The organism is Vibrio sp. M250220 (genome assembly GCF_036533795.1).
Taxonomy (GTDB): Bacteria; Pseudomonadota; Gammaproteobacteria; order Enterobacterales; family Vibrionaceae; genus Vibrio.
This window is the reverse complement of sequence record NZ_JATABI010000050.1, coordinates 1-40,974: the sequence shown is the minus strand read 5'-3', so window position 1 is coordinate 40,974 and position 40,974 is coordinate 1. Positions and strand designations below refer to the sequence as shown.

Below are 40,974 nucleotides of genomic sequence, written 5' to 3'. Positions count from 1 at the left end.
GACATGTATATTCTTTAATCTTCAGGCCCTTTATAGGGCCTGAATTAAATCCAATTGGCAATCTTATCGAGAAGTTTATCTGTTGCCGCCGGTTTAATAATGTAGTCATTCATACCCGCCTCGTGAATTTGAGCAATGACGCTTTCACTCGAATTACCGGTATGCGCCAATATCGGAATGGAAGCATAGCGCTGCTGCGAAGCGCGGATAGCACTGGTCGTTTGCAGTCCATTCAATTGCGGCATTTCGAGATCCATGATGATTAAATCGACATCTTTTTGCTGCAGTTCATCAAGTACCTGCTGGCCATTACTCGCTTGGAGAACAGTGAAGCCCTGCTGCTCGAGTAATACCGATGTATAAAATCGTAGCGACTGGTTATCATCGGCCACAACAATGGTTTTGCCACAATCAAACGATTTTCGTGGCAAGACGTTTCTGTTCGGCTCTATGTCCTCGAAGAATAGCTCATCAATAATGTTACTTGCACTAAGCATCATCCTATGTTTTTCAATAGGATAAACGACTAAGTGACGCTCAATATCATTATGATACTGACTATTTTGATCATATAAGAAGACTATCCGTCCTTCTGTAAAATGCAGCTTACTCTCCAACTCTATCAAAGAGAGTGGTTTATCAACCGCACTGTCCAAGTCGACTAGGATCAAATCGAATTCGAACTCGTACTCTTCTTTTTTACTCGCTGCATCTAAGTCCAGTATTTTAAGCCGGAAATCTTTGTAGAACGCCTCTTGGTTAATTTGTCGCATCAATGCATTTTGCTGACCAATATATAGCACCGATTTTGACTTCATCAGATCCTGTTTGATTTGCTTAACTTCAGAGGAATCATACTTAGGGAACATCAAGGTGAATTCAGTCCACTCTCCAAGTTTAGAGCAGCATGACACATTGCCACCAAGCGCTTTCATCACTTTGCGGCAAAATGGTAGGCCTAATCCATAGCTGCCTGTTTTGCCAAAGGTATAGAAGTCGTTGAAAATATGCTCAATAACTTGGGGAGCGATGCCCACTCCGTTATCGGTAAAGGTCAGTTCGTTGTGCCATTCATAACTTCTAAGTTCGATAACGATTTCAAACTGGTTGTTGTTTTGATAATAGAACGCGTTTTTCAACAAGTTGTACAATGCGTATTTTATTAATGCATCACTACCAAAAAATTCAAAATCGATGCCTTCAGCTAACACTACCGCTTTCTTATCTTTTAGACTCTTGTAGGCAAAGCTGTCTAACGCATTTTCAGTGATTGCTCTTATCGAGTGCTTTTTAAATGTCGTGCGTGAAACGCGATTCTCATCAATCGAGGTAAGCAACAAGTCGATGGTCTCATTCCCGGTTCTAATCACTTCGTCGGCATCGCTAATCACATCGCGTGCTAGCGCCAACTCCTGTGAAGACAACTTGTAACCTGATTGACGGCTTATGCTCTCATCGGGCAGCAGGGAATTAAGTACATCAAGAGAGGCTTTCAGTGCACTAAGCGGATTACGCATCTCATGAGCCATTCCTGCACCGAAAGACTTCGCCAGTGACACTTTACTTTCATGTTCCACCTGATTCCTGAAATAAAACAGGTTTCCGAACACATAGGTAAAAAGGAATATTGGCATATATGCCCATACGACTTCTTGCTGTACGTATTCGGTATCTAAGCCGTACGCGGTAAGATAGGCAAGCACGATAGCAACTGTCGCCTGTACCAGCATCAAGCTCGTTTGGTGAACAAGCAGCACGTGAAGGAAAATAGACGCCATGAATGACATTGCCCAAACTGTCGACCAATGATTCATGAACATCATGTAGCTAAAAAAGTAGGGCAAACATATCCCTATGGCAAAAAAATAGTAATGCGGTAGATAGCGTTCAAGGTACTTAGGGACATAATTGCGTAGCGCTAAAACTGCAAACAATGCTGAACACGCCAATCGCATTGACAATGATTCGTATGGTTGTGGGAACAAGTAGCTCCATACATAATAGTATGTCGGAAACCCAAGCAAGCCCATCCAACCAACTAACGTTAGATTGGGTTCTGCATATTGGTAAACTTTACGAACCGATTCCGATATCGAGACCATTGTTAACCTTAACGTCACCTAACCACACAATAAGACAAAAGTTTATAATTGTTCTACCTAACTAATTCTTAGCACACATAACGACAGCGAACCAATTAACGCTGCAACAGATCTGGCGTTATGTGACCACGAGTCTGATTGTGCTGCCGACACGACTTGCATGCACATCAATTCTTTGCGCTATCTGCTCTTTTAACTCACTGACGTGAGAGATTAGACCAATCATTCGCCCTGCTTGCTGTAAATCAACCAGAGTCTGAATAGCCAGATCCAATGACTCTGGATCTAGGCTGCCAAAACCTTCATCGATAAACAACGTATCAAGACGAATACCACCACTGTATGACTGAACGACATCTGATAGCCCAAGAGCCAACGCCAACGCTGCCATAAAAGATTCACCACCAGATAAAGTCGCCACATCACGGCTTTTTCCGGTATAGCCATCCTCTACACTCAAATCGAGTCCTCGCCCTGCCGAACCTTTAAAGCCATCCATCTTTCGCACTAGGTGGTAACGACCTTTACTCATGATGCTTAATCGCTGTGACGCTTGAATCAACACATCATCAAGCAATACACCTAGCACAAAGCGGTGTAAGCTTACTCGGCTGCCTGTTTTACCGCTGGCGACATCGTAAAGTGTTCCGTAAACTCGGTATTCAGCTTCCAGTTGTCTATTTTTTTCATGCAGAATCGCAATGTCTTGCTGTACTTTTTCGACCCTTTGAAACAAAGAACGGACGGCGTCTAACGCTGCTCTCACCTGCTGATACTCTTGCTCAACCTGTGATAATTGAGACTTTTTGCTATCTAAATCAGGCTTCTCACAGTTCGTCAGGTGTTGTTCTAAGTCAGCGACGGTTTGTTGCAACTTAACCGTTGTTTCTTGATACTCATTCGCCGTCTTTTGCCACAATACGATTTGCGGCTCTTCTGTTCGACTTTGCAAAAAGATGTGTTCAGATTCGAAGCCCGAACGCTCTAGCTCTGAATTCCATATCTGTTCGCACTGATCGCGTTTTTGCTGCGCGTCATTACATAGCTGGTTATTGGTTGCCAACTGGCTTTGTAGGTTTGTCACTTGTAAAGTGATCTGCTCGTTCGTCTGTTTGGCTCTTTCTAACGCCTGCTTAAGCTGTTCGATAGTCGCTTGATTACTTGCATACTGCTGTTCCACTGCCTCTACAGAGGGGTAATTGGCATCGATCGCCGATGCAACTTTGTCAAGCTGCTGTTGTTGTACCTTGAGGGCTGATTCGTTTGCCGCGATTTCCGCTTTGAGTTGGTTGATTTTCTCATCACCGTTGGTACAACGCTGATTGAGTTCAACCACATCCTGTTCCATCTTCGCTAAATCAATGGTCGATAACGCCTCGACTCTCTGCCTGATCTGAACTAATTGATCCTCTAACTGAACAACATCTGCTGTGACATTATCTTGTAACTGACTCGCCGCTTCATTTAACTGTCGTTGTTGCAGTTCTAGCGTATTGTTATGCTGGCTGTACGCGTTATTGACAAGGTTGAACTGCTCTAACGCATGGCGCTCTTGCTGTCGTGCACTCTGAACTTGTTCCTTGGTGACGCTTTCGCTGCTTAATTTGGCGGGTTGAGGATGCTGGCAACTACCACAGACTGGGCAAGGCTGATCCTGTTCCAGTTTCTGCGCAAGAATCGATGCCTGTGCGTTGTGCCACCCTAGCTCCAATTGGTCGGCATAGTTCCGCCTTTCCTCAAAGGTAGTTTTTGCTGCCGCCAGTGATTTTTCGTGCTCACCTGACAAACCGAGTAGGCGATCGAGTTCAATCTTGATCGCATGGTATTTCTTCAAGTCTGTTAACAGATGCTGGTGGCTCAACATCTTGTTTTCTAGCGTTGCCTTCTCACTGATGTCCTGACGAGCCTGTTGCAAAGAGTTAGCAGCGATATCGGATTCTTTAACCAACTTATCTTTCAGTCCGAGGTATTGGACCTGCTTTCTTGCTAACTCGTCACGCATTGCGATGAGTGAACTCACTTGCTGCTCTAACAGCTGCTTTTCTGCAAGTTTTATCTTTGCTTGTTCAAGCTGAAATTGGCATTCATTCAGTTTGGTAATCTGATCGGCGTTTGTTTGTGCTAGCTCTAGCTCCATTTGGCTTTTGCTATGAGCCAGTCGGGCATCTTCTATCTGTCCGTTTAACGTGGCAATACTGCTCGCGAAATCGTCGATCTGTTTCTTAATGGACGCAAGATTTGCATATGGCACCTCAAGCTTAGTGGCAATGTGAGCTGCGTGAAGCTTAGTGTTAATCTCTTCTATCTGATTACTATTGGCACGGTGATTCGCCAACGCGTTACGACTAATTTCCAGCTTGATGAATTGATCATGAATCGCCTGAGCTCGAAGGAGTTCACTTTTGACGAGGTTAAGCTTTTCATGCGCGCTATGTTCTAGGGCTTTCGCAGATTCTAGCTCAGCCTCCAAGGCTAGCTCACGTGCTGCCAACTCTTGCTCGGTAGTGACTTCGGCGACCTGTAAAGCGCCGCGAATTTGGTTATCAAATTCATCTTTCGCTTTACTAATAGCACTCGCTTTGTCTTTAAGGGCAAATTCAATCTTCTTATAGACATCTGTTTGAAACAGTTGCCCAAAGATTGCCTCACGATCTTTCGAACTGGCGAGCAGCAATTCACGAAACTTACCCTGAGGTAACACCATCACTTGGCGAAACTGAGTTTCATTTAGCCCGAGTAAGCTTGTTATCTCTGCTTTTACTTGTACCGTCTTACTGGTAATCAGTTGCTCACCATGGGTGATCTCATAAAGCGACGCGGTATGTTTGCGGGTTGTCGTTCCTTCTCCGCGCGCTTTAGGTGCTTCTTGCTCTGGCGAGCGAGTAACGCGGTAATGACGATCATTTAGTGTAAACTCCAACGTAATTTCCGTCGGCAGTTCCTCTTTGGCTTGGTCACAACGCATCTGGATACCCTGACGCTCGTTACCCGTTGTTTCTCCATACAAAGCGAAACAGATAGCGTCGAGAATCGATGTCTTACCCGAGCCCGTAGGACCGTTGATAAGAAACAGAGGGTTACTTCCTAACTTAGTAAAATCGACAATTTCGCGCTCAGCAAAAGGCCCGAATGCTTGCATGGTAAGTTGAGTCGGTTTCATCGTATACCCTTAGTGCTGGTTTAACTGTTTGACGATATCTGTGATCGCTTGATCTTGCTCTGGTGTCAGTTCGCTATCCTGAGCTTCAATGAAGAAATCTCGAAACATATCCACCTCGCTTCGAGCAAGTTTGGCTGCGGCCATTTGCTGCTCAACACCGATCAACATCCCCGGTTTCTCTAAATGCAGCACGTTGGGATACACGGCTCTTAATTTTTCCATAGGGTTGAGAATGGCGTGCTTGTCCATTAAACGAACCAGCAGATAGTCGTTAGACTGCGGATCGGTTTTCGCTCCAGATATGATGGCATCAAGCTCGCCTTCGATGATTCTCATTTGATGAGGCGCAACAAGATCAATATGGGTTGCTGACTTGAAACCATTGATATCGAACTCCACCAATGTCATGCCTTTTTTCTGATGTTGCTCAGAGAAGCTGTACTTCATTAAAGAGCCGGAATAGCGGATAAACTCTTCGCCCTTGTACTGAGGCTGATGGAGATGGCCTAGTGCCACATAGTCAAAATCGACAAAATGCTGATGGCTGACCCGATCAGAACCACCGATAGATAGTGGGCGTTCTGACTCAGACTCAATGGCACCATCAACAAAACAGTGACTGATTAGAATGTTCTTAGAACTTGGCTGGACGCGCTGCTTAATCTGCTCACAAAGTAGTGCGTGCGCCTGATCGTAAGTCGATACCGCCTGACCGAAATGGTGACGAACCTGTTCAGGATCACTGTAAGGCATGCCATAAAATGACACACGACCAATGTCAGTCTCTAATTCAACAGGTTGCAACATATCCTTAAAGCTCGACAGAATGTGTAAACCCGAGCTTTTCATCTGTTCAGCGCCAAATCCTAGTCGCTCTGCGCCATCATGGTTTCCCGAGATCATAATGATAGGAAGCTGCAATTCTCCACACACTTTTGTCACAAATTGATTGAGCACTTCAATAGCTGCCGTCGGTGGTACGGAACGATCGTAAATATCTCCCGCGATGACCAAGGCATCAACAGAATGAGTCTCGATATACTCAATAATTTGCTGAAGTACGACTTTTTGATCGTCTAAAAGTGAGACGTTGTGAAACTGGCGGCCAAGATGCCAATCAGAGGTGTGGAGGAATTTCATACAAGCCCAGCGTTGTTCTTATCGTTAGGCCAATATAATAATATTAATGCTAGTGAAAGTCGCACCTTAAGTGCGACTTTTGCTGATATATAAGGGAGTTAAGCGCGCTTTTTACAATGCTCGATAGCATTGCTCAGCAGCTCAAGTGCGCTCTGATTACATTCAGGTAGTGCCGCGTTACTTTCTCCTACAGGGGTTACCCGGTCACCCCACCGAATATGGCAAGCGCCCCAAGTGAGGCCCGCACCAAATGCAGCCAATAGTAGGTTATCTCCTGGCTTAACGAAGCCTTGTTCTAGGGATTCACATAACGCGATGGGTACCGTCGCCGCTGACGTATTGCCATAGTTGTGAATATTAACGAACGCTTTATCTTGGCTGATTGCAGAGAGATCACATAAGGTTTGGATAATGCGAATGTTTGCCTGATGCGGGATGACCACATCAATGTCGTCAGTGGATAAACCACTACGCGCCAATACGTTTTGCGCTGCGGCACCCATACCTTTTACAGCTCGTTTAAAGATCTCTTTACCTACAAAGTTGAAATCCCAATAGCCATTGTCGGCAGCAAAACGATCCATTGATGTGCCAAATTTAGGAACAGAAAGAATGTCACGTCCAGCGGAGTCACAGCCTAGTTGTGCCTGCTGCAAGCCCACTTGCTCTTCTGTACGAGTTAACACAACTGCGCCCGCGCCATCACCAAACAGCACGGCAGTATCACGCATTGTCCAGTCAATAAAGAATGACAAACGTTCAGCACCAACCACTATCGCATTTTGATAATTACCCGCCTGCATCAGACGTGTTGCTGTTTCTAAACCATAGACAAATCCCGTACACGCAGCATTAAGATCAAACGCAGTCGCGGCTTTAATGCCAAGATTCTGAGCGACTTTAGAGGCAATATTCGGAATGAGTGAGTCTGGTGAACAGGTGGCAATAATGATGAGGTCAATCTCATCAGCACTTTTACCCGCGCAAGCCAACGCATGCTTTGCGGCAACGGTGGCCATGTCAGAGGTGTTGACGTGACTGATACGGCGGTTTTCAATACCAGTTCTGGTTCTAATCCATTCATCTGATGTATCAAGAAAAGTGCTTAAATCCGCATTAGAGAGCGTAGCTGGTGGTAGGCATTTCCCCCAACCAGTAATTTCTGCATAGAAATTTTTCATTAAGAGCCTTTGAATTTGTTATTTGTATCACTCGATTGTTTCAGAGTATAACTATCGATGACATTGACTGTCATCTTATAGAAAAAATAACGAGAGAAAAACTATGTCTACCTTTAATACACGATGCCCATCTTGCTCAGGTATCAATCGGGTGCCGACCGAACGTATTGCCGAATCTCCAGTTTGTGGGAAATGCCAAACACCCCTACTCGATGGGGCACCTATTGAAGGAACCGATTTAAACTTCACTGCAATTTTAAACAGTGACGTACCCGTGGTGGTCGATTTTTGGGCACCATGGTGTAACCCATGTGTCGGATTTGCTCCCGTATTTGCAGACGAAGCCAGTGAGCGAGCAAATAATGTTCGATTTGTAAAAGTCGATACTGAAAGTCAGCCAAACCTCGCAGCAATGTATCAAATTAGAAGCATTCCAACCGTAATGGTGTTTAAAAACGGCAAAAGAGTCGACATGGTGAATGGCGCCTTACCCAAGAGTCAGTTTAATCAATGGCTTAGCCAAGCCATTTTAAAATAACCAACCATCAAAATCCTCAATTACAGCGGTTAAAAATGCATATTTTGGCCGCTTTTCTTTGCAATTATTCAGCCTCATTATTGATAATGGTTTTTTATCGTTAAGATTAAAACCTTTCGCTTTACCTTCACCAACTTTAGTCCGATAGTCGCGCCAAATCCTGTTCATATTTAATCAGTACTTTGAGGCCACGACATTGGAAAATACCCTAGCCCCTGCTCCTAAAGCTCGCATTTCAGTGCCTGTCATTGCGCTTGCTCTATATGCAGTCGCTTCAGGCTATTTAATGAGCCTAATTCCTTTAATGTTGCCTGAATATGGACTCAAAGGTTCTCTAGCAAGTTGGTTGGCAAGCGTGTTCTACGCTGGCCTACTGATCGGCGCTATTGGTGTTGAACCTTTAGTCAAGAAAGTCGGTCATCGCTCAGCGTTCGTTTGGTGCTTAGTGGCATTTATCATCACCATCATGATGCTGCCTTTGTTACCCAACGCCACCGCGTGGATCATCGCCCGTTTTGTCGCTGGTATGGCCGTTGCGGGCGTATTTGTCATCGTCGAGTCGTGGCTGCTACATGGTGATGAAAAAGCCCGAACTAAACGTCTTGGTTTGTACATGGCATCATTGTATGGCGGTAGTGCGCTAGGACAACTTGGCATTGGCGTCATTGGCATTTCCGGCGGTGTCCCTTTTATCACTATAGTGACATTGCTCATTGTCGCCGTAGTGGTATTGCTATTCGGTGAAAGTGACCAGCCAGAAAGCGCGCACAGTACTCCGTTATCTCTAAAACAGATTGGAAAACTCAATCACGCTGCGATGATTGGTTGCGCGGTATCCGGACTGACCCTCGGTGCCATCTATGGTCTTATGCCTATCGAGTTGCAGACTCGCGGTATTCAAAATAGTGATATTGGTGGCCTGATGGCGATCATTATCCTTGGCGGAATGGCAGTTCAACCTATCGTGCCATGGCTATCTAAATTCTTAGGTCGCACGTTGTTGATGGCGCTGTTTTGCATGTTAGGTGTGGCAGCAATTACATTCACAACCATGGTTGATGGCCTGCAAGCTTTAGGCGCTGGCTTGTTTTTATTAGGTATGGCTACATTCGCACTCTACCCTGTCGCAATCAACTTAGGATGCGACAAGTTAGACGCTAACTACATAGTGTCTGCAACTCAAGTTATGCTCTTTAGCTATAGCATTGGCTCTGTTGCAGGCCCTGTTGCCGCTGACTGGTTTATGGCTGGTACACAAGGCTTAATGGGCTACTTATTCGCGGCTCTATTGGCAACGTGTTTGTATATGTTGATTGCCAGTATCCGCACAAAACGTCAAGCAGTCGCTGGCGAATAACCACCGCAAAAAGGACACGAGTTGTGTCCTTTTCTTTATCTATTGAGTCTCTGAAATCGATTGGAAGCATTAGGCTCAGGCTTGTCAGGTACCGCTTTGCGTTCGTGAAGTAGGTGACGAATTGATAGCAATGGATGAGGCAACAACATTCTTGGCCCTGCATATCGCATCACAAGTTTCATCTGTTGCTTCGGTTCAGGTTTGTAGCAATGAATCGGACATCGATTACAAGTAGGTTTCGCCTCACCATACGGGCAACGATCTAACTTAGTTTCGGCGTAATCACGCAGTGCCTGACACTCCACACAGAGTACCCCGTTTGTCTTGTGATGATCACGACAGTAAATGGCGATCATGGCACAAACTGTTTTGAACTCGGTAAGCAACTCGCCCTGTAAAATGCTCGATATGGCCATGTTTATGCTCTGGTCAGGTTCATTTGATACAAAAGTAAATCTACCGTATCACTTATTGGCTCTTGAACTTTGACATAGGTAAAGCCTAGTTTAGTTAATAAAGCTCGGCTTCCAGCGTTGTCGCTCGTTGTGATCGCCACCAGCTCATCTATGTTTGACCTCTGTTTGGCGTAATTAATCACTGCCTGACCTGCTTCATAGCCAAATCCTTGCCCATACGTTGAAGGCAAGAAACCATAGCCAATGTCATATGCACTCAATTCAGGCCTTTTGATTAAACCGCATACGCCAAGCTTCTCTTGGCTATCGAGTCGCTCTACCAGCAAAAGACAAACACCATGCTGTTGATGCATGGCTAGAATCTTCTCTTCGATATACTTCACTGCATCTGCTTGCGAGCGTATCTGCTTATCATCAATAAATTGAAGGAAATCAGGTGTGTTGTACAACTGCTCAATAAAATGAGCATCGCTTTGTTCAACCATTCTCAACCTTAGTCGCTCAGTGATCAGTGAATGCATAAATTTTGTTTCCTATAATGTTACTTAGGTGTGAGCTTAACATCGCCAAGTTACGTAAAACATCTATCAATGTCGATTGTTGTTAGGTATTAACGGGAGATGAGAACTGATGCGTATTTTCCTTCTACTCGCTGCCCTGCTGTTCGGTCCTATGGCTTGGGGCTATCCTGCTTATAGCCACCCAATGCCTCACCGTAGTCTGATCTATTTTGCTCCGACTAACGACTCTCACGTCAAACAATTTGTTCTGGAAAGCTTAATCAACGAATGTGAGCTAGAAGAGCGAGACTTGGTCACGCTTGTCGTTACCGCGGATGGCTTTACCTCTGCATGGATGAAAGAGGAGTTTGACCTGCCAGCGTTATTTGACGCTTACAAGGTTAAGCCTGATTCACATACCATAATATTGCTCGGCAAAGACGGTGGAGAGAAACGTCGCTGGGACAAAAAAACGGACTGGGAACTCGTCAAACACATTATCGACCTGATGCCAATGCGGCAGCGTGAAATGGCGACTAAAGTGAGCCCGTGTTCCGCTTAGTTAACTGCGCTTTATTGCCACCACTGAAAAGGTATGCCAATGCTTGAGCTTGCCTAGTGATGTCGGAGCTTGTTCGTCACGCTCATAAAACCGTACGACTTCAAAATTGGTGAACAGTTTGCGAATATTCTCCTCGCTAAACGCGGTCGTTACACTTCGATAATTGTTTGCCCAGCTGTCCTTTAATCCCATGAAATCGCCGGCAAAGACACCACCTAACTCTAAACAAGACTCGATACGACGCCAGATTTCGTCAAAGTAGTCAGGATCAGCGAAAAACAGACTTGAATTTGCGATAACAACACCCGCACTCGGATAGTCATAGTTTTCGAAGGAAGACTGGGTTAATTCGATCAACGGATTTGCCGCAAATCTGTCACTACAAATGGCTAATGAGTCCGGATTAATGTCAAAGCCGTATACTTGGTAACCCTGTTGGTATAGATACTCCATATCACTACCCGTTCCGCATCCACAATCAATCGCAACTTTAGTAACAGATTGGTTTAGTCTGGCCACCCATTCGGTTCTTTGACAGTGAGGACGCGCCAAGGCTTTTTGGTAATACTCTTGCCAGATTTTCTTATTCTCATCCATGTTTCTACAACCAAACAAATACTCGATGAGGCTTATAGTGCCGTGAGTTCTGTTTTCTCGCAATGGTAAGATGGTTTTGAATGGGTGTTTTAAGTGGATGCAAAAAAACCAGCCCTTGGCTGGTTAATATATGAAATGGAGGCGCGTCCCGGAGTCGAACCGAGGTCCACGGATTTGCAATCCGCTGCATAGCCACTCTGCCAACGCGCCTCAAATTTTGTAGATGGTGCCCCGGGCCGGACTTGAACCGGCACAACGCGAACGTCGAGGGATTTTAAATCCCTTGTGTCTACCAATTCCACCACCAGGGCACACAAATCTAAACTTGTGATGGAGACACCATCTAGGATATCGATATAAAAATCGCTACCAAAATAAACTGGAGCGACACACGAGGTTCGAACTCGTGACCTCAACCTTGGCAAGGTTGCGCTCTACCAACTGAGCTAGTGTCGCACATGGAGGCGCGTCCCGGAGTCGAACCGAGGTCCACGGATTTGCAATCCGCTGCATAGCCACTCTGCCAACGCGCCTTTTTTTTCAACGCTTTAGGTTACCCACCGCGGCGTTCGCTGCATACTTTACGGATTGAGCGATGAGAGTCAAATAAAAATATCACATTTTATTTTGATTGCTGAGTTTTGAAGCAATATGGCGCTTGTTTGATCTATACGTTCACTGATTGTACTTAGACAATCGCTAGCTACCGAGTGAAAGCTGTTGCAACTTAGGCAACTTTTTCACGACGAGCTGATAAGAACGCTCACACAAGTCTTCAATCATACCGTCTTCCACATCTCCCGGATAATAAACCGTAACCCAATGACGTTTGTTGGTATGGTAACCAGGTGTGATGTCACTGAACTGGCTCGTCAACACCTCACCATCTTCAGGCACCACTTTGACTGTCACATACTCCCTTCCTTCCCTTTCCGCCAATATGGCAAACATCTTACCTTTAACTTTGTACACAAGCGCCTGAGGGCCGAATGGATAGTCCGCTTCTGCACCTACGAATCCATCTAGAAACTGGGCAAGTTGAGTATTGTTCATCGTATTACTCCCAAAAGTAAATTACCACCTTCTAAAGAAGGTGGCTTTGTGTGAGCCCCCTAAAAGGGGGCCTTTGTTTAGTCCAGCGCTAATTGTTGCTGTTCCACGCGCTCTTTCTTCTCCTGATGTCTTACATAACGTCGAATGATTTCTTCATTAATTCCTACACTATCGACAAAATAGCCCCATCAACTTGGATATTGATAGCTTGGGTGGAACCTTTACGACTAAGTGCACGTGGTCAACTTGGACGTTCAGCTCAACAACTTCGCATCCAAGTTGATTACAGTAAACATTTATACACCGATAAACTTCTTTGCCTACATTGTTCTTCAAGATCCTAAATCTGTATTTTGGCGTCCACACTATGTGATATTGACATCTCCAAAATACGTGGGAAGCTTGATTGTATCTACTCATGTTATTTGTCCTCTTTGACTTCGCTAAAAATCAAGGGAGCATTTAACATGGGTAGAACTACAGGCAAAGCCTCACTGAATGATAACCACCTACTGAAGTAGGTGGTTTAGGGCTGAAAACAAAAAAGGAGCCTGACGCTCCTTATTTGGCTAAGACTTAGCGACTAATGCATTGCCTGAAAATTCAATCCCTTGCCATCCGTATTGAATAAAATTACGAATGTTGGCGTGATCTTCACCTTGAGGATTACCCAAAACATCATCACGGTAATATTGACCAAAGCAAGCAAGCGTTGCCGCAGGTTGCAGTTGATTCAACTGAGCAAATGCAAAGATCTTACAAGACCCATTGTTTTGATCGGCTTGATTGTGGGTATTGCCGTTAGTGAATGCCGTTGGGGTAAAGCTGTAGTTTGCATCAATAACGGCCATCGTCTCTTCAAACTGAACGCTTTCAGGTGCCTGAGCAAGTTTGTCTAGAAAAGAATTAAGTTCCATATCAGTGTGTACTCCTTTGATTTCGGAACACTTTATAATATGGAGTGAGAGAATGAAAGACACAGGCACTCACAAAGGGTCGGCCTTACATCCGAATCCCCCCATCCACTTCAATGACTCTTGCGTTGACATAATCGTTTTCGAAGATGAACTTCACCGTATGAGCAATCTCTGATGTTTTGCCCATGCGTCCAGCAGGAATCATCGCTTCAAGCCGCGCTATTGCCTCGGGCTTCATCTGCGCAGCCATTTGGGTTTCGATAACGCCTGGCGCTATTGCAACGGCACGTATCCCATAACGCGCTAACTCTTTACCCCACGTTGTCGCGAGTGTCGCGACGGCGGCCTTAGACGCGGCATAGTTGGTTTGTCCGATATTTCCTGCCCGAGCGACACTCGATATATTGATGATCACGCCCTGACTATCCGTTTCTATCATGCGGAGTGCCGCTTCCCGTCCACACAAAAACGTTCCCGTGAGGTTAACATCAATGACAGCATTAAATTGCTCCAACGACATTTTACTTACCACGCCGTCTTTCACTTTGACCAGCAATCCATCTCGCAGAATGCCTGCGTTATTAATTAAGCCATTCAATTGCCCAAAATCAGTGACAATGTCACTAAAAGCGTGTTCAACTTGCGCTTCATCGGTTACATCAACACGGTAAGTCAGTGCTTTTACGCCCAACATATGACACTGATCTTGGGTACTTTTCAACGCCTGTGGATTAACATCTATCAGAGCCAGTTCAGCGCCAGCGTGGGCGAGCGTAATCGCCATCATCTGACCTAGCCCCTGTCCTGCACCGGTAATTGCAATAACACTCTCTCTTAACTCCATGGCTTAGTCCTTCGTATCGTGGTTAGGATTTCGATTGATAGAATTCAAACAAGCTAGAAAAATCGAGTAGCTCATTACCCTTTGCATTATGAAGAGCATAAAGGTTCCGCGCTAAAGCTCCCATAGGCACCGAAGATTGGCTTTTTGCAGCCACCTCGATACCGAGACCAAGATCTTTGAGCATAAGTTTACTCATAAAACCAGGCTGATAACCGTTTGAAGCGGGTGACGTTGCCATAACATCGGGACATGGGTTGTAGAGCTCTAACGCCCAATTTCGTCCTGAGCTTTGTAGCATGATATTGGATAACACCTTTGGATCTAAGCCGTTATCCATCCCTAAGGTCAGCGCTTCGCACGTTCCTGACATCAAAATACCCAGCATCAGGTTATTGCAGATTTTGCCCATTTGACCGCTACCCACAGAGCCAGCATGAAAGATGTTTTTACCCATGTGTTTCAGCACTTTCTCAGCATGTTCAAATGCCGCATCACTTCCGCCAACAATAAAAGTCAAAGTCCCTGCTGCTGCGCCAGCAACACCCCCCGACACAGGGGCATCAACGAATTCGATTCCTTGTTTTTGTGCAGCTAGGCCAACAAAGCGCGCCGACTCCGGATCAATGGTCGACGAATCAATCAGTAAAGTGCCCGAAGTAACATGAGCCAATAAACCTTCATTGTTTTCCGCACCGAGATACACTGCCCTAACATGCTCACCTGCTGGCAGCATAGTGATCACCACATCTACATTGGTAACCACATCTTTTAGTGAATGACACAGTGTTGCCCCCGCCTCAACCAGTGGGTGCGTCAACGCTTCCACCAAATCAAACACCTGAAGATGACAACCTGCGTTGATCAGGTTTTGAGCCATTGGCGCACCCATGTTACCAAGTCCAATAAACGCTATCCTTGCCATGGTTTTCTCCTTTAGTAATGACCCAATTGTGCCAATGGGTGTGCCTCTTCACTCCATAATGAAGTAAACATTTGATCAATTGCAGCGGTATCGACAGCGGCCACGTTGGGGAATCGCCACTTAGGTTGACCATCCTTATCGACGAGTCGCGCTCGTACCCCTTCCTGAAATTCCCCCATCAACGCACTTCGTACCGAGAGAATCAATTCCAGACGAAAGCAATCCGCTAGTGAGAGTTGGTCAAACTCGGTCATCTGTCGATAACAGAGATGGACAGTAATCGGGCTGCCAGAAACCAGATTGGCTTTCGCTGTCTCTAACCATGCATGATTGCCCTTTAAGGCAAGAATATTGTCGGTAACTTGCAGTGCACTGTCGCCATCGCACGCCTGTTGTATCTGATGAAAATAAGGCATGATCTGTAAGTCAGGTTTATAAGTGCTGCTTTCTGCCTCGAAACTTTCAAGTATTTCGGTTACGACCTCATAGGCATCATCTACACACTCCCAGTCGGCGACTTGCAGTTGTTCGAGTAGCACTGATTTATGCTGAGAAAGTGCGATATGATCGGCCAGATGAAGCTCCAACGCATCCGCTGAGTTGACCATGATACCTGTCATACCAAGAAACATCCCGATGCCTCGATCCAGTCGATTCAGGAACCAAGTTCCTCCTACATCAGGGTAGAGACCTATCGTGACCTCCGGCATCGCCAAGCGAGATTCTGGGGTAACGACCTTGTGGCTAGAGCCCATATACAAGCCCATACCGCCCCCCATGACAATCCCCTGACCCCAAGCAATAATCGGTTTGCAATAGGTATGGATCAGATAGTCACATTGATATTCAACGCTGAAAAATTGGCTGCAAAACTCTTGAACTTGCTGTGGCGTTTTGTCACGCATAACCTCATGCATGGTACGAACATCGCCCCCTGCACAAAATGCTTTTTCTCCACTGCCGTCAAGCAATACGCACACGACCTGATCATCTTCGTGCCAACGCTCTAACTGCTCTTTAAGTACAACCAACATCTGATAGGTGAGCGCATTGAGTGATGATGCGTTATCTAATGTCGCTACGCCTACCTTGTGGTTGTTATCGCTACAGGTTAATTCAGTGAAGTGAACTGTGTCCTTCATGCTGATTCCTCCTATCTGTTTTTCCATTGTGGTGGGCGTTTTTCCAAGAACGCATTGACGCCTTCTTTCTGATCTTCGCTGTCAAATAAGCCGACAAATAGCTCCCTCTCCATGACCAAGCCATGAGATATCGGGCTTGTACGCGCATTCTGAATTAACTGTTTACAGGCCGACACTGAGGTTGGTGACTGATTGGCGACGTTGTTCGCAAGCGCAACCGCGCGACTTAACGCTTCACCTTGTGGAACTACTTCTTCGATCAATCCTATTGTTACTGCTTGGTTTGCATCGACTTGCTCTCCACACAAAATAATCCGTTTGGCCCACCCTTCTCCCACCAATGCAGTAAGGTTCTGCGTTCCTCCCGCACAAGGGAGAAGTCCGACTTTCGCTTCAGGTAGTGCCATTCGTGCCTGCTGCTCGGCAATGCGTATATCACAGGCAAGCGCAACTTCTAGTCCACCCCCCATGGCGTAGCCATTGATCGCGGCAATGGATACACCTCGAAATGCAGAGAGTGTCTCAAATGCTTCTCCAAATACTCTTGCCATATCGATGGCGACACTTTTGTCACCCGATGCAAAAAGATTCAGATCCGCTCCCGCTGAAAAGAACTTCTCTCCTTGCCCAGTGATGACTAATGCGTACACGTCTGGCATAGCGTTAAGCGACAACACCAACTGTTTGAGCGCGACAAGGCTGTCTCGCGTCCAAGTATTTGCTGGTGGATTGCTGATGGTGATAACGGCGACGTGATCCGTAATCTGGTATTGTATCGCGCCATCTTCATTGTGCTGCATACTTGCCCCCTAAAGTAGTTGCGCTTCTTCCTGAAGCAAACGTCTTGCGATAATGACACGCATAATCTCGTTTGTGCCTTCAAGGATTTGATGCACGCGTACATCCCTGAAATAGCGTTCCATCGGATACTCTTTGATATAACCATAGCCGCCATAAAGCTGTAGCGCCTGATCGCAAACCGCAAAACCTATGTCGGTTGCGTAACGTTTTGCCATCGCGCAATAGGCAGTCGCCTCTGAGTGATGGTTGTCGAGCTTGCTCGCTGCAAGTCTTACTAACTGCCTAGCAGCAACCAATTCCGTTGCCATGTCTGCGAGTTTGAATTGAAGCGCCTGAAATTGTGCCAAGGACTGACCGAACTGCTTGCGCTCCTTGAGATATTGGGTTGATTGATTGAGGGCTTGTTGCGCCGTTCCTATCGAACACGTCGCGATGTTAATCCGTCCTCCATCTAGCCCTTTCATCGCAAAGGTAAATCCTTGCCCCTCTTCGCCAAGTCGATTTTCTGCTTCAACGAACACGTTATCAAAACTGATGCTGCGCGTTGGTTGACTGTTCCAACCCATTTTTGGCTCTTTACGGCCATAACTGATCCCTGCACGATCAGCGGGCAAAACAAAAGCTGAGACTCCCTTGGCTCCTTTCTCACCGGTTCTCGCCATCACAACCAGTACGTCCGTCTCCCCTGCACCTGAGATGAACACCTTTGCCCCGTTGAGAAGGTAGCCATTGTCCGTTTTCGTAGCAGACGTAGTTAACGCTGCGGCATCAGAACCAGCGTTGGGTTCCGTCAAACAGTAGGAACCCAGCCACTCACCGCTGGTGAGTTTAGGGCAATAAGTGTCAATCGCCTGTTGTGTGCCAAAGGACCCAACCATCCAAGTAACCATATTGTGAATGGTCATAAAGGCAGTGGTCGACGTACACCCCATCGCTAATTGTTCGAATATCAAAGAGGCATCAAGACGTGATAATCCTAAGCCTCCCGCCTGTTCAGGTGTGTACAAGCTTAGAAAACCTAATTCACCCGCTTCGCGCAGTATCGCCTTAGGAAAAATCTGTTGTTCATCCCACTGCGACGCCATTGGCATCAGCTTTTCTCTGGCAAACTGATTCGCCATATCGACGAACGCTTTCTGATCTTGGTTGAGTTCAAAATCCATAGTGACTCCTTAACGCAACTGAATAGTTATGTTTGGCCCACTGGGAATGTCATCTTCAAACCAGCGCGCTGTCACTGTTTTGGTTTCCGTGTAAAAGCGCACGGCCTGCTTACCATAAGCATGCAAATCACCGTAGAAACTTGCTCGCCAACCGGTAAATGAGAAGAAAGGGAGCGGTACAGGGATTGGGACATTAATACCGACCTGTCCTACCTGAATTTGGTGCTGGTACTTTCTCGCTGCGGCGCCACTGGCGGTGAATATGGATGTTCCATTGCCATAAGGATTGTTGTTAATCAACGCTATCGCTTGCTCTAAGGTATCCACTTCTAGACAGACTAAAACGGGGCCGAATATCTCTTGCTGATAAATGGACATATCCGTAGTCACGCCACTAAATAAGGTCGGAGCAAGCCAATTGCCGTTCGGGTATCCATCGACGCAGCACTGGCTACCATCAAGCACACAAGTCGCTCCATGTGCTTTTCCTTCCTCAATCAAACCAATGACCCTGGCTTTCGCCTGTTCACTGATCAGAGGTCCGTAACCCGCTTGTTCGTCATTCCATGCTCCCGGTGTTACTTTCGCCAACTCGGTCGCCAGATCGCTGATCCACTGCTTAGACTCTCCGACAAACACAGCGGCAGAAATCGCCATACAACGCTGCCCTGCGGCACCCACTGACGCTCCAACCAAGTTACTGATCACTTGAGCTTTGTTAGCGTCAGGCATCACTACCATGTGATTTTTTGCTCCTGCAAAGGCCTGCACTCGCTTATTGTGCGCCGTTCCTGTCTGGTAAATGTACTTCGCCACGCCAACAGAACCAACAAACGACACCGCCTTGATCACTGGGTGAGACAACAGATAGTCCACTTGATCCTTGCCGCCATGAACAATTTGCAGCACTCCTTTTGGGGCTCCTGCTTGGGCGAACAGTTCCGCCAAGCGCATCGCAGTTAAAGGAACTTGCTCTGAAGGTTTGAGGACAAAGGTATTACCAGCTGCAATGGCAAGCGGAAACATCCATAGCGGTATCATGGCAGGAAAGTTAAAGGGAGTAATACCACAGCAAACTCCAAGAGGTTGAATCAGCGAATAGGTATCAATATCTGTCGCGACGTTTTCAACCGTTTCGCCCATCATATTGCTGGCGATATTTGCCGCCTGCTCAACCACTTCAATACCTCGCCACACGTCACCTTTGGCATCGACGGTGGTTTTACCTGTCTCTTTTGACAGCAAGCGTGCCAGCTCGTCGTGATGCTCTTTGAGCAAATGCTGATATCTGAGCATGAGACGCGCTCTGTCTGATACGGCGACTTCTTTCCAAACGTGGAATTGCTCTAGCGCGCTCTCTATCGCCTGTTCGATTTCAGCATCCGTCGTACAGGGCAATGTTGCGATGATCTCATTCGTCGCGGGGTTGGTCACTTCTATCCAATCACTCGTTTTGGACTGACAAAACTCGCCACCAATAAATAAACTGACTGACTGTGTCATTGTGATTTCCTTTTCCATCGTGAAGTTGGTTTAGAGCGGGATCTCGATACCGATCGCGGTAGCCTCTCCTCCACCAATGCAGATTGCGGCAACCCCTCTCATGACTTTTCTCTGGCTAACATCGCCGTCCACTCCCATTGTCTGTAGCTGTCTTAGGCTGTAGATCAGCGTAGTTAATATTCTCGCCCCACTCGCACCTATTGGGTGGCCCAAGGCACAAGCTCCCCCTTTAACATTTACCTTGTCTTGGTCGAGTCTAAGTTCGCGAACAGCAATTTGTGTCACAACCGCAAAGGCTTCATTGATCTCCCAAAGATCAACGTCACTCACCTCCCAATCAAGCTGCGAAAGTAGCTGTTTAATCGCGTACACGGGTGCAATGGTAAATTCAGCAGGTTCTCTGGCATGGCTCGCGTGCGCTTTGATAACCGCCAAGGGTTTCGCGCCATGAGATTTTGCGGTTTCGCTATCGATGACGACTAACGCAGCGGCTCCATCAGAAATGGCACTCGAATTGGCCGCAGTGATCGTTCCATCCTCAGAAAAAGCCGCTTTGAGACGTGATATTTTTGACAAATCGATTGATGGTGGAAGTTCATCACAACTCAGCAGCTCTCCGTTTTGAGCTGCGACTGGAACCATCTCTTGATCGAACATGGCTTGGCTTTGCGCAGCTAATGCTCGCTCTACAGACAAGGTTGCCCATTGGTCCATTTGCTCACGGGTGAAATGGTATTTATCCGCCGTTCTTTGGCCGTAGACGCCCATAAGTTCACCTTCATAAGCGTCTTGCAGGCCATCAAGAAACATATGGTCATAAGTGGTTTTGTGCCCGATTCTCATGCCACTACGCGCATCTCTCAGCAGATAAGGGGCATTACTCATGCTCTCCATACCACCAGCAACCGCGCATTGAATCGAACCTGCGCGAATCAGATCGTTCGCCAGCATCACAGACTTCATTCCTGAACCACACACCTTATTGATCGTGGTACAAGCAGTATGCAGAGGCAACTTCGCTACCCGTGCCGCTTGTCTTGCTGGCGCTTGACCGCATCCTGCGGGCAGTACACATCCCATGTAAACTTCTTCAACAATTTGCTCAGATAAGCCTGACTGTTCTATTGCAGCACCAATGGCGATCCCACCTAACTGTGGGGTAGAAAGACCAGCCAGCGCACCTTGAAAACGGCCCATTGGAGTTCGTTTCGCTGATACGATCCATATCTCTTTCTGCTCCATTTGATGCCCCTTTTATGCTGACATTATTTCTTGACGTTTACGTAAGCATAGCACTAACATTTACGTAAACGTAAAGAAACGAATCAATTACATTTTGTCTGTTTAGGTTGACTCGCCAACATAGGTGCCAACCGTCTGATAGCCCAAATAAGAACACATAGGAAATTTAGCTCAGTGGAAAAATATAAGATCAGCGAACTCGCTAAAGAATTTGATGTGACGACGCGCAGTATCCGCTTTTACGAGGATGAAGGACTGATTCATCCAGAGCGAAAAGGCAGTATGCGTATCTACAATCGTCGTGATAGAACCCGCCTCAAGCTTATTTTACGTGGGAAGCGTCTTGGGTTTTCTTTAGCAGAAATCCGCGAATTATTTGAGCTGTACGATACACACCAAGGTGAAACTCAGCTAACAGAAATGCTGAAGATCATTGATGAAAAGGAAGCGGTGCTACTGCGCCAGCTCGAAGACATTAACCATATGCTTGAAGATCTCAACGTAGCGCGTGAACGTTGCCAGCAAGCATTAGTTGTGGACCCTCAATAACTTATCGTCCTTAAACGTCTTCGAATACTACGTTATAAGCCGATAGTCGGAGGCGTCATGATAAGCCAATATACACCGCTCAATTTTGGGCAAGATGAATCGATTAATTTGTTGCGCGAACACGTCAACGGGTTCGCGCAACAACAGATCTCACCGCTTGCCAGCGATATTGACCGCTCCAACTCATTTCCTAACCATTTATGGCCATTGTTCGGTGAAATGGGGCTACTCGGCGTGACCGTTTCTGAACAATATGGCGGAGCTGAGATGGGCTATCTTGCCCATGTTGTGGCGATGGAAGAGATTAGCCGCGCCTCAGCGTCCGTAGCGCTCAGCTATGGGGCTCACTCCAACCTCTGCGTCAATCAAATATTTCGCAATGGGACCCAAGCGCAAAGGCAACAATTCCTGCCCAAGCTGATCGATGGTAGCCATGTAGGAGCGCTTGCGATGAGTGAGCCTAACGCAGGTTCAGACGTTGTTAGCATGCAATTAAAAGCGGATCTTAACGGCGACCACTATCTACTCAACGGGTCCAAGATGTGGATTACCAACGGCCCAGATGCCGATGTGGTGGTCGTCTACGCGAAAACGGATGCGACTCAGGGAGCGCACGGTATCAGCGCATTCATCGTTGAAAAAGCGGTCTCTCCTTTCCAACATGCTCAAAAACTGGACAAGCTTGGTATGCGGGGGTCCAACACCTGTGAGCTGGTCTTTAATAATTGCCCTGTCCCCGTTGAAAATATGCTGGGAGAAGTGAATCAAGGCGTAAAAGTATTGATGAGTGGATTGGACTACGAACGCGTCGTACTCGCCGCAGGTCCACTTGGAATCATGCAAGCGTGTCTCGATTTGGTGATCCCTTATGTTCACGACCGTAAACAGTTTGGACGTTCCATTGGTGAGTTTCAGTTGGTTCAAGCCAAAGTTGCCGACATGTATACACGATCCAATGCAGCCCGAGCCTATGTGTACGCGGTTGCCAATGCATGTGATAACGGACATGCGAGCCGCAAAGATGCCGCGGGTGTGATTCTTTACAGTGCAGAACTTGCGACTCAGATGGCACTGGATACCATTCAGTTGCTCGGCGGTAATGGATACATAAACGAATTTCCTGCGGGTCGATTACTACGTGATGCCAAGTTGTATGAGATTGGTGCAGGTACTTCAGAAATCCGACGCATGCTAATTGGTCGGGAACTGTTTGAAGAATCACGTTAAAGGGAGCTGACTATGGCCGTGATTAAGTCGAAGATTCACACCGACGCCCCACTCTACATGAAAAATCTTGCCGCAATGTCCACGCTGGTTAAACAGTTAGAGGATGACATAGCATCTATCAAACTGGGAGGCGGCGAAAAAGCAATCGCCCACCAGCGAAAAAAAGGCAAGCTACCCGTACGTGAACGCATCGAGCATCTTCTCGATGCCAACTCTCCATTTCTCGAAATAGCTCAGTTCACCGCGTGGAATGTGTATGACGAACCTGTTCCTTGTGGCGGTGTTGTCGCTGGCGTGGGACAAATCAACGGCCAGTCATGTATGGTGATTGCGAATGATCCTTCAGTGAAAGGCGGAACATACTACCCTCTGACGGTAAAGAAACACTTACGAGCACAAGAGATCGCCCAACGTTGTCAGCTGCCCTGCATTTATCTGGTAGATTCAGGTGGTGCCAACTTGCCTCACCAAGCCGATGTCTTTCCTGACCGCGAGCATTTTGGTCGCATCTTTTTCAACCAAGCCCGAATGTCGGCGAAAGGGATCCCACAAATCGCCGTTGTCCTCGGGTTATGCACCGCAGGAGGCGCTTATATCCCTGCGATGGCGGATGTATCGATCATAGTGAAACAGCAAGGCACGATATTCTTGGCCGGCCCCCCATTGGTTAAAGCCGCAACCGGTGAGATTGTGACCGAAGAAGAGCTCGGTGGTGCCGATGTCCACTGTCGAAAATCAGGCGTCGCTGACTATTACGCGGAAGATGAACTTCATGCACTTCAGTTGGCAAGACAAGCTGTCTCTAACACTAACTTATCGTGTGAACTTACCCCATCCGTTCATCAGACACAGAGCTCATCCCCCCTTTACAACATCGAAGAACTTTATGGCATAGTGAATGCGGATCTTCGCTTATCGTTCGATGTACGTGAAGTCATCGCCCGAATCGTTGACGGTTCGGAGTTCGACGAGTTTAAAGCCTTATTTGGTACAACTTTGGTTTGCGGCTTTGCGCGTATTGAAGGCCATTTGCTTGGCATTATCGCCAACAATGGCATTCTGTTTTCCGAATCGGCTCAAAAAGGAGCCCATTTCATTGAGTTGTGCGCAAAACGAAAAGTGCCGCTTTTGTTCCTGCAAAACATCACCGGCTTTATGGTGGGGAAAAAGTTTGAAGAAGGCGGTATCGCCAAAAATGGCGCCAAACTGGTCATGGCCGTCGCGTGCGCTGACGTACCCAAGTTTACCATTATCATTGGAGGATCGTATGGTGCGGGCAACTATGGTATGTGCGGCAGAGCTTATGACCCTACACTGATGTGGATGTGGCCCAATGCGCGAATTTCCGTGATGGGGGGAGAACAAGCGGCGGGGGTGTTAACTCAGGTCAGACAACAAGTCATGCAGCGTCAGGGAGAAAGTTGGACTCAGGAGGACGCCGAGCAATTTCGCCAACAGATCCTTGAACAATACAACCATCAAGGACATCCCTACTACGCCAGCGCCCGTCTATGGGATGACGGCATTATTGACCCCAAAGATACGCGACAAGTTCTGGCGCACGCGCTCAAGTTAGCCCTTCGTCACCCGATTAATGATAGCCAGTTTGGTATCTTCAGGATGTAAATTATGGCCACCAGAATCGACCGAAATCTCCACCAAAACATTGTCTACCATATCGATAACAATGGTATTGCGACCGTCACTCTTTGCCGCCCTGAAAAAGCCAATGCCTTCAACGCTGAAGTCATTGCTCAACTGATCGCCGCTTTAGATAGCCTCTCCGCCGACCCAATGGTGAAAGCCCTGATCCTCAACAGCCAAGGTAAGCATTTTTCAGCCGGTGCAGATATCGAGTGGATGCGCTCCATGGTGACTAAGAGCGAGCAGGAAAATCAGCTCGATGCGCACCAGTTAGCCACTCTGCTTGATAAGCTTGATCGATTCCCTTTTCCGACAGTAGCAATTGTCCAAGGTTGCGCCTTTGGCGGTGCGTTGGGACTCATTTGTTGCTGCGACATGGTGTTTGCCAGTGAGAACTGTCAATTATGCTTGAGTGAGGTCAAGCTAGGGCTCATCCCTGCGACAATCGCTCCTTACGTCATCAGAGCGATGGGCGTACGCAACGCCAGGCGATATATGCTATCGGCGGAGCGAATCGATGCCCACACAGCACTCGAACTCAACCTGATTCACCACATCTCTCCTTGCTTAGATATAACCGAGAATGCGCACCAATGGCTACTGCCAATACTGAATCATGGGCCACAAGCAATGGTTGAAGTTAAGTGCCTTTGCCACCACTGTAGCGAGTCACCGATTGATGACGCTTTAATGCGTTATACCAGTGAATTGATCGCCAAAATACGTGTGTCACCTCAAGGACAGGAAGGCTTGTCCGCATTCTTGCAAAAGAGAGCGCCTGACTGGATGAAGAAGGAACATTAGCGGTATGAATCAAGCGAACAAGGTGAACGTCCCAGACATACAACTCGAACAGGTCAACATCTTTGAAGTGGGGCCTAGGGACGGCTTGCAAAATGAAGCGGCATTACCTGTCGAGGTAAAAATAGCCTTGATTGACCAATTGTCCTCAACCGGATTAACACAGATTGAAGCTGGGGCTTTTGTTTCAGATAAAAAGGTGCCCCAGATGGCGAACTCCGGTCAGGTATTTGCCAATATCAAACGGCACCAAGGGGTGATTTATTCTGCGTTAACGCCTAATGTTCAAGGGCTTGAAAAAGCGCTAAAACATAACGTACAACAAGTCGCCGTCTTTACCTCCGCTTCGGAAGGATTTTGCCAACGCAATATTAATTGTTCAATTTCTCAGAGTCTTCAACGGTTTAAGGACGTGATAGATTTGGCGCATGCGCATAACATTCCTGTTAGAGGGTACTTATCTTGTGTCGCGGATTGTCCTTATGACGGCCCAACCCAACCGGCACAAGTTGCTGAACTGACGCAAGTGTTGCTCGATATGGGCTGCTATCAAGTCTCTCTCGGCGATACGATTGGTACTGCTACGCCAAATCGAACTGCGCAGTTGCTTGACGCCATTCTCACCAACACGCCCGCGACATCCATTGCGGTTCACTTCCACAACACCTATGGACAGGCACTGGCCAATATTTATCAGTCTCTCCTTATGGGCATCAATACGATAGATTCAAGCGTCGCTGGCTTAGGAGGTTGCCCTTATGCGAAAGGGGCGTCAGGAAATGTCGCGACAGAAGACGTACTTTATCTATGTCATGGACTTGGGATTAAAACCGGTGTTGATCTCAATGCCGTTGCTAGGGTCGGCGCATCCATCTGCCAAACGTTAAATATCCAGCCTGCATCTAATGTTACACGCGCATTACAGTGCAAAATTCGTACATAATTATGTGCCGACCATCCAACTTTTGTGATTTACATTTAAAAAATGCGTGAAGTGCGAGCTACAAAAATGTTATCTATATGGTCAAGTGTTTGAACAAGCGTCACAATACTGACGCATAGCCACTCGTGCTTGCTTAAAAATGGCACTCTGCTTTAGGTGTATAAGTTACCGTCATGAACATATTAGTTTGCGATGACTCGTTGATCGCTCGCAAATCCATCATTAGTCGAATTGACCCTTCAGATACTATCCAAATTTTCCAATCAGAAAACGGAAAAGCCGCGTTAGAAATCATGAGTAACCAAAATATCGACTTGTTGTTTCTTGATCTAACTATGCCTGTTATGGACGGTTTCGAAGTCCTCGCGTCTCTGCCTGTAAGCTACTACCCAACACACATCGTCGTCGTGTCTGGTGATATTCAGATTCAGGCCAAAAACCGATGTCTTCAACTTGGTGCCAATGAGTTTATTGAAAAGCCTTTTGTTACCGCTGATCTCGTCGAACTCTTTAATCGTTTTGAGATTCCGCTAAAAGCAACGACAACCCAGCACCCAGAGCTAACGCCAAACGCGATTGATCTTTTGGGCGCAATTCGCGAAATGAGCAATATAGCGTTAGGTGCCAGTGCATCTATCATCGCCGAACAAGTGGGCAAGTTCATTGAAATGCCATTACCCAACGTCGCTTCATTGCATCAATCAGAATTAAAAATGACGGTGCAAGACATCGTCAACAATTCTGAATCCCGCGCGGTTTCACAACGTTTTGTCGGCAATGGCATCAATGGGGAAGCCCTGGTGTGCCTACATGGCAAAGGGTTTGAACAGCTTACAAACGTAGCATCGGATGACCAGGTTAACTCCACCAACGAAGTCATTCTCGACATATCAAACTTGCTGGTTTCGTCATTTCTGGTCTCTTTTAGCAAACAGTTGGACATCTCGATATCGTTGCGCCAGCCGATTGTGCTGGAAAAAGAACCACTGCAAGCATCGCTGAGTTCTAGCGGTTTCCTTGAGGAGTATGACCAAGACATTTTCACGATCGAATTTGTCTACAAAGCCGAAAATCTGGATGTCGCTTGTGACATTATTTTCTTGATGGATAACGAGTCTCTTGATGCCATTCAACAAATTCTGGAGAGCTTAATATGACGGCGAGTGAAATCGGAGACCTTCACTGGGCAATGCAAATTATCGGCGATCTTGATGCTGGGCTAATCGTCGTCGATCGCGATTACAAGGTATGTGCATGGAACACATTCATGCAGTCGTACAGTGGAATCAGTGCCGATCAAATCCTTGGAAAAGTGCTGTTTAGTGTTGTTAGAGATCTACCTGAAGCTTGGCTGCGAAAAAAGGTCAATACCGCATTTAGTCTCAATAGCAGAGGCTTTTCTTGCTGGGAAGACCGCCCTTACCTGTTTAAATTTAAAAACTTCAGCCCTATCTCCAACAGCTTAAGCGAGATGCGCCAAAACATTACGTTTTCGCCACTGACCTCAGTCAATGGTGATGTGTCGCACGTGAGTTTGATCATCAATGACGTGACGGATATTGCTAAAAATAAGATTCATCTATTGGATTCAAACCAAAAGCTGTCCAGCTTGAGCCAAACCGACGGACTCACTAAGCTTTACAATCGCGCACATTGGGAAATGAATCTACAGAAAGAGTACGAACACTGTCAGGTGACGGGTGAAGTCTCATCACTTGTTATTTTTGATATCGACCATTTTAAACGTGTCAATGACACATATGGCCATACTGTGGGCGACGAAGTAATCCGTCATGCCGCTGAAGCCTTAAAGCGTTCTTGGCGTGTGCGAGATTTCACCGCTCCAATCAAGTCACCTTGCTTGGCTTGAGCATGCAGACAAGTCGCTCTACTTATCCAAAGAGTCTGGGCGAAATCGTTCGACAGTTTTCGAGCCTTCGTTCGTTGAATAACTATTCAATTCAGTGCTCAAATAGAAGCGTGGTAAGAATCGCTGACCTAACTTAGCGTTCAGCGATTCTGGGTATAGTTTGAGCTTTCTCACGCAACCTATCATTCAACGTTATGCCATGTTTGGCACTAGGCTGACTCGATAACTTGGTAAAACCGCTCAACGTTAACCGTCACTCTTCCCCAATGGGACGCTTTTACGCGTTGTTGATGAGCATCGAATGACGCTCTATCGATAAACTCTTCATACACGTCAAACCGAAGAGGGTTATCACTATTCTGAGTGACGCTAAAGGTAATACAGCCCGGCTCTAGCAACGTTAGCTGCCTATGGGTGATCAACTCGTTTTTCACGACATCGAGATCGCGCTCTGGCACCAAAATAAAGCCTTTTAGTGTCACTTTTGTCATGCTTGTTCCTTATTCACCCGACTCCACGACCCTATTCACTCATTGTCCGTCTTTACACATCAATCGCAACAAGCAATGCCGCGACTAGCATCGCCATCGCGGACAAAACCATCTTATTCGCCTTCAAATTTAGCGTAACACTCTTCTAGTTGTGCATCTGTCATTCCTAGCACCGACTTAATCCCATTGTTAAGACAATTCTCATATTGGCTATCATCTTCACTTTGGGTATCAATGAATTTCGCACATTTATACATCGAGTCGCGATAGCCTTGAATAATGGTTGCGTGCGTTTTGCCACTGCATTTAGCTAGGTGGGCAAATGCGCCGTTATTTGTCATAAAATCGATCTGAGTATCTATACCAGATTCGATTTGGCTCTCAGTGAGTTTGTTGGTAGCGTGACTTGGCATTGCTAATACTATAATGGAAGCAGCCAATAGCAAGCGAGATATTGTTGAAAATCGCATAGAATCCCTTTGATGTATATTTTTTGTCCAAAATAGATCACGACACACTTAACGAGGCTAAAGAGACACGCAAGTTTGAGAACGTCGTAATATTTTAAGCATTAATTACATTAAAAATTTTTCTATTTAAAGTTAATTTTTCGCATAGTTTTTTAACTGCTCATTCCAAATTAGGCCGATATACCGATCGACCTAGATGCGCCAAAGTAAAAGGAGAAGACCAGCACTCAGCATAAAATCATCGGCATCCACTTAGGAAAAAAGCTCAGCAGCAGCATCATAAAAATCGAACGCTAAATGTTCAATACTCGCAAAAATAAGTCAAATTTCACTTCGATACATTGGGGAATCAAGAGGTAGTAACTTGAAAAGGGCTAAATTTCTTGGCGTGTGCGAGATTTCACCGCTCCAATCAAGTCACCTTGCTTGGCTTGAGCATGCAGACAAGTCGCTCTACTTATCCAAAGAGTCTGGGCGAAATCGTTCGACAGTTTTCGAGCCTTCGTTCGTTGAATAACTATTCAATTCAGCGCTCTAATAGATCCCGTGTTCGAACAGAGTTCGCCATTCTTGGTTAGTGCGTCGTTTGGCTATTTCAAATCTCCTCTGGGTTGGAGGTTTGATCTTATTATTCGGGCTAGACGATGAGGATGCGCGGTTTATGATGCGCTACCCTATAGAGAGCCTTTATTGTTTCTAAATAGATGGTAGCACCCGTACCCATTTTCGGTAAATGCTTGTCCCCGCATGCTTGTTCAAATCATCACTGTATACGTAGCCATATTTATCCATTAGATCAAATGTGTGGTATGTCCAACCAGCAGCAAACGCCACGCCAATCAAGATGAAGTATATGGAAATTCTGTTGACCATCGCTTTTACTTTTGGCGGGTAGGTTTCATCAAACCTTTCCCCGCGCCAAATAGATTTAGGGAAAAGAACAATTGCAAAAAAGGCCACCCCAAGACCACCGATTGGCATCAATAAGACTACGGGGGAAAATGACACTACAGGCTCATTGTTTAATAGATCAAGATAATCCTGCAATGCGACATAAGATATAAATAACCACCCTCCAACCAGTGCGATGAGAAAAAAAACACCCGCTATTCTTACCTTAGTTTTCGATTGCATTTTCCAACTCCATTACGATTTTGTTATTTACGTCATACTCGGACCAAGCAACCTCAATGACTGCATAAACAACAAAAACCACCGCCCCCACCATTACTACGGACAACCCAAAAACTGGCGCTGCAAAAATAGCAGCCTCTCCAACTTTGAGCACTCTTCCATTCTGATCTGTGCCGTTAAACGCCACAAAGGTTTTGCCTTTGCTCTCAACCAAATCCGCTTTAACGCCCATATCACCAAACTGCTTGGCAATTGAAACTAGTTGGCGTTCCAACGGTGACGGCATTGTTAAACATGTGCTTACCAACTTGAAGAAACGTTCGACGTACTCGCAAGCATAAGCAATTGATTTATTATCAACAAACTCAACGGACAAACCCTAGGCAAAAGGTCACATAATCGACAATTGAGGAAAATTCGACTATTTACCCATTTAGTTTTTGCTGGAACCGGTAAAGGGGCAGAAAAAGCCAGCTACAGAAGCTAGCTCATTGTTGGACAAAAGCACGTTAGAGTATGGATTCTAACGTGCCAAAATTGGATTAGAAAAAGTATCTTGAAGCCTTAAACGGTGTAATGTGGGATAACAATAGCGCCAAAAATTAACTATTGACGCCATAGTCTCTTGTTAAGAGTATTATTTCAACAATGAAAAAGCATACGCCGCAGCAAAGCTACTAGTTGCTGCAATAAACCAAGATAATACAGTTGGCCAGAGTCTTTGAACTACCGTTGGTTTAGACTGCTCCAGATAGATCGCCGTATTTGGGATAAACTTTGTATGCAGATAAAGCAGCCCATTTAGTAACGCAAACATAACTATTACGAATATAGCACGATTTTCCAGCTCAGGAATTTCAGGAATGGCAACCAACATAAGACCAAAAATTACAGCATTTAAATTGAGACCATACTTGCGATACGTTGTAACTAATCGGTTTTGCTTAGCCATTACGACTTGTTCTAACGATGCAGATTTTCCTAATACCCACGATTCATTTATTCCAGACACTCGGATTTCACTAGTTCCAAATTCATTAAACTCGATTACGACGACTCTGTTTATGCCATAGGCTTCAGGCTCTTGTATAACCAACTTAAAATAGTTGAGTTGGTCAGCGTTAACTTTCTCAGAGAGAAAGTCATCTGCGTACTTTGTTAATTCGCTTCCATGTAACTTATAAGTAACGACAACCTTACCTGTTTTAAAATCTTTTCTTAAAAAATTTATTAGTTCTTCTAGGTCATCTTTGAACAAACGAATTGAACCAACGTGTACTGACTTGTTATAGACTTGTTCAGGGTTATTTGAAGGATTATCACTAATAGTGTCATGGGGATACAATTCAAAAGTACCAGCCGTGCCTATAGTTGAACTCCAATCACCTTTGATGTTCCCTGATTGAGTTAACTTACCAACAACAACCACATCCCCCATAACAACACCTTCTTCAGGTTCGCTAATTGGCGTACATTCTAATCGAAAGGAGTCATCAAACGTTCCTACGCAATCATACATAGAGATGCCATAAATCGTATCCATTATGCGCAGTTTGCCTGATAAATTACTTTTATCTTGAGAAACTTCGAGGAATACATTACCTGTATTAGTGCCGTAAATTCTACCTGCCCAACGATTTGCTAGATTTTCCAAGTTTCTACCTCTATAACTAATACTCTTAACGAATGACATGGATTCCCCCTCCCGAGGATCTGCCACACTTAAGTGGAATACATTTGCACCGGAGGCACCATGTCTGATTATTCTTATTTTTGCGCTATCGACCTAGCTAAAAACCATTTTAGTCTTCATGCTGTCGACCAAAATGGAAAAGTCCTACTTCATAAGTCGGTTACTCGCTCTAAACTGCTGACTACAATAGCAAATATGCCACCTATGCGAATAGGTGTTGAAGCGTGTGGTGGTGCACATTATTGGGCGAGAACATTACGCAAACTCGGTCACGATGCTCGTATCATTGCGGTTAAGTATGTCACGCCATATCGAACCAAAGGAAAAAATGGCCTCAATGATGCGGTCGCTATATGCTAAGCCGTGCAAAGACCTGCCACTCGCTTTGTTCCTGTCAAATTCCCTGAGCAACAAGCTATCTTATCGGTTCATCGAATGAGAGAACATTGGGTGCGCGAGCGTACCGCATTGATGAATCGTATCCGTGCACTACTTTCTGAATTTGGTTTGATCATCCCCGTTGGTCGCGCTTCGTTAATGAGGCTAGTGCCTGATATGCTTGAGAACCCTGAGAACGAGCTTTCTAACTTAGCACGTGCTACGCTAGCTGAGGCTCATATGTATTAGTTCCGACTAGATCTGAATTAGTACAGATAACGACTAACCCGCTCCACTTCTTTCAAAGCAATACTGTCAGCAGGAATTCCGACTTGGCTCACATCCAATGGATACCACTTAACTTCATCAGCCTCTTGAGCTGTAATATCTCCAGTCCATGCACTAACAATGAAATAATGGATTAACTGCAGTTCTTTCGTTGGGTGGTAAAGAGAACATAAATATTTGTATTCAGTTGGAATAACATTGAGCTCTTCACTTAATTCACGGAACAACGCCTGAATTTGAGTTTCACCATATTCAATATGGCCACCAGGTATAGTGATCAAACCGGGATCAGTTTCCTTTTGCTCACTGCGTTTTTCTAGCAATACCTCTGAACCATTTAGCATGATAAAAGAGATACATTCATTTACTTCCATCTATATGTTCCCTTAAATTGTCGTTTTTCATCCTTCAAAAATGCAGTCATTCTTATATCAACTCAACTGATAATCAATAATTTGTGACACATGAAAGGAAGTTAAGCTGCAAGATGTCGTCTAATGACGAGAATGAACAGTTATCAACTCAATCGAATAAGTTTTAGTAGGGCAAACGCACGCCCCTTGAATTATGTAGAGTATTTAATCTAAGTAATTTCGGGGAACTTCTGAGTTAGGAAGTGCCAACTGTGAAGTGTGAACACCAAGCGATTCTGTCGTACCTTAATTACCAAGCGACTTTGTCGTTCGCTTAATTACCGAGGGAACTTGACGGCCTCTATTTTTGCGTAATCCTCTAAAGGATATCCAAAGACTCGACGCCTTTAAAGCAAATTGACGAGTAAACCAACTCAATACGTTGCTTTAATATACATTAAATGAATCCCTGTCGGGGTTATCTAGGTTAACCATTCCATTACAGCCCTTCAATAAAATTTGAGGATTTAGAAAGGAATACCTAATATCCCAAATTGATATTCTATCCCCATAAATACAAACACAAAAAAAATACTCAGGAAACTAAACCTCAAGCATTCTGTATTCAACCGATACAACCAATAAACACTTCCAAGCTCTTTTTTTATACCGTTACGCCAGTATTGAATTTCTTCCTTTGAATGACGATGAAACCAACTAAATGCCTGCTGGCTAGAGCGGATCCATGCAAACGATGGGAAATGAGCCCATCCCTGTATTTTTTTTGGAGCATAGATATCAAGTTTATCGATCAAATAGTCTCTTCTGTTTCGAAGAAGAAATATAATGATTGGTAATGTTACTAAGTTGCCAAGTACAGATACAATCATAACCACAATACTTATCACCATCCCTCCCCAGAAAGGAAGCCAAAGCAAAGCTGAAACACCATTAATCATAATAGGCTCTCAATATAATCTACGGTTGAACTCATAAACTCAACAGTATCATCATACAAGTCAAAAACAGCGTATTCGGCCATACCTATCCCAGTTAACTTGTTGAGGGCTTTGATCATAGCGTAAGTTTCCCCAACTTGTGGATTGTAATTACGAAGAGTGAGTGAGGATCCAAGTAACTTTTTCACGCGATACATAGCGGTTTCAGACAGTAAACATCTGTGGTAACCATACTTCTGTTTTCACTTTTTGTTCGACCCATAGAGTTTCTGGCCGCCAACCGCCAGATTGCGTGGATGCCCCTTTCCCCAGAAGGCAGCTCCCTCACGCGATGGGATTATAGGTATCGCTTTCTTAACCTTAATCGCCCTGTGGCACTCCCTTGTATCGTATATGCAATCTCGCGAAATTTCCTTAATGGCTAGGTGCTGAATAGTGTCTCGTGAAGAGGTTTTAAAGCAAACCTCGACATCCTTTGCTCGGCGACTTATACAGGTATATTGGGGACAAACCAATGGAACATTCGCCAATCTAAAAACGGAGTCGATTAAGCCTTGTTAAGATTCAATATCAATTTTTGCATTTAATTCATATCTCTTTTTTAATCTGGTTAACGTTTCAATAAATACAAAACCAACAAACAAGCACAATATAATCAATATGTGTTTGTACGGGAACAAATCGCCAATAGAAAAATGAATGTAACAAACAATAACGACAGACAGCAACATTGATGCTATTTTCAATCGCTTATATTGATACGTGTAATACACTGGAAGATACATAAAAACAAAATAAAAAAGGATATAGCCAATGTCTTGATCTTTTATTGTATTGTATTGACCGTAGATGCCATATGAAACATCATAAAACAACATACATACAATAACTGCCACCATAGCAACAATGAATTTATAAATCACAGGTATGTATCCCTTTCCATTTTATTTATCGGTTTTGATAAATTATTAACGTCATAATTAGTTATCACCTCATTAAATGAAGTCTTAGGGTAAAGCTTACCCGTAGGGAGTACTTTATATGTAAATTTCTTTTCGGCAAACAGCGCACCTCTCAATACAAAATAATTATCCCATGAATTGGTCTTGTCTAACTCTCCTGTTATTAGTGATTTGATTGCAGCACTAAATTCCCCCTCAGCAAACACCCCACCCAAAAACTGTACTGACTGTTTATTTTTTAACAATCTATACGTATCTATTGCAAATGGGATTTGTCCTACAGCATCTGACCAATATGGAACACCATCAATTAGAGATAAAAGGTATCCATTAGCGCCATCATCTACATACTTCCAGTCACCAGAGCCTCGTTTTCGATAAGCGAATGAACTTCTATCAATCAATGAAAACTCGTAAATATCATTCCATGTGAATATTTTATAAGCGGGTTTAACGTAATTATTATTATTTACATATAGCAACTTTCTGTAATTATCAGCTAACGGCTCAAACCATTGTATTTTTCGCTCATACAAACTTAACGCTGGTAAAATTTCAAAACTTTCTCCTTCCGAACATTCCAATATAAACAGTATTTCGCCAGAACTCCTTGTTACAACTAAAATACTGGGTATTAAAAGGTTGGCTGAATCGTCATTTTTGAATCAGTCAACTCAATGTCGTAAACCAATTCAGTTTTATTTTCTCTTGTTTCAAACTGGTATGCCACTCCATTTATGATAATATTTTCTTTTATCATAATCATCTCACATACACTTTAACTGTTTGATTTGATTTTAGCTTACCAGAATAACCAACACTAGAACAACCTTGATTTATAACGTGTCCATCCATTGTTTCAATGCGATATTTCACTATTGTCGAAAAAATAACTCGCCTATCAAATGATAATATTCCTTGATATTTTGATTCGATCTTATTTATTCCAATAGGTACGCCAGCACCAAAAGTAACACCCGACCCCATATTGATATTGACACCCTGCCCTATATTGACGCCTGCACCCATATTAATTGAGCCAGACATTTGAGGCCCAAGACTCACGGCGTCGCCACTCGAAAGCACAAAACAATTGCCACATCCGGTATCAACCGGATCGTCTTTCATCGCTATCAGCTTACCACCAATCTTAATATTTCGCGGGCTGCCCTGCATGATTGGACCTACTCCACGACAGTTTTCATCCCCACAAGTACAGGTAGCTTGGTCTCCCAAGAGACTCACATCCAAATTGTTAATTTTTACGCCAGCAGTGCCTGTTAAGACTTTTCCGCCTGTACTGGTTGGGGTTCCAACGGTGACGGCATTATTAAACATGGTGCTTACCAACTTGAAGAAACGTTCGACGTACTCGCAAGCATAAGCAATTGATTTTTTATCAACAAACCCAACGGACAAACCCTAGGCAAAAGGTCACATAATCGACAATTGAGGAAAATTCGACTATTTACCCATTTGTTTTTTACTGGAACCAATAAAGGGGCGGAAAAAGCCAGCTACAGAAGCTAGCTCATTGTTGGACAAAAATGCGTTAGGGAAAAGCGAGCATTAGCAATTCATGAATAACCAGTCGTATGGCAAAGTTTGCTAAGCGTTTGCCGAGCTTCAATCAACTTAGTCAGTAATAACATGCATCCTGCCGACTGAGTATTCTGTAGGGTGCACCTCTCGATATAAATCCTTTTTCTCCCCTACGGTCATCAATCTAAAAAGATCATTATGCTCTTGTGAGGGGGGGGTAATACTTGAATCGTTCCTTAAAGCTTTGATGAAAGCAGTTAAGTAGTTTTGTATTCGCTATAGCAAAGTTTTTTGGAAAGCGACTCGAGGCTCAACTTTTCTAGTGTTTCTTTGAAAGGCGAAGCTTGTAAGGCAGTAATGACGATGTCGCTCTCCTTCTCTGAAAGAAGGCTAGTATGCCTGAACAGAACGTAATCCAATGCAACATGTAGGTACAAGGTCGAGAAATCGGGTTTTAGCAAATCATGAGCGTCACTTAGCTGCTCGATAATTGCTTGAATACATCTTTGTATCCCGTTTTTTCCTCTTTCCGCGAGCACATTTTGCTCAGCGTCGAAACGGCTCAACGCAGCGCAGCGAAATGACACTTCCATTAGAGTTTTACTTAACCCTAATAACGACATACGTTTGGGATCGTTAGCCTTGGTCATTGAGAGTGTCTCTATTGGGTGAGTTTGTAATAAGAACTCGCAAATCGTCAAACTCTCGCTAAGTGCAACCCCATCAGCGGTTTCTAGAACTGGTATGGTACTAAACGGGTTGATTGTGACCAATACCTGTGGGGTTTGCCATGGATCGACCCATTCAAGATCTAATGGGGCATGGCACATATATGCGGTAGCTAACACCACCCTAGAGAATGGAGAAGTATCATTTAAATATAATTTCATGAGCGATTCCTTTGCTACGAACTTATTTGAGCAGCATTCAACATCTGCTGTTTAGGTGATGTAAATGCAATACAGAGTATGGATAAAATGAGTGCACTCGCACTTATCATAAACAGGGCGTTATAACTGGTGAGCTGCGGAGCGTAGTGAGCCATGACAAAACCCACAACACCTTGAGATATTGCAAAAGCCATTGTCATTGCCCCCCAAGATTTCGTATGGAGCTGCGGCCCAACGATTTCTAAGGTATAAGTGGATACCAGTGTAACGGTGCCAGGTGTGAACATACCAACCAGTAGAGATGAAGCAAAAAGTGCCATTTCACTGGTGCTTAATAGTGGGAGTGCTACCCCTAATGCTTTGCAACAAAAAGCGGCTAATAGTGCTTTTTTAAGCCCAAATTTGTCTCCAAGTACACCGGTAACTATTGGCCCTGTAGCTGCTCCTATCCCAAAGACTGCCCAATAAAACCCGCCGCTTGAAAAGCTCATTTCCAGCTCCCGAACAATATAGTCAACCCAAAAGAGCGTATGAGGTAAATAACCAATAGCGTTAAAGGTATAGGCTAAAAGTACGCAGCCTATGCTGACACGCTCGTTTCTAGATAAAGCATCAAAAGTAGATGGGCTTTTAGTACAATGCTTTGGTTTTATCTCAGTAGACCATGCGTTCCAAGTAAGAACAGTTGCAAGAAACGCTATCACTCCCATACCTAACCACGCACTTTCGACACTTTGGTAGATAAGTAAAGGTATGATGGTTCCTGAAATCATGGCACCAAGACCAATCCCCGAAAAAACAACACCACTGATTCGTGCTTTTATCTCTTGTGGGTGAAGGCTTGCGATCACAGGTGGCGCGAGCACCATAAGAACAGCTCCTGATACACCAGCAATGGTTCTCAGTGTTAAAAACCATTCAAAGGGGGCTGACTTCAATGCGCAGCCAAGATAGCTAAAGCTGCTCAGTAAGAGAGAGGCCCGTATAAGTGTTCCGGTAGAGCAATATCGCTGTAAAAAGCTTGAAGCTGGTGCACCGAAGATATAGCCAATCAGCGTTGCTGCCCCCAGAATAGAGGCATCTTCGCTTGAGAACCATCCGCTCTGTATGAGCACTGGCATCAATGCTATGTAGGCAAATCGGCCTATACCATTCCCAACTAATGTCGCCGCTAGTCCTGCGAGGGTAAAGCGGTTTAGTAGTTTAACTTGTGACATGTTGTCTACCTTCCGCTGGGGTGCAAGATAACTGTTTGAACAAGGTATTTACCGCTCGACCCGCATCGACAATTGCCGTGGAGTTAACACCAGGCCTAGGTACGATGAAGGTGTAAAACTTATTACCTTCTGTCGGAATACCCAATGCCCAGATGTTGCTTTGCTCTATGCCATTAGCATCTATTACATTCATGTTCTGTGTTACATCAATACCGCCTGGATGGTAATTACCATTGAAATAAAGCCTTGTATATTTTTTCGCTAAAAGATTTTGCCAGAGTTTAGTCCCGTCATCTTTTGGACTATGCATTGAGATCTTTGCATGAATTTTTATGTCGGCTTGTTCTTCTAGCTCAGGCCATACCGTAGATTTGAGAGTGATTGAATTAGTACTCGAACAAGTCATTACCTCGGGCGAGGGGCCAAGATTTAACTTGAGGACACCACTTTTTAGTAAGGCGACCATCTCTTCAATTCTTTCTTTTGGTGGACCTACCGCGATTCGATTCATCAAAGGAATAAACACAGAGTCAACCCAGCGATGCGACTCTTCGGTAAGGCCTTTAAAGTCGATAACATCCCGAATAATGTCTCTTAAGTCACGTAATACATCACTAGCAGATTTTATTGGGCTACTAATGTTTCCTTTTTTTGCTTCTTTAATATCTGCTTCAAGATAATCAATCAGCCAAGCAATAAATACTTCTGGAGACTTTAGAGCGTAGTTTGGGACTGGATCTGCAAGTTTATCCCAGCTAAACCTATCTTCAATTGGAATTGTTTTCGCAACTAAAGTTTCCTGCTCGTTCGGATAAGAATATAGGAACTGGTTACAGAATTTTTGTGCAGCGATTAGCCCTTTCTTTTGGCTTAGGTAGCTTTCGTAGTAGGCATATTCCATGTCTTTGATAAGCAAAGGGAGTATATCAATGACAAAATTGATGGCTCCCTGTTTTCTAAACCTTGCGACCTTTGAAAGTGTTAGAAACTTTGCATGATATTGTTCAGATGTGCCTTTTTGGTTTTCAGCCCTACCCGACAAAGGCAGGCCAGTACGAGAATATGCGATGATCCGGGGCTCGTTTCCAGAAGGAGAGTATTCAAGGCAACCCTTTTGAGTACGGATGAACTTACCGCCTCGCCCAATAGACAGTTCAGCCAGAATGTCGCACGCCGTTAGGCCAAGACCTTGGAGCGCAACAGTTTGATCCGAAGAGATAGATTTGAGCTTTTCTTTAATTGGGTATGGATTGGTAATTTCTAGCGCGCTATCGGGTTTGATGTAATTGACTTTAGTATGTCCTGTAGTTAAGTAAAGGTATTCAACATTGGTGACAATATTTCGGTCATCTCGTAAACTCCAGGACTGATTATCTAACTTATCGATATCAATCACTTCACAAGGTAAATAGTCTATCGTGATGTGAGGCGCCGCAATATCAACAAGATAGAGAAATACCCAGTTCAGATATTCTCCAAATAGCGAGCGCGAATAGTATTCGTTGGGTAATATTGTTTTAGGGCTCAGTTCATCCTTTGGCCTCTCACACAACCATTGATAAAAAGTAGGCCCTGAAATAACATTCCTAGCTTCACTAACACTCTCGTCGGCGAACATAGTGATTTGAGAGCTCACTGTATTTACGAGTAAATGGTTCGGTTGCTTTACATCATGACATCCAGAGCCTGGCAGGTTTGGGTCAAAGATTTTTATATTTAATGCTTGATGTGGAGTATCTATTGAGAGGGCGATTATACGCTCTAACACGCTTAGTCCACGTGGGCCAATACCAATAATGCCAACTGTACGGTTTTTCATAGCGAACCTTTATAGTTTTTAATTGATTTGTTAGCGCTTTCCATTAACCATTGCGCAACATTTCTATCATTAAGTTAACACCTTACGATAAGTGATCCAATTTAATTATCACGCCAATCTAAAGTATTTGATGATGATTTATATTCTTTGTAAGTATTGGATTTATTATTTACATCTTCGATAGGCTTTGTTGCGTAAAAGAATAATCCACTTCATCTATTATTCTTCAAGCGGTAACAAGCCCTTAAAGCCTTATCGCTTGGTAGATAACTGGAATCATCGAAAGTTTTGTTATGAATTTTGGCTCCGATTTTTCGTAAATTCACTATTACGCGACAAAGCTTCTTCAAGCTTTTCTTAATTATGGGAAGGAGGATGTAATAAAAAATGATCGTTACAAGTACCGCAGGATGTTCAGCGACAAAATATCCTTTGTTGAAAATCTACTGGCAACCTTACTAAATAACTGTTCCTAAATATAGATCACTGGTTTGTAGAAAAAGAAGGGAACTCGGTACCGTTTGAGCGATCTGATCAGTCGCCAAACATACAAACCTACAACCGTTACCGAGTTCTCATGATTCTAACATTACCTGACCGCGCA

Annotated in this window: 38 protein-coding genes, 4 tRNA genes and 4 pseudogenes; 11 read left to right on the top strand and 35 right to left on the bottom strand. The window is 44.8% G+C overall.

The genetic code is table 11. The features are described 5' to 3' along the window. Positions 1-44: 44 nt before the first annotated feature. From QTN94_RS16210 to QTN94_RS16195, 4 genes are all read right to left on the bottom strand, one after another. Complete coding sequence (locus QTN94_RS16210) at positions 45-2,102, bottom strand: hybrid sensor histidine kinase/response regulator (RefSeq protein ID WP_331428261.1); 2,058 nt, start codon at positions 2,100-2,102, stop codon at positions 45-47. Positions 2,103-2,220: 118 nt separating this feature from the next. Next, the gene (locus QTN94_RS16205; protein WP_331428260.1) at positions 2,221-5,262 is read right to left on the bottom strand and encodes an SMC family ATPase; all 3,042 of its coding nucleotides are present in this window, start codon (positions 5,260-5,262) and stop codon (positions 2,221-2,223) included. A gap of 9 nt (positions 5,263-5,271) precedes the next feature. Further along, positions 5,272-6,402 (bottom strand): exonuclease SbcCD subunit D, encoded by a 1,131-nt coding sequence (locus QTN94_RS16200; protein ID WP_331428259.1) that lies wholly within the window; start codon positions 6,400-6,402, stop codon positions 5,272-5,274. 98 nt (positions 6,403-6,500) lie between these two features. Continuing rightward, positions 6,501-7,583: a ketoacyl-ACP synthase III gene (locus QTN94_RS16195; protein WP_331428258.1), complete on the bottom strand. Its 1,083-nt coding sequence runs from the start codon at positions 7,581-7,583 to the stop codon at positions 6,501-6,503. A 103-nt stretch (positions 7,584-7,686) separates the two neighbouring features. Between QTN94_RS16195 and trxC the strand changes: the two genes are divergently transcribed. Beyond that, on the top strand, positions 7,687-8,121 hold the full coding sequence (gene trxC, locus QTN94_RS16190; protein WP_331418384.1) for a thioredoxin TrxC: 435 nt from the start codon (positions 7,687-7,689) through the stop codon (positions 8,119-8,121). Here the strand turns inward: trxC and QTN94_RS16185 are convergent. Then, entirely contained in the window at positions 8,113-8,289 is a 177-nt protein-coding gene (locus QTN94_RS16185) for a hypothetical protein (RefSeq protein WP_331428257.1), read from the bottom strand. The two genes, trxC and QTN94_RS16185, sit on opposite strands and share 9 nt — an antisense overlap. Before the next feature lie 28 nt (positions 8,290-8,317). Here QTN94_RS16185 and QTN94_RS16180 point away from each other — a divergent pair, with 28 nt between their 5' ends. Beyond that, positions 8,318-9,478, top strand: a complete 1,161-nt coding sequence (locus QTN94_RS16180; RefSeq protein ID WP_331428256.1) for an MFS transporter — start codon at positions 8,318-8,320, stop codon at positions 9,476-9,478. A gap of 35 nt (positions 9,479-9,513) precedes the next feature. Here QTN94_RS16180 and QTN94_RS16175 read toward each other — a convergent pair whose 3' ends face one another. Together QTN94_RS16175 and QTN94_RS16170 are read right to left on the bottom strand one after the other, a co-directional pair. Further along, complete coding sequence (locus tag QTN94_RS16175; protein WP_331428255.1) at positions 9,514-9,894, bottom strand: nitrous oxide-stimulated promoter family protein; 381 nt, start codon at positions 9,892-9,894, stop codon at positions 9,514-9,516. A gap of 2 nt (positions 9,895-9,896) precedes the next feature. Beyond that, positions 9,897-10,415, bottom strand: a complete 519-nt coding sequence (locus tag QTN94_RS16170; RefSeq protein WP_331428254.1) for a GNAT family N-acetyltransferase — start codon at positions 10,413-10,415, stop codon at positions 9,897-9,899. 109 nt (positions 10,416-10,524) lie between these two features. Here QTN94_RS16170 and QTN94_RS16165 point away from each other — a divergent pair, with 109 nt between their 5' ends. Next, positions 10,525-10,956: a DUF4174 domain-containing protein gene (locus tag QTN94_RS16165; protein ID WP_331428253.1), complete on the top strand. Its 432-nt coding sequence runs from the start codon at positions 10,525-10,527 to the stop codon at positions 10,954-10,956. Here the strand turns inward: QTN94_RS16165 and QTN94_RS16160 are convergent, their stop codons facing one another. The 15 genes and pseudogenes from QTN94_RS16160 to QTN94_RS16090 form a co-directional block, all read right to left on the bottom strand. After that, positions 10,957-11,553 (bottom strand): class I SAM-dependent methyltransferase, encoded by a 597-nt coding sequence (locus tag QTN94_RS16160; RefSeq protein WP_331428252.1) that lies wholly within the window; start codon positions 11,551-11,553, stop codon positions 10,957-10,959. 136 nt (positions 11,554-11,689) lie between these two features. Beyond that, positions 11,690-11,763, bottom strand: a tRNA-Cys gene (locus QTN94_RS16155). Between the two features lie 14 nt (positions 11,764-11,777). Continuing rightward, positions 11,778-11,864 (bottom strand) — tRNA-Leu (locus QTN94_RS16150). A gap of 69 nt (positions 11,865-11,933) precedes the next feature. Then, positions 11,934-12,009: transfer RNA gene (locus tag QTN94_RS16145), tRNA-Gly, on the bottom strand. 3 nt (positions 12,010-12,012) lie between these two features. Continuing rightward, positions 12,013-12,086, bottom strand: a tRNA-Cys gene (locus QTN94_RS16140). Positions 12,087-12,252: 166 nt separating this feature from the next. Next, positions 12,253-12,606 (bottom strand): MmcQ/YjbR family DNA-binding protein, encoded by a 354-nt coding sequence (locus QTN94_RS16135; RefSeq protein ID WP_138971716.1) that lies wholly within the window; start codon positions 12,604-12,606, stop codon positions 12,253-12,255. A gap of 77 nt (positions 12,607-12,683) precedes the next feature. Next, positions 12,684-13,026 (bottom strand): annotated as a pseudogene (gene tnpA / locus QTN94_RS16130) (IS200/IS605 family transposase). Positions 13,027-13,175: 149 nt separating this feature from the next. Next, a complete protein-coding gene (locus QTN94_RS16125; protein ID WP_331428251.1) occupies positions 13,176-13,523 on the bottom strand; it encodes a HopJ type III effector protein in 348 nt (115 codons plus the stop codon). 85 nt (positions 13,524-13,608) lie between these two features. After that, on the bottom strand, positions 13,609-14,367 hold the full coding sequence (locus QTN94_RS16120) for an SDR family oxidoreductase (RefSeq protein ID WP_331428250.1): 759 nt from the start codon (positions 14,365-14,367) through the stop codon (positions 13,609-13,611). 22 nt (positions 14,368-14,389) lie between these two features. Next, positions 14,390-15,289: a 3-hydroxyisobutyrate dehydrogenase gene (gene mmsB / locus QTN94_RS16115; RefSeq protein WP_331428249.1), complete on the bottom strand. Its 900-nt coding sequence runs from the start codon at positions 15,287-15,289 to the stop codon at positions 14,390-14,392. Between the two features lie 11 nt (positions 15,290-15,300). Continuing rightward, entirely contained in the window at positions 15,301-16,431 is a 1,131-nt protein-coding gene (locus tag QTN94_RS16110) for an enoyl-CoA hydratase/isomerase family protein (RefSeq protein ID WP_331418490.1), read from the bottom strand. A gap of 11 nt (positions 16,432-16,442) precedes the next feature. Beyond that, positions 16,443-17,231 carry an enoyl-CoA hydratase gene (locus QTN94_RS16105; RefSeq protein WP_331428248.1) on the bottom strand — a complete coding sequence of 263 codons (789 nt, stop codon included), beginning with the start codon at positions 17,229-17,231 and terminating at the stop codon, positions 16,443-16,445. A gap of 9 nt (positions 17,232-17,240) precedes the next feature. After that, positions 17,241-18,395 (bottom strand): acyl-CoA dehydrogenase family protein, encoded by a 1,155-nt coding sequence (locus tag QTN94_RS16100; protein ID WP_331428247.1) that lies wholly within the window; start codon positions 18,393-18,395, stop codon positions 17,241-17,243. A gap of 9 nt (positions 18,396-18,404) precedes the next feature. Continuing rightward, entirely contained in the window at positions 18,405-19,898 is a 1,494-nt protein-coding gene (locus QTN94_RS16095) for a CoA-acylating methylmalonate-semialdehyde dehydrogenase (protein WP_331428246.1), read from the bottom strand. Between the two features lie 30 nt (positions 19,899-19,928). After that, positions 19,929-21,140, bottom strand: a complete 1,212-nt coding sequence (locus QTN94_RS16090; RefSeq protein WP_331428245.1) for a thiolase family protein — start codon at positions 21,138-21,140, stop codon at positions 19,929-19,931. Positions 21,141-21,314: 174 nt separating this feature from the next. Here QTN94_RS16090 and QTN94_RS16085 point away from each other — a divergent pair, with 174 nt between their 5' ends. The 7 genes and pseudogenes from QTN94_RS16085 (at position 21,315) to QTN94_RS16055 (ending at position 28,256) form a co-directional block, all read left to right on the top strand. Further along, positions 21,315-21,689, top strand: coding sequence for a MerR family transcriptional regulator (locus QTN94_RS16085; RefSeq protein ID WP_138973529.1), 375 nt, complete (start codon positions 21,315-21,317; stop codon positions 21,687-21,689). A gap of 57 nt (positions 21,690-21,746) precedes the next feature. Then, on the top strand, positions 21,747-22,916 hold the full coding sequence (locus tag QTN94_RS16080) for an isovaleryl-CoA dehydrogenase (protein ID WP_331428244.1): 1,170 nt from the start codon (positions 21,747-21,749) through the stop codon (positions 22,914-22,916). 12 nt (positions 22,917-22,928) lie between these two features. Beyond that, on the top strand, positions 22,929-24,542 hold the full coding sequence (locus QTN94_RS16075; protein WP_331428243.1) for a carboxyl transferase domain-containing protein: 1,614 nt from the start codon (positions 22,929-22,931) through the stop codon (positions 24,540-24,542). Positions 24,543-24,545: 3 nt separating this feature from the next. Continuing rightward, entirely contained in the window at positions 24,546-25,364 is an 819-nt protein-coding gene (locus QTN94_RS16070) for an enoyl-CoA hydratase-related protein (protein ID WP_331428242.1), read from the top strand. Between the two features lie 4 nt (positions 25,365-25,368). Beyond that, positions 25,369-26,304 carry a hydroxymethylglutaryl-CoA lyase gene (locus QTN94_RS16065; RefSeq protein WP_331418482.1) on the top strand — a complete coding sequence of 312 codons (936 nt, stop codon included), beginning with the start codon at positions 25,369-25,371 and terminating at the stop codon, positions 26,302-26,304. A 173-nt stretch (positions 26,305-26,477) separates the two neighbouring features. Further along, the gene (locus QTN94_RS16060) at positions 26,478-27,461 is read left to right on the top strand and encodes a response regulator (protein ID WP_331428241.1); all 984 of its coding nucleotides are present in this window, start codon (positions 26,478-26,480) and stop codon (positions 27,459-27,461) included. After that, a pseudogene (locus QTN94_RS16055) lies at positions 27,458-28,256 on the top strand (diguanylate cyclase). Before QTN94_RS16060 ends, QTN94_RS16055 begins: the two are co-directional and overlap by 4 nt. Positions 28,257-28,383: 127 nt before the next feature. On the opposite strand, the gene QTN94_RS16050 reads toward QTN94_RS16055, so the two are convergent. The 5 genes from QTN94_RS16050 to QTN94_RS16025 all read right to left on the bottom strand — a co-directional run bounded on the left by QTN94_RS16050 (position 28,384) and on the right by QTN94_RS16025 (position 31,962). Then, entirely contained in the window at positions 28,384-28,665 is a 282-nt protein-coding gene (locus tag QTN94_RS16050) for a putative quinol monooxygenase (RefSeq protein WP_331418831.1), read from the bottom strand. 113 nt (positions 28,666-28,778) lie between these two features. Further along, positions 28,779-29,078, bottom strand: coding sequence for a hypothetical protein (locus QTN94_RS16045; RefSeq protein ID WP_331428240.1), 300 nt, complete (start codon positions 29,076-29,078; stop codon positions 28,779-28,781). A gap of 753 nt (positions 29,079-29,831) precedes the next feature. Next, positions 29,832-30,269: a hypothetical protein gene (locus QTN94_RS16035; RefSeq protein ID WP_331428239.1), complete on the bottom strand. Its 438-nt coding sequence runs from the start codon at positions 30,267-30,269 to the stop codon at positions 29,832-29,834. Beyond that, positions 30,253-30,543, bottom strand: coding sequence for a hypothetical protein (locus QTN94_RS16030; RefSeq protein ID WP_331428238.1), 291 nt, complete (start codon positions 30,541-30,543; stop codon positions 30,253-30,255). The genes QTN94_RS16035 and QTN94_RS16030 overlap by 17 nt, the downstream gene beginning before the upstream one ends. Before the next feature lie 363 nt (positions 30,544-30,906). Next, positions 30,907-31,962: a hypothetical protein gene (locus tag QTN94_RS16025; RefSeq protein WP_331428237.1), complete on the bottom strand. Its 1,056-nt coding sequence runs from the start codon at positions 31,960-31,962 to the stop codon at positions 30,907-30,909. 60 nt (positions 31,963-32,022) lie between these two features. Here QTN94_RS16025 and QTN94_RS16020 point away from each other — a divergent pair. Next, positions 32,023-32,586, top strand: a pseudogene (locus tag QTN94_RS16020) (IS110 family transposase); the annotation flags it as partial. Positions 32,587-32,606: 20 nt separating this feature from the next. Here QTN94_RS16020 and QTN94_RS16015 read toward each other — a convergent pair. The 8 genes and pseudogenes from QTN94_RS16015 to QTN94_RS15980 all read right to left on the bottom strand — a co-directional run bounded on the left by QTN94_RS16015 (position 32,607) and on the right by QTN94_RS15980 (position 40,370). Beyond that, the gene (locus QTN94_RS16015; protein ID WP_138971549.1) at positions 32,607-33,002 is read right to left on the bottom strand and encodes an NUDIX hydrolase; all 396 of its coding nucleotides are present in this window, start codon (positions 33,000-33,002) and stop codon (positions 32,607-32,609) included. A gap of 506 nt (positions 33,003-33,508) precedes the next feature. Next, positions 33,509-33,940, bottom strand: coding sequence for a hypothetical protein (locus tag QTN94_RS16010; RefSeq protein WP_331428236.1), 432 nt, complete (start codon positions 33,938-33,940; stop codon positions 33,509-33,511). Then, a pseudogene (locus QTN94_RS16005) lies at positions 33,937-34,497 on the bottom strand (transposase); the annotation flags it as partial. The pseudogene QTN94_RS16005 and the gene QTN94_RS16010, both read right to left, overlap by 4 nt. 362 nt (positions 34,498-34,859) lie before the next feature. After that, positions 34,860-35,486: a hypothetical protein gene (locus QTN94_RS16000; RefSeq protein WP_331428235.1), complete on the bottom strand. Its 627-nt coding sequence runs from the start codon at positions 35,484-35,486 to the stop codon at positions 34,860-34,862. 178 nt (positions 35,487-35,664) lie between these two features. After that, on the bottom strand, positions 35,665-36,321 hold the full coding sequence (locus tag QTN94_RS15995; RefSeq protein WP_331428234.1) for a PAAR domain-containing protein: 657 nt from the start codon (positions 36,319-36,321) through the stop codon (positions 35,665-35,667). A 380-nt stretch (positions 36,322-36,701) separates the two neighbouring features. After that, on the bottom strand, positions 36,702-37,334 hold the full coding sequence (locus QTN94_RS15990) for a glutathione S-transferase N-terminal domain-containing protein (RefSeq protein WP_206637491.1): 633 nt from the start codon (positions 37,332-37,334) through the stop codon (positions 36,702-36,704). A gap of 14 nt (positions 37,335-37,348) precedes the next feature. After that, on the bottom strand, positions 37,349-38,551 hold the full coding sequence (locus QTN94_RS15985) for a YbfB/YjiJ family MFS transporter (protein ID WP_331428233.1): 1,203 nt from the start codon (positions 38,549-38,551) through the stop codon (positions 37,349-37,351). Continuing rightward, positions 38,538-40,370, bottom strand: coding sequence for an FAD/NAD(P)-binding protein (locus tag QTN94_RS15980; RefSeq protein ID WP_331428232.1), 1,833 nt, complete (start codon positions 40,368-40,370; stop codon positions 38,538-38,540). The genes QTN94_RS15985 and QTN94_RS15980 overlap by 14 nt, the downstream gene beginning before the upstream one ends. Positions 40,371-40,974: the final 604 nt, after the last annotated feature.

Bases quoted from the DNA above. Each gene is read 5' to 3' on its own strand.
- QTN94_RS16070 (WP_331428242.1), top strand. From the start codon at position 24,546: ATGGCCACCAGAATCGACCGAAATCTCCACCAAAACATTGTCTACCAT.
- QTN94_RS16160 (WP_331428252.1), bottom strand. From the start codon at position 11,553: ATGGATGAGAATAAGAAAATCTGGCAAGAGTATTACCAAAAAGCCTTG.
- QTN94_RS16110 (WP_331418490.1), bottom strand. From the start codon at position 16,431: ATGAAGGACACAGTTCACTTCACTGAATTAACCTGTAGCGATAACAAC.
- QTN94_RS16015 (WP_138971549.1), bottom strand. From the start codon at position 33,002: ATGGAAGTAAATGAATGTATCTCTTTTATCATGCTAAATGGTTCAGAG.
- QTN94_RS15980 (WP_331428232.1), bottom strand. From the start codon at position 40,370: ATGAAAAACCGTACAGTTGGCATTATTGGTATTGGCCCACGTGGACTA.
- QTN94_RS16010 (WP_331428236.1), bottom strand. From the start codon at position 33,940: ATGATTAATGGTGTTTCAGCTTTGCTTTGGCTTCCTTTCTGGGGAGGG.
- QTN94_RS16035 (WP_331428239.1), bottom strand. From the start codon at position 30,269: ATGCAATCGAAAACTAAGGTAAGAATAGCGGGTGTTTTTTTTCTCATC.
- QTN94_RS16105 (WP_331428248.1), bottom strand. From the start codon at position 17,231: ATGCAGCACAATGAAGATGGCGCGATACAATACCAGATTACGGATCAC.
- QTN94_RS16065 (WP_331418482.1), top strand. From the start codon at position 25,369: ATGAATCAAGCGAACAAGGTGAACGTCCCAGACATACAACTCGAACAG.
- QTN94_RS16100 (WP_331428247.1), bottom strand. From the start codon at position 18,395: ATGGATTTTGAACTCAACCAAGATCAGAAAGCGTTCGTCGATATGGCG.
- QTN94_RS16185 (WP_331428257.1), bottom strand. From the start codon at position 8,289: ATGAACAGGATTTGGCGCGACTATCGGACTAAAGTTGGTGAAGGTAAA.
- QTN94_RS16125 (WP_331428251.1), bottom strand. From the start codon at position 13,523: ATGGAACTTAATTCTTTTCTAGACAAACTTGCTCAGGCACCTGAAAGC.
- QTN94_RS16120 (WP_331428250.1), bottom strand. From the start codon at position 14,367: ATGGAGTTAAGAGAGAGTGTTATTGCAATTACCGGTGCAGGACAGGGG.
- QTN94_RS16045 (WP_331428240.1), bottom strand. From the start codon at position 29,078: ATGCCAAGTCACGCTACCAACAAACTCACTGAGAGCCAAATCGAATCT.
- QTN94_RS16080 (WP_331428244.1), top strand. From the start codon at position 21,747: ATGATAAGCCAATATACACCGCTCAATTTTGGGCAAGATGAATCGATT.
- QTN94_RS16135 (WP_138971716.1), bottom strand. From the start codon at position 12,606: ATGAACAATACTCAACTTGCCCAGTTTCTAGATGGATTCGTAGGTGCA.
- QTN94_RS16210 (WP_331428261.1), bottom strand. From the start codon at position 2,102: ATGGTCTCGATATCGGAATCGGTTCGTAAAGTTTACCAATATGCAGAA.
- QTN94_RS16090 (WP_331428245.1), bottom strand. From the start codon at position 21,140: ATGGAGCAGAAAGAGATATGGATCGTATCAGCGAAACGAACTCCAATG.
- QTN94_RS16095 (WP_331428246.1), bottom strand. From the start codon at position 19,898: ATGACACAGTCAGTCAGTTTATTTATTGGTGGCGAGTTTTGTCAGTCC.
- QTN94_RS16050 (WP_331418831.1), bottom strand. From the start codon at position 28,665: ATGACAAAAGTGACACTAAAAGGCTTTATTTTGGTGCCAGAGCGCGAT.
- QTN94_RS16075 (WP_331428243.1), top strand. From the start codon at position 22,929: ATGGCCGTGATTAAGTCGAAGATTCACACCGACGCCCCACTCTACATG.
- QTN94_RS16165 (WP_331428253.1), top strand. From the start codon at position 10,525: ATGCGTATTTTCCTTCTACTCGCTGCCCTGCTGTTCGGTCCTATGGCT.
- mmsB (WP_331428249.1), bottom strand. From the start codon at position 15,289: ATGGCAAGGATAGCGTTTATTGGACTTGGTAACATGGGTGCGCCAATG.
- QTN94_RS16170 (WP_331428254.1), bottom strand. From the start codon at position 10,415: ATGCATTCACTGATCACTGAGCGACTAAGGTTGAGAATGGTTGAACAA.
- QTN94_RS16175 (WP_331428255.1), bottom strand. From the start codon at position 9,894: ATGGCCATATCGAGCATTTTACAGGGCGAGTTGCTTACCGAGTTCAAA.
- QTN94_RS16060 (WP_331428241.1), top strand. From the start codon at position 26,478: ATGAACATATTAGTTTGCGATGACTCGTTGATCGCTCGCAAATCCATC.
- QTN94_RS16025 (WP_331428237.1), bottom strand. From the start codon at position 31,962: ATGTCATTCGTTAAGAGTATTAGTTATAGAGGTAGAAACTTGGAAAAT.
- trxC (WP_331418384.1), top strand. From the start codon at position 7,687: ATGTCTACCTTTAATACACGATGCCCATCTTGCTCAGGTATCAATCGG.
- QTN94_RS15985 (WP_331428233.1), bottom strand. From the start codon at position 38,551: ATGTCACAAGTTAAACTACTAAACCGCTTTACCCTCGCAGGACTAGCG.
- QTN94_RS16195 (WP_331428258.1), bottom strand. From the start codon at position 7,583: ATGAAAAATTTCTATGCAGAAATTACTGGTTGGGGGAAATGCCTACCA.
- QTN94_RS15990 (WP_206637491.1), bottom strand. From the start codon at position 37,334: ATGAAATTATATTTAAATGATACTTCTCCATTCTCTAGGGTGGTGTTA.
- QTN94_RS16200 (WP_331428259.1), bottom strand. From the start codon at position 6,402: ATGAAATTCCTCCACACCTCTGATTGGCATCTTGGCCGCCAGTTTCAC.
- QTN94_RS16205 (WP_331428260.1), bottom strand. From the start codon at position 5,262: ATGAAACCGACTCAACTTACCATGCAAGCATTCGGGCCTTTTGCTGAG.